Raw genomic sequence first — 57,268 nt, 5'->3', positions numbered from 1 at the left:
AACTTTAATGATAATAACAGAAAAGGGAGAAGAAATGAGAAATCATTTGGTGGCCAACTTATACCGTGGACTCACCATTATGGATGGGGTTGGAGGATATACAAATGGCAGCCGAAAGATTTTAATCTCGGTCATTTCAAGATATGAGTTAAACGAGGTAAAATCTCTTATTTCTGAAGTCGATCCGACAGCTTTTGTGAATATTACAGAAACGATAGAAGTAATGGGGTTGTTCCATCGGCCTAGCCCGCATTAATGTTTTTAAAAAAATAGGCCGTCTCAATACCATGGGAGTTTAGTTCCCTTTAGGTGACGGCCACTACTTTGTATTTTTAATTGTTTATATATTTTTCAAAAACAAAGCCAAAATCTTTGACACAATATTGTTTTTTACTTTCCTCGAGCCACTGGAATGCAGCCTGATTCAACATTTTAAATTGAACAACCAAATTGTTGTCAGAAGTGGAGACGCGCCCTAATGTTGTGGAAGCGACATCGAGACTTTGCTTGGCAAACTGAAGGGAAATATCATTTTCATGAGTAATCTCGGAAATTTTTATAAGTGCCTTGTATAAATCTTTGACTTCTTCGATATACTTTTTATGAATGTCAACGGAGAAAGGCTGAGAGCCGATTTTGAATTTGATTTCCACGTCTAGGTCGACTGTACCAGCCGTTTCCAACATAACATCTGATATTTTACTTGTGGCATAGCTGTACCGATGAAGCATCCGCTTTTTGCTTGTAGCACTAGTACCATCAAGATGGATGAGAGCATTGTTTGTAAAGCAATACTCATCAGATTTTGATTTAATTAAGAAATAAATCTTTTCATTATCCTCATGCATCACGTAATCATCGGCATCCACTTTATCATAATCGGAAGGCTTAATCACCGACCCTACATCACTTAATCCCAACAAATCTGCAGCCACTTTTCCAAACATAGTGTCAACCTCTTTCTACTTATAATATTTGCCATTCTTATGTACGAATTTGAGGAACAGAGGTTTCGTTATTTGAATGACAATTTTAAATTTATTTCCAACATTTTTAGAATATGTATTTTATTTTAAGGGAATTTCAGTATTAACAAATTATTCAGACATCTGTTATACTTTAAAGTATTGAACTATTCAAAGCTGACAAGAGTTAAAGGGGAAAACCATGCGTCCTATCATTTTAGGCATCTTTGCCGCTTTCTTTTTTGCATTTACATTTATTTTAAACAGGGCAATGGACCTTGCTGGTGGAAGCTGGGTTTGGAGTGCATCACTAAGATATTTCTTTATGATTCCATTTCTATTGCTTATTGTAATGGGTAGGAAAAATTTTAATCCGCTCTTGAAAGAGCTGAAAACGGCACCAGCAAAATGGATTTTGTGGAGTAGTATTGGTTTCGGTTTGTTTTATGCACCGATTTGTTTTTCTGCTTCCTATGCCCCCGGTTGGCTAATTGCTGCAACCTGGCAAATAACCATTATTTCAGGTTCTCTTTTAGCTCCTCTTTTTTATGAAAAGGTTATGACCATTGACGGCCCTATTATAGTGAGAGGGAAAATTCCCTTTAAAGGGCTGGCAATGTCATTAATCATTCTGCTGGGAATCGTTTTAATGCAGCTTGAGCAGGCCGATACCCTTTCAGTGACGGCAATCGTATTAGGAGTAATGCCTGTTGTAATTGCTTCGTTTGCTTACCCGCTTGGAAATCGTAAAATGATGGATATTTGCGGTGGAAGACTTGATGTTTTCCAGCGTGTTCTTGGAATGACTTTGGCAAGCATGCCTTTTTGGCTGATTTTGTCCATATATGGCCTAGTTACTGTGGGACCACCAAGTATAGAGCAAACATTTCAATCCGGGTTAGTGGCTATTTCCTCCGGGGTAATAGCCACCATTCTGTTTTTTCAGGCGACTGATTTGGTAAGAGGAAATATGCAAAAGCTAGCCGCTGTAGAAGCAACACAGGCAGTGGAAGTTTTGTTTGCCCTTATTGGAGAAGTTTGGCTTCTGAATACTGATTTGCCAAATGCTGTTTCATGGCTGGGAATACTCTTGGTAATGGGCGGTATGGTCCTTCATAGCTATGTTACACATAAAAAGGCATCTCTCCGTTCAAGCAAGGAAAGTGCTTAGCATTCAAAAAGAGGCTTTAAGACAGCCTCTTTTTTTATCCATTAAGATATGGCTCGAGTTTGTCTATTACTTCCTGCATTAAAGCTGAATTTTTCTTATACATTTCCTTAGATTTTTGGCAATCTGTTGATAATGAAAAAATTTCTAAGTCAGCTTGGGCCTTTTTTAGGCTGGCCATTAACAGAGGCCGCTGGGTTGGGGAAGGCACTTGGATTTTATCATCATAAAGGTCAACAGTTATCTCTCCAAATGAATCAACTTGGCCAAGAAAAACATTATCAAGGGTGACCCCTAGCTTTTCTAATTCTGTGTACAGCCATCCTCTGCCTTTTCCTGCTGCCCGTAAACCTTCTTCGATGATCTTTCCATCCATAATGATCGTATTTGGTTCCTTTTCAGATGCCATCTTCATTTGCAAATCCTTAGGAGTTAATGGCCGATTCTCTTTTTTTAATAATGTAGTTAATCTTCCGCGTGGTTCTAAAATGGCAAATTCCACGTCGGCTGCCTTAAAAATATTTTTATCGCGCAGCAGAGCAGATATTTCATCAACGGTGAATCGTTCCTTTTTTAAATTCTCTTCAAGTATTTTTCCGTCTTTAATAATCACGGTACCCTTACCCTCGGCGAAATCGCGGAAATATTTACTTTTTAAGGACAAATAGTCAACTAAAATTGCCACAATCCCAAATAATAAAATGGCCACGGCGCCATGAAGATAATTCTGCTCCAATCCTGTAATGGCTTCCCCGGCAATGCTCCCGATTGTAATTCCGGAAACATATTCAAAAAAGGTTAGTTGGGATATTTGCTTCTTACCCACTAATTTTGTCGTGATAAATAATACACCAATAAAAAGAAACGAGCGGAGGATGATTTCTACATAACCATTCACTTTGATTCACCCCAAATCATGAGCCCATATATTGTGGTTCTTGTCTTTCGAGCTCTAAAACACGGTATTGTAGATCTTTTTTTATATTTCCTATCGTTAACATTGATTCGTGGAATTCTCTTTTCGCTGTCTCATCCAAAGAATTTAAAGCCAAGGATGATAGCTGCGATTCAATCCCTTTTAGAGAGGCAAGACATTGTTTAACATTTGATGCAACTGTCATAAAACGCTCCTCCTAGTTAAAACACAAAATGGGGTTGGCGAAATCGCCAACCGCTCTTTTACTGATTGTATTGCGGTTCTTCGGTCACAATTTCCTGAAGGCGCGGTTCTACACTGTCAATAATGGTCTGCGTTTGCTGGGCTGCCTGCTGATAAATTTGCTTAGCACTTTGGTTTTGAGTCTGCAAAGCAAAGGTTTCAAAACTAGCCTGAGCTGACTTTAAACCTGCCAAAGTCTGCTTTACTTGTGTACCTACAGTCATTCCATTTCCCTTCTTTCTTGAAGAAATAATTCTTACTCTGATAGTTTGCGTATGATAATTTTACTTATGTATAGCCAATATGTTGAAAATCTGGGAATGGTCATTTATAAATTTAAATTTTGGTGCATATAGATGGATTGAAAAAAGGACTATTTTTGGGGGTGGAGGGATTGTCGAAAATAGGAAAGGATGATTTTGCAGCAGGGTTTGTCCCGCATCATAACCACGGGTCTGTTGACTATACCGGGATGAGTGTCGGGCATGTACACCAGTGCCTGGATGTAACCTCACCGCCGATTCCAACTCAGGACGGAGGGCATATTCATTATACGGAGGGATATGTGTTATTTGAAGATGGGCATACCCATCATTACCGTGCCTACTCCGGTCCAGCGATACCGTTTGGAAACGGAATGCATGTTCATTATTACGATTTCCATACGAGTGAAGATAATGGTCATACACATCATGTCAAAGGTGTCGACCACCCAGCACCGGGAACAAAATAAATCTAAAAGGGCCTGTCCTTATAAAAGGGCGGCTCTTTTTTGGGGTTTTGAATATTCAAAAGTTGTTAATTTTTGTAAATATAAGGTAAAATTGAATAGAGGGGGATTAAATGTGTTATTGAAAAGAAATAGTTCAACAGATGAAAACTCAGTTACATTAGCAGCTTATACAATTATTTTATACATAAGCAGTTTGTTTGTACCATTTGTTGTTGTGGCGTCCTATCAGAGCCTTGTATATTATTCCCGTTCCCAATGGCTTTTTGCAACACCTTTTTCTGCTTATATCACCTTTATGGCAGGAATGCTTTACGCAGCATTGGTATTAACCGTTTACCTCATTTTTAGACAACGGTGGGAAGGACCGAAATTTAAATGGACGACAGTTTTCCTTCTTATAATTTCCATTCCTGCATTTATCTTAAGTTTAACTACTTATTACTACATAGATGAAAAAGGGATCCATAATAATTCTTTAACGAGTTTAACGGAAAAAGAGTATAGGTGGGAGGATATTGCAAAAGTAAAGATTGTCTATAGAAACCACCAAGGGACGACTCAATATTACCAATATCAATTCGAAAAAAAAGATGGCAGCGTGATTACAATTCCTTATGATGTTAAATTTAGGGAAAACATAAGAAGAATAGAAGATAAAATTAATAAATACCACATCCTCGTTACGGATAATTTTAAGAATCCGATTGTCGATTAGAAAAATTAAGGGTCTGACTCACTCTCGTTAGGGGCAGACCTTTTTAATGATTTTTTCCAAATGTTCACAGAACTGCCACAAGTAATGCGTTTATGATCATTTTTGGGTGCTATAATAAAAGTGTAAAGAAAATACACAAACCTAACAACTTAGGAGGCTCAACCATACGTGTTCGTTCCGTTTGTGAACGAAGTAGTAAGGTAAAACTATTCCAGCAAAATGGAATAAAGAGTCATCGGTCCAATACCGAAAATGATGTTTGTTTTAAAAGGAATTTGAATTCCATTTAACATGTGAATTAATTCCTTCAACGGAACAAACACAAAATCGGCTGATTTTTCATAGTTTCCAATTAGATTTACATAAGCTAATTGGAAATGAAATTGAAAAAGTAATTGGCTGATTTCATGGTTGGGTCTCCTAAGTTGTTAATAAAAAGGAGCTGCTTTAAAAATAAAGCAGTTTCTTTTTTTATTTGTGAATAAAGATGCAAAGTATTATACATAGGTGCCATTATTCGGTATTCTATTTATAGGAATTAAAATGAAAGGGGCAGGATAATGACAGGAATTCAAGATCTTAACCTAAAGGAGCAGCAGGAAACACTTGCAGCAGAACTAGAAAAAATCCACCATCGAAAATTGACAAAAAAGAAAATTCTCCAACGCATTTTATTAATCACCCTTGGTGCCACCCTAATGGGGGTCGGATTAGAAATCTTTCTCGTTCCCAATAATGTTATTGATGGCGGAATTACCGGAATTTCCATTATGCTGTCATATCTAACAGGATGGAATTTGGGAATATTCCTTTTTATTCTAAATATCCCTTTTTTCTTTATCGGCTATAAACAAATCGGAAAAACGTTTGCTCTCTCTACACTATATGGTATTATCATTCTTTCCATCGCTACTACATTACTCCATCCAGTTCCAGCCTTTACACAAGATATTCTCCTTGCGACCATATTTGGGGGAGTTGTCCTCGGAATAGGGGTTGGTATAGTTATTCGGTATGGAGGATCTTTAGATGGTACAGAAATATTAGCCATTCTTTTTAATAATAAACTCCCGTTTTCGGTCGGGGAGATTATTATGTTCTTTAACCTCTTTATTCTTGGAAGTGCAGGCTTTGTTTTTACATGGGATCGCGCTATGTATTCTTTAATAGCCTATTTTGTTGCCTACAAAACGATTGATATTACGATTACCGGCCTTGATGAATCCAAGTCAGTTTGGATTATCAGTGACAATGCCAGACAAATAGGCGATGCCATTCTGCATCGACTTGGACGTGGTGTCACATATCTAAATGGAGAAGGGGCTTTTTCCGGAGATGACAAAAAAGTGATTTTTTGCGTCATCAATCGTCTTGAGGAAGCGAAATTGAAGGAAATTGTCACCGATTATGATGATCATGCCTTTTTAGCTGTTGCAGATATTGCCGAAGTAAGGGGCGGAAGATTCAAAAAAAGAGATATCCATTAATAAGAAAAATGATGGAAATTCTAGTTTATTGCCGAAAAAGGTAATTTGTCGTTTCTGGTCTTAATATCAAGAAAGCGACGTTAATAAATTGTAAATTCCGAAAATTAATTGTCGATTTATGATGAAAATGAATCTAAAGTAACTGCATGTTTTGTCGCACTATGCGCTTACCTAGGAAATAAAGAGTGCAAAAAAAACAGTATTTCCAAAAAAGATGGCAGAAAAGCCTGCCATCCAGATTGTCGAGAAGGGGTAAAAATTCTCGGCAATTTTTAATTTTAATCAAACCTAAATTACAAATTTTTATTGATTATCCCTGCTAAAGGGCCTGTTGATTTCCGCTCCGGGCACTCGCTTTCATTTTCTTTTGTAAACTTATATATATTGGTGTTTGCCTTTTAATAGTTGAATCTGTAAGTAAAACACGTCCCCCAACCATTTGGTGATTCATTGCTAAGAGAACAATTTAATCAAAAACATCCTGAAAAATATTAGTACCTTTAAAGCGGTGTTGACGATTCCAACTAATCGTAGAATGATGTGGATTTGTCAATCAAGTGAAGAAGGTGGTCATCTGGAACCAATTCATCAATAGAAACAAATTCATATTTACTTTGGCTATACTCTTTTGGATTAAATATTAGTCTCACCACTTATTTTATTGAAGTTAAAGGACTTTAGTGAATACACCTGTTGATTGGCGCGGAAGGCACGAAGACTCCTGCGGGAGTACGGGGCAGGGGAGACCCCACAGGCGCTTAAGCGCCGAGGAGGCTCCCCGTACCGCCCGCGGAAAGCGAAGTGCCTGGAGCGCCAATCAACAGACTTGTTGAAAAGTCTTATATTTATATTATTTTTATAAAAAATTAACACTCTGAATCATCAAAGAAAGTGAATAAAATAAATGGCTATCGATAGTTTCTCGACAGCCTGGATGGCAAAAAGCTCTGCCATCTTACTTGCTTATAGTAATAGTTCATAAACCTCATTCAGTTGGTAAGCTCTCTTCTCGTCTTGTTCCTCACGGGCATATTTAATTTCATCAGGCAGGATTTTATTTAAAAAGTCCATTTCTTTACTGCTCAAATCCCGGACAAAATCCCCTTCAGAATGATAACGCCCTTTTACGAGTTTTTGATATACTTGTTTGCCATCTGTATGGTTATCAGTATAATTAGATAAAATTTCGCGAAGATATCCCAAGGTTTTATCCATGATTTCACCCATCCTTTCACGTCCTTATTTTTCATCGAAAGGCTAATAATATTCACTGGAACGGGGTCAGGAAATTATTTTTGGTGAAATCAAGAAAAAAAGCAAGTACATGTCGTACTTGCATTAAAAGAATAATGGAAAACCGATGCCGAACCCAACAAATGGGAAGAAGATAGGCGGTCTGAAAAACGGACCTCCAAAGAAAGGGAAGCCATAGCCTTCACCTGAGCTTGAAGAGTTAGATAATTCCTCAATCTCAAGTCCATCTTTTCTTACCTTGCTAACTTTTCCAATTGACCATTCGCCCTTTTGATTTTTAAAGCGAATCATCTGACCTTCCAACCGACGCGCTTGTTCATAACTCAATTGCACTCGATAATTCCTCCAATCAGCTGTACTTGCTATAAAATATGAGGGAAGTCCTATTTCTGTAAGGGCAAACAACCAAATCTCGTCCCATTTTTAATAAAAAGAAAACAGCCCTTCATTCAATTTTAAATTTCAGGCTGTTTTCTTTATTATTTCGTACAAGTAATAATTCGATGGCTCAAGATATCATGGTACTTAACAAGAATGTTTCCATGTTGATTTAGAATACCAAAAAGCTCGGGCTCAAAATTTGTGGAGAAATTAAATTCCTGTCCTGTATTACCATTAACGAAATCAAGGGGATGCACACTTAGCTTCGTATCATGAAAGCCGGTTTCTTTTAAAAGTTTTCTCCAATCCTCCTCTAGGAGCAGGGAATCGACTGCGTAAAACTCTTTAATTTCTATTTCTTCCTGGGCAGTAAGCTTTTTATTTATGGTCATCTCATTAGCTAGAAAACGGCCCCCTTTTTTTAATACCCTAAAGAGTTCCTTTAAGGCCTTTGGTTTATTAACAAAGGCTAAAACAGACTCTGAAAGGACAAAATCAAAGGTTTCATCTTTAAATGGAATTTGTTCTATAGAACCTTGAACTAATTGAATGGGAAGCTGTCTGTTTTGGAAACGGTTCTGAGCTTTTTCAATCATAATAGGGTTAAGTTCCAATCCAAACACGTTTGCCTTGTATTGCTCATACAAATAGGCAGATGTCTGTCCAGTTCCGCATCCTGCATCTAATATATAAGAATTCTGTGTAATTTTTTCTTGCAAAAGCATATTTTTTGTTAATCCAAATCCTCCGGGATGGGCACCACCAATGCCAAACTTGGCAAGGAAATCAATGTACGTCAGGCCTCCCATAGACACACCACCCTATTTCTTTTTTGCATCTTATGAAAAAGGGCTATAATAGGTTCTCTTTTCACAGGTTATTTATAAAATATAAACATGAGCCAGGGTAAGGAATGGAGTGAAGGCTATGGGGATACGAAGCACATTATTATGGATTTGGAAATTATTTGACCCACTTTTTTATCTTTTCTCCCGATTACATTATATAGGGGATGTGAATAATAAACCTTCTGTATTCAGGGTTAGGTTAACTAAATATAAGGGAAAAAAATATATTCTCTCTGACGGGACAAAAATTGATAAAAATGATCTGCTGTTAAAAATTCATTTACATAATGTCCGTATAATTACGGAAATAAGCAAGATTAAAAACGATTTAAAAAGAGCAAAACTTACGTATAGGCTCGTTTTACATTCCATGCCGGCACTAGCAAGTTATCTCAAGGAACATCCCGATGAGAAAAAAATAATAGGAATAATTGGCATTACATCTCTCAACCGCGGTGTTAAAGCTCTAGGATTTGAATGTTTTAGACCGAAAAGCCGTATTTACCGCTTTTTTAAGAAGCTTGGACAGTTGCCCATTTATTTTCTCTCCAATTCCTCTTTAAGAAATTTTCAAAAGTATCATCTAACGTATTTATTTTTGTCCAAGGAAACGCTTTATTCGAGATATGGGCAGGATTCTTCCGAGAAATAACAAATTATCTATGGATTCCTTCTCATACTCCTTTAAAAACTGTACAAATTAAGCAAATGGAAGGGTGTAAGACATTCTTCACATTTAGTGTTAAGGGGTGCAAAGCATGAAAAATCTAAGCAGAATGCCGTTTTTAAGAATGTTCAGGCCTAAAAGAAGGAATAATGGAGCCATGTGGGCATCTCTTATAGGAATCGGTGCAGTCGTTTATGGGATAACGAGAGGAAAACGAAACGATTTCGGCCTTCCTCTTAAAGATGCTGTTAAAAGCATGGCTCCCAATATGAATTTAGCAGGAATGAATAATGCAGTAAAAAACATGGCGCCAAACATGAACCTCGAAGGTATGAATAATGCCTTGAAAAATTTGGCGCCAAATATGAACCTCGATAGGATGGATAATGCAGCTTTAACTGAGTTCTCTGAAGAATTATTAAAGAGTGCCTTAAATAATGATCGTCACTAATATACAAACGAAGAGGCTGTCTTAAATGTCAGCCTCTTTTTAATAGCGGGGATTTGGAATTTTTCTTGGTATGTAATTGCTTGTTTCGGAAGTGAAAACCTTTATAATCAGCAAACCACCGAGTGTTCTTGCTCGAATTAAAACAGGCTGGCTGTATTTATTTTTAAAAACAAAATCAGGTCCATACCAACTAACCGTAGCATCTCTGCCGGGTGGAATATATGGAACTTTACGGCTGTGGGAAAAACGCTCCACAATTTCAAGTCCAGCGTTATCGACAGCATTAAAAAGCGTCGAAGAAACCTGGCAAATTCCGCCTCCGATATCTTCTGTATATTCTCCTCTGACAATTACCTTTGCTGTTAAGTAGCCCTTGGCTTTTGTCCGTTTTCCGACCACCTTGTTAAATGAAAAGGTCTCACCTGGAAAGACAACATAATTATTAATAGCTTGGGCAGCTAATTTAATATTTGTGGTTCGGTTTTTATTAGACGAATTAAATGAAGTTACATAACGGCCAATTCTTACTGTACTGATCTCATTTAGAAGTTCACTGTCTACCTTTGGGTAAACGGTGACCATCGGAATTTCCAATCTGTTCGGGGTATTGTTATAAAAATAAGTATAAAACCGCTCCGTAAAGGCTTGGCGATGGATTTGAAAGCCTACCTTTTCGGGTATGATATTTCCATTATGGTCAAGACTTGCATTTTCAGGCTGATCGGAAACCTTTTTATCCAGTTGGTCTAAAAATTGGTCATATTTTTTAGTATTAATGATTGGTAAATCTGTATAGGGGGAGAAAAAGTCCACCCGGCTAATCTTTGCTATGGTGCTGTCGTCCTTTGTAATTGTCAAATAATCAAGCTGAGAGACAGATTGAACAGCCAGCCAAAAGCTAAGAACCCACGATAATCCCATATTACAAAACCTCCTCATTATAATATGAGTTGAAATTTTATCTTTCATGTAGCTAAAAAAGGAATTCTTTACAGGCATTTAAAAAAAAATGGGGAATAAGGGTTTACAAAATTAATAAAATATAATATTATCATTATTGATAATGATAATAAGATTTAGGAGTAATTATTTATGAAGGATTCCAAAGTTGATGTTATATTACACCCGGTCAGAATGAGAATCATTCAACAATTAATTAACCAAGAGCTGACGGCGCAGCAATTAAAAGAATTGCTTCCTGACATTCCGCAAGCATCTCTTTATCGAAATATAAAAAAATTGGCGGATGCAGAAGTGATTCAAGTTGTTGCAGAAGTGCCGATCCGCGGGACGGTTGAGAAGGTTTATTCCATTCATCAAACAGGAATGGCGGTTAGCCCAGAAGAAATGAATAACATGTCTAAGGACGAACATATGGGCTTCTTTATCAAATTTTTGGCTAATTTGATGGGGGAATATGAGCGCTATTTAAACCAGGAAAACATTGATTTAATTGCTGATGGAGTAAGCTTTCGGCAGGGGACTTTTTATTTAAATGATGAAGAATTTAGGGAATTTATCAAGCAACTTACAGCTGTATATGCGAACATATCACAAAATAAGCCTGAGAAAGGAAGAAGAAGTAGGAATATAGCGAATATTTTCATACCTGGAGAGAAAATGGAGTAATGGGGACTAGGTCACTAGTCTCTTTTTTATAGAAAAAATGAAAAAATTGTAGAAATATGCTATATTAGCATTAGATAACAAAAGAATAGGAGAATGCTAGCAAACTGCTAACATAAGAAACGGGAGTGTCTGTTTTGGAGCAAAATGACAGAATTCAATTGAATGTAAGAATTTCGAAGGACACCGCGGCGAAACTTGATGAGATTGTCGAGTATTACCAGCAAGGATTAAAGCTTGGTAGAATCTATAAGGGTGATGTTCTGACAGATATTATTGAAAAATCGTATGAAGTGATGAACAAACAGAAAAAAATGCAAAAAAGATTTTAATATGGAGGGGCTGTCAAATGGGACAGCCTCTTTCCTTTTCGATGCGAAAATTGTAAAAATTTATTAGAATATTTAGAAAAGAATTTGAATTATTACTTTGCGAATAGTATAATTATAGTTATTACATACCAACCGGTTAGTATAAGAATCGCGAACAATTTTTATGCGGGCATCTAAGATGATAATGTAAGCGTGTTCAAACTAACTAAATCTAAATTTGAGAAAAGTGAGGTTTGATAGTTTATGAGATTTTTAGGTAAAACAGCCATTGTAACCGGCGGAGGAAGCGGGATTGGGCGCGCAGCGGCCATCCGATTTGCACAGGAAGGGGCAGCGGTAGCAGTAGCGGACGTTGATTCCCTTGGTGGTGAGGAAACGGTCAGCATCATAGAAAACGCAGGAGGAAAAGCAATCTTCGTAAAAACAGATGTTGCAGACTCCAACCAAATAAAAGAATTGATCAGTACAACAACGAATACCTTCGGCTCTTTAAATATCATGTTCAACAACGCTGGAATTGGCAATTCAGAGGTGAAAAGTACGGATTTATCAGAAGATGAATGGGACAAAGTCGTTGATATTAATTTAAAAGGAGTTTTCCTTGGCATTAAGTACGCGGTTCCTGAGCTAATAAAAGCAGGCGGAGGGGCAATTGTTAACACGGCAAGTCTATTGGGATTAAAAGGGCAAAAGTACATGTCAGCCTATAATGCATCTAAAGGCGGAGTGGTGATTTTGACGAAAAACGCCGCACTTGAATATGGAAAAAAGAATATCCGTGTAAATGCGATTGCACCTGGTGTCATTGATACTAAAATCATTGAAAACTGGAGACAAAGCGAGTGGAAATGGCCGATCATCTCAAAGGCAAATGCCCTTGGCCGAATTGGCAATCCTGAAGAGGTAGCAAATGCCGTATTATTTTTGGCATCAGATGAAGCCTCTTTTATAACAGGTACAACACTTTCAGTTGATGGCGGAGGTCTGACGTTCTAATTGAAAACGAGGAACTGCTGCAGCTAGACAAGAACGAAAGAGAACTGTGATCTATAAATATCAATCGGAGGTATATCGATGAGTTATCAAAAAGCATGGCTAGCAAATTATCCTGAGTCTATTGCAAAGAGGATTGAAATTCCTAATATACCGTTAGGTCAGATTTTAAAAGAAACTACAGAAAAGTTTCCGGAAAATAATGCTCTATCATTCTATGGAAGAAAAATAAGTTATAAAGAGCTATCCTCCCTAGCGTTTGCATTTACGTCTGCCATCCAGCAAAACCAAGTCCAAAAAGGCGACCGGGTTGCTATCATGCTGCCAAACTGTCCGCAATATGTGGTTGCCTATTATGGCATCCTAAATGCCGGCGGCATTATCACACAGGTCAACCCGATGTCTGTTGAAAGAGAACTCATTCATATTCTAAACGATTCCGGTGCGGAAACGATGGTTGTTCTTGACGCCCTCTACCCAAGGGTGAAAAGCGTGCAGGCGCAAACTCCATTAAAAAATATTATTGTTGTCAGCCTGCAGCCTTCTGGACAGGATTTTGCTCCGGACCGAAGCTTTGAAAGCTTCCTTAAGGAGGGCAATGGAACCGTGGTTCCGGTAGAATTTGAACCTGAACACGATGTTGCTGTTCTTCAGTATACAGGCGGGACAACAGGCCGTTCCAAAGGCGCTATGCTGACACACCGCAATATTTTGGCTAACGTACTTCAATGCCAGGAATTTTTCAAACATGAAATGGAATTTGGCAAAGAGAAGTGCTTAACGGTCATCCCTCTTTTTCATGTGTTTGGGATGACTTCATGTATGAATCTTTCAATCTATACAGGCGCTGAGTCCATAATGCTTCCTCGTTTTGACCTAGAGGAGGTGTTGAATACAATCAAAACAGAACAGCCAACGACCTTCCCTGGTGTTCCAACCATGTACGTTGCTCTAACTAACCATCCGAAGGCAGAAGAGTATGGCTTAAATTGTATTCGGACATGTAATAGCGGAAGCGCGCCAATGCCTGTTGAATTACTTCGTGAGTTTGAAGGTAAAACAGGAGCGCAAATTTTGGAAGGCTATGGATTATCGGAAGCATCACCGACAACACACTGCAACCCGCCATTTGCTGCGAGAAAAACGGGCAGCGTCGGTATTGGAGTACCTTCAACAGAATATAAAATTGTCGACTTGTCAACAGGTACCGAAGAAGTGCCGACAGGCGAGCTAGGAGAAGTAATTATTAAAGGGCCGCAGGTTATGAAAGGATACTGGAACATGCCGGAGGAAACGGCCAATACCTTAAAGGATGGCTGGTTGTATACAGGCGATATTGCCAAAGTGGATGAAGATGGCTATTTATATATTGTTGACCGGAAAAAAGACATGATCATCGCAGGAGGATTCAATATTTATCCTCGTGATATCGAAGAGGTTTTGTATGAGCATCCTTCTGTCCAAGAGGCTGTTGTCATCGGGGTGCCGGACCCTTACAGAGGAGAAACAGTAAAGGCGTATGTCGTCTTAAAAGCTGGAAAAACAGCAACAGAGGATGAGATTATTCAATATTGCAGAGAGAATCTTGCAGCCTATAAGGCGCCGCGCAATGTGGAATTCCGTGAACAGCTGCCAAAAACCGGAGTTGGAAAAATCCTTCGCCGCAGCTTGAGAGAAGAAGCTTTAAAACAGTAGGGCACACTTATGAAAATTTTTAAAAAGTTCACGCAATCAATATTATAGAAGAGATAAAGTTTATGGTATAATCTCGAATAGATATTTACATGATTGTGAGGATATTAAGGTGAAGGAAAAAATAACGGAACAAAGCATCCGCTTATTTGAAGAAAAAGGATTTAGTGAAACGTCCATTCAAGACATCGTCGATACACTAGGGGTGACAAAAGGAACCTTTTACTATTATTTTTCAAGTAAAGAAGAACTGCTTATGGATATCCATCTTGGATATATTAGCGAAATATTGAGCCGCCAAGAGCAAATCTTAGGGGATGAGTCAAAAAGCTTTAAGCAAAAATTATTTGACATTATTTTAATGTTAATTTCCGATATTAAGATTCGCGGCCGTGCGGCAAAAATCTTTTTTAGAGAAATGAAAAATTTAAGTCCGGAACATGCTGCATTAATTGTGCCGAAACGGGATCAATTCCGTTTAAATACTGAGGAGCTGATTCAAGCTGGAATGAAAAAAGGCGAATTTCGGTCAGATTTAAATGCATCCATTGTATCTTTTGCGATTCTGGGGATCGTCAACTGGAGTTATCAATGGTTTAACCCAAAAGGAGCTTATACGGACCAAGAGGTCAGCGAGATATTTGTCGATATGATTTTAAAGGGAATTCAATTACGCGGATAGAAATAAAAAGAGGGATATTAATGCCGATTATATCCCTCTTTTTAAGCCAATAACATACCAACCGGTTAGTATTGGTGAAAAACTCCAGAATTAATAGGTATAAATCAAAAGAATGGTGGCACTTCATTTATTTGGAAAGCTTGTTTTTCAAAACGAATGTAGAGACGGAGGTATAAAAGAAGAATATGCACGAAATACAGATAACTGTTCGTTTCGGCGAAACAGACGCATTAGGCCATATCAATAATACAAGTTATTTCATTTACCTTGAAGAAGCAAGGATTCGCTTTTTTGAAGCAATTGGCTACCAAGTTGATGCACGGGATTGGAATTTTATCCTAGCTTCTACGAAATGTGATTTTATAAGCCAAGGGTATTTCAATCAACAATTAATAATTAAAACAAGCGTCTCCAAAATTGGGTCGAAAAGCTTTCACCTAGACCATGAAATCATTTGTTCGCAAACTTGTAAACTGATTGCCCAAGGGAATGCGGTGATGGTCTGCTTTGATTTTGATAAACAACAAAGTGAGCCGCTGCCAGAAGTTTTATTAGATAAACTGAAAAGTCATCTGGTGTATTCATAGGGTTATCCACAATAATAAAAATCTGAATTTTTTGAATTGAAAGGAGGATGAAAACATGCCTTATCAAATGAATAAGGATACGATTCCTGTTCGTATAGGAGAGGAGTTAAATCTAGCTATTTTAGAAACGTTTTTGCGTGAGAATATTAAGTCATTGCCGAGTGCCCCGCTGGAAATTTTACAGTTTTCTGCAGGTGCCTCTAATTTAACCTATCAAATAAGGATGGGAGATTGGGAGGCAGTGTTAAGACGTCCTCCTCTTGGTCCGGTGGCACCAAAAGCACATGATATGGAACGGGAATTTAAGATTCTGACAGAATTAAATCCCATCTTCCCCGCCGCGCCTAAGCCATTTCTGTTCTCCGATAATCATGAGATTGTCGGCAGCCCATTTTTTGTCATGGAGCGAAAGCATGGTATTGTCTTGGACACTTCATTTCCTGCAGCAGTAAACGTGACACCTGAGCTTTGTAAACAGATTTCTGAACTAATGGTTGAAAACCTGGCGAAACTGCATGCTCTTCCCTACAAGGAAACAGGACTAATGCAAATAAGCAAGCCTGATGGCTTTATGGAGCGGCAAGTTCACGGCTGGATTGGCCGTTATGAACGGGCCAAAACGGATGAAATTTCCGAGGTGGAATCCCTTAAGAAGTGGCTTGTGAGCAATATTCCTAACCATTCAGAGGCAGCTGTGATTCATTATGATTACAAGCTGAATAATGCGATGTTAAATGATGATTTCACCGAGATGGTCGGTTTGTTTGATTGGGAAATGACTACCGTAGGTGACCCCCTTGCTGATTTGGGGGCTGCGATGAGTTACTGGAGTCTCCCTGAGGACCCGCCAAACATGAAAAAAGGGATGGGCAGAGATCCGGTTACCGCTGTCCACGAAGGTTTTTTCACAAGGAAGGAATTTATTGAGTGTTATGCCAGAAAAAGCGGCAGGGATGTCTCTAACTTGCATTTCTATTTGACGTTTGCTTATTTTAAACTCGCTGTCATCTGCCAGCAAATCTATTATCGGTATAAGAAAGGTCAAACAAGCGATACAAGATTTGCAACCCTAAACAATTATGTTAAGGGACTAATCCAGCATGCGACATTTACAGCCAATGAAAAGCTTTAGCAGGGGGATGGAACGAAATGGCCAAAATTCACCTTCTTGTGAAGAAGGAAGATATCAGTGAGGAAAAAATTTTAGAAGGAAATAAAGTGGCAGTTGTTTTAGACATTCTTTTAGCCACGACAACCATTGTATCAGCTTTAAAGGACGGAGCAAAGGAAGTTATACCTGTTCTTAACAGTTCCGAAGCTAGTGATTTAGCTGAAAATTTCATGCCCGGTACCTGCCTTCTAGCTGGTGAACTGGATGCGAAACCAATTGACGGCTTTTTATATCCCAGTCCAACCTTAATCAGGGAGAACGTCAAAGGTAAGACGCTCATTTTATCTACCACAAATGGAACAGTTGCTTTAAGAAAGGCTGCTTCCGCCAAGAAGGTTTATGTAGCCTCGATTTTAAATAATCCTGCGGTTGCCGAAACGCTGGCGAATGTTGAGGAAGAGCAAACCGTTCTTATCATTTGTTCCGGAAATTCCGGAGAGCTCAGCTTAGAAGACTTTTATGGTTCAGGGCATCTAATTGATTGTTTGGTAAAAGCAGGCCAACACGAGCTAACAGACGCAGCAAAGGCTGCCATGTATTTTTACCGCGGTCAGGAACATGCTGGGTATGAAATATTCGTAAACTCCTATGTTGGCAGGCTATTAGAAAAATATGATCAACATCCAGATTTGAAACTCGCGGTTTCTAAAGGGATTACATCTATCGTACCGATTATGAAAAATGGAAAGGTAGTAATCGAGACAGCTTGCACTGTCTAGAAAATTTAAGGAGATCAGGGGGGATAACGGATGAGGTTTTTAGATACCGTTGCGTTAGTGACCGGGGCCGGAAGCGGAATAGGAAAAGCCGCTGCCATTAGGCTTGCAAGTGAAGGGGCAAAGGTCATTTTGGTGGGCAGGACAAAAAGAAAATTGGAAGAAACGGCTGAAGAAATAAATCGCCAAAGTAAAATTCCAAGGGCTGAAATTTTTCCAGCGGATTGTACGGATGCCGAAGATGTCGAGGAGCTGGCAGAATATGTCCAGCAGCATTATGGTGATCTCCACATTCTTGTTAATAATGCAGGAGGGTCACGACACAACAAAATATTAGACATGTCGGAAGCAGATTGGGACTATGTTCAAAATGTGAATTTAAAGAGCGTATTCCTTGTCTCAAAAGCAATGGGGAAAATCATGATTGAGGGCGCACAGCGTTCCGAGCACAATCGTGCGATTGTCAATATTGCCTCATTATCGGGACACCAGGCTGGGGCGGAAATTCCTCACTATAGTGCAGCTAAAGCGGCAGTGATTAATTTTACAAGATCATTGGCGTTGGACTTTTCTAAATACGGAATCCGTGTGAACTCCGTTTCGCCAGGGTTTGTCGAGACCCCGTTAACCGAACGAGGCCTGCAAAATGAACGTTTTGTCCGTGCCATTGAAAAAAATACGGCAATGTCGAGAGTGGGAACTCCTGAGGAAATTGCAAGCGTCATAGCGTTTGCAGCATCCAGCGATGCCTCCTATATGACCGGTTCTGATTTACTAGTGGATGGCGGCTGGCTGATTAAATAATTTTAAAAACCATAAAATTTTTAAATGGAAAGGGAGATCATAATGGCGCAAGAACATTTATTAGTAGAAAAATTAGGACCTGTTTTATCACTGACCTTGAACCGCCCGGAAAGTCTCAATGCCTTTAGCCCGGAAATGATTTTAGGATTGAAGGATGCTCTCAGAAACGCGCAAAATGATGACGATATCCAAGCCATCGTGCTATCTGGATCCGGCCGTTCCTTCTGTGCCGGCGGTGACGTGAAAGGGATGGGACAGGGAAGGTCAGGCGTTCAAGTTTATGAACATATTGGCAAACTGAATGAGCTTATTTTATTAATGAAGGATGTTGAAAAGCCGATAATTGCCGCGGTTCACGGCTTTGCTGCGGGTGCAGGCTTTAATTTGGTTTTAGCTTGTGACCTAATAGTCGCAGCCGAGGACAGTAAATATGCGCTAAGCTTTTCCCAGGTTGGGCTGATTTCTGATGGAGGAGGTTCTTATTTCCTTCCTAGATTGGTTGGTCCGCATTTAGCCAAGCAATTCTTCTTTACAGCAGAGCCTATTCCGGCCGAACGTCTTTATCAATTAGGTGTCATCAATTATCTTGTTCCGGCTGAGAAGCTTCAAGAAGAAACAACTAAATTAGCTTTAAAATTAGCGAATGGTCCAGGATTGTCATATGGAAAACAGAAGAAACTGGTTGATAAATCGTTTACTTCATCGCTGGAAGAGATTCTTGAGCTAGAGCGTTTAACCCAAATGATTATGGTTGAATCAGAGGACCATAAAGAAGGAACTACAGCCTTTAAAGAAAAGAGAAAACCGGTATTTAGAGGCAAATAGGAGTTTATGAAGGAGGCCCCCTGAGTCCACTCAAGGCCTCTTTTTCTATGAGAATATTAACAGAATATGAACAATGTATTAATTAATAGGGAAGAATAATACTGAAGGTTTGCTATGTTTGCAAATTTGTTTACACTAATAGTATCAAGTTTCTAACTCTGGGAGTTGAGCATTAGTGAAAATATTAGTGATCGAGGATAATAAAAGTGTTTGTTCAATGATTGAAATGTTTTTTGCAAAAGAGGGGATTGAAGGAGTATTTGTCAATGACGGATTCGAGGGCTACAACCAATTCAAGAATGGCACATGGGATGCTTTGATTGTTGATTGGATGCTGCCCGGCATGGATGGGGTCACCATATGCCGAAAAATCAGAGAAGAAAAAAATACTGTCCCCATCATTATGCTAACAGCAAAGGACAGCGAGTCAGACCAGGTTCTTGGCCTTGAAATGGGAGCGGATGACTATGTAACGAAGCCGTTCAGCCCGCTGACCCTGATGGCCCGGATTAAGGCAGTAACCCGACGTGTTCAGGTCCAGGCACCAAAAGATAACGAAGGGGCATTGGAAACAGACCATTTTAAAATCAACAAAACAACTAGAGAAGTAATGGTTGACGGGACTCCGATAACCAATTTGACCCCCAAGGAGTTTGATTTGCTTTTCTATATGGCGGAGCATCCTCGCCAGGTTTTCTCACGGGAGCAGCTGCTTGAAAGGGTCTGGGGCTATCAGTTTTATGGAGATGAACGAACCGTTGATGTGCATATCAAAAGGTTGCGGAAAAAGGTGGAGACTTCGGAGCAGCCATTCTTCCATACTGTTTGGGGAGTAGGGTATAAGTTCGATGACGCGCTTAAAACAGACTAAGTTCCGTTACTTTTATCAACAGTTTAGCAGCCATATCAGCATTATTATTGTAGCGTTTTTACTATTAAGTTTATTATTTGCCCATTATCTTGAAAACCTTGTTTATAGGAACAAGGCGGATGAACTAATTTCCTATGGCAAAGCTATTTTGTCGGATATTAAAGAAAATCCGTATGCAACCGAAATCGTGCTTAATAAATATAGTTCTGTTTTACCAGCTCGTAAAATAAGCTTTAGTTTATTTGATCGGGATGGCAAATTGTATTTAGTTTCTAATCGAGGGCCAGAAATTAAATACCTGCCCCGGGAGGATTGGGAAAGCTTAAAAAAGGGTAAGACGATTATTGTTCAAAGCGATTATAAAAGATTTGACCAGGATGGCGTAACATTTGTCGTTTTACCCTATTTGGAAAATGGAAAATTCTATGGGGGAATTCTGCTCACCTCACCGATTAGCGGTTCCCTCGAAATGATTCAAGAAATTAATCAGATTTTATTGTATACTATTTTGATTGCTTTTGGTGTTTCTTTCCTTCAGAGCTGGTACTTATCAAGAATTCATGTGAAAAGGATTAGAAGGCTTCGGGAGGCAACCTCCCAAGTATCTAAAGGGGATTATAATGTTCATGTTCAATCCTCAAATTATGATGAAATCGGAGAATTAGCAAATGATTTTAATCACATGGTTGATAAAATCAATACCTCTATGGCCGAGATTGAAAGCTTGGAAAACCGCCGTCGTCAATTTATGGCCGATGTTTCTCATGAAATGAGGACACCGCTTACGACCATAAGCGGAGTGATTGAAGGGCTAAAAAACAATATGATTTCTGAAGAAGATAAAGAAAGAGGCATAAACCTAGTCAGCCAAGAGGCAAAAAGACTGATTCGTCTCGTCAATGAAAATCTTGATTTTGAAAAAATCCGTTCCAACCAGATACAGTTAATGAAGGAAGAAATTGAGCTTTTGGATGTTCTTGAGATAATACAGGAGCAATTAAGTCTTCAGGCGGAAGAAAAAAACAATCAAATCATTGTTGAGGCAGCACCGGAAGTTTACGTAAAAGCCGATTACGATCGGCTTATTCAAATCTTAATTAATATAACGAAAAATAGCATTCAATTTACAAGAGAGGGAACCATCTGGCTTCGCGGAAGGGAAGAGCCGGACAGCGTCATCATTGAAGTGGAGGATACCGGAATTGGGATTGATCCTGCTGAAGTAGAAAAAATCTGGCGCCGCTTTTATAAAGCTGATATTTCCAGAACCAGTAACCCTTATGGTGAGTTTGGTCTAGGACTTTCTATTGTGAAACAGCTAGTGCTTCTCCATAGTGGGGATATAAATGTTGTGAGTGAAAAAGGGAAAGGGACAAAATTTATTATTCGTTTTCCCAAATAACGTCGCGGGAAAATTGCTCCCGCGGCTTTTTTCATAATAATTTCTAAAAGCCGTTAAAGTTTGTTAATAATTTCTTAAAATTTGTCAGGTATAGTAAAGACAAGATAAGAAGTTAACATACTTAAAGGAGAAGATTACGATGGAATTCAGAGATCCGAATGAAATCAATCAAACTCAAAACGATTCGTATGAAGTGACAAGAATCCAGCCCGGAACAGAGCAGATGAGGACCGCTCCTCCTGTTAAAAGTAAACCCAAAAAAGGGTTTGTAAAAGGATTTGTTTCGACGGTAGCGGCAGGAGTGGTCGGATCTGCATTGACATTAGCAGTCCTGCCGCATACTGATTACTTCCAGAACTATTATCCTGCAGCGGCAAATCAAGACACAAGCAGTTCACAGGCAGCCAAGAGTACGGCTTCAACGGTTAGACCGGTGTCAACAAAGTCCACTTCAGATTCTGCTTCTATTGCTGATACAGTGGAGCAGGTTTCAAAGGCGATTGTCGGTATTGTCAATTACCAGCAGCAAAATGATCCGTTTTTCCGTAGTTCAAATTCATCCCAAAGTGTAGAATCTGGATCGGGCTCTGGGGTTCTTTTTCAAAAAAAGGGTGATTTTGCCTACATCGTTACCAATAACCATGTAGTAGAGGGTGCTTCGAAGCTGGAGGTTTCCTTATACAATGGTGAAAAAACGACAGCAGAAGTTGTCGGCACAGATGCCTTGACTGACCTTGCAGTTTTAAAAATTGATGCTAAAAATGTTACGACAACAGTTCAATTTGGCGATTCATCAACCCTTCGTCCCGGCGATCAGGTTTACGCAATCGGAAATCCATTGGGGCTAGAGCTTTCCAGGACAGTAACCCAGGGAATTGTCAGTGCCACAAATAGAAGCATTCCCGTTTCGACATCAGCAGGGAACTGGGAAACCAATGTCATCCAGACAGATGCAGCGATTAATCCAGGAAACAGCGGAGGGGCGCTAATCAATTCTCAGGGGCTTGTCGTTGGCATTAATAGCATGAAAATTTCCGAAAATGGTGTGGAAGGTCTGGGATTTGCCATCCCAAGCAATGATGTTATTCCAATCGTTAATCAACTAATCCAAAACGGAAAAATTGTGCGTCCCTATTTAGGGGTTGGACTGGCAGACTTAAATCAAGTTTCGCAAATGTATTGGCAAAGTCTTCCTGAAAATATCACCAAAGGGGTTTTGGTCATGAATATTGACCCGAATTCCGCCGCCGCCAAAGCAGGCTTCGAGCCAAAGGACGTGATTGTTTCTATGAACGGAACAGCAATTGCTAATTCATCGGATTTAAGAAAATATCTATACTCTAAGGTTAAAGTTGGCGATGAGATTAAATTTGAAATCTATCGTGATGGAAAACAAAAAACATTAACTGCCAAGTTGACGAATAATAATAGCGAATAGATTTAGAAAAGATAAAACCATTAACTTCAAATTTGGGGTGATATGGTGAACCGAATTGGAAAATATGCAACAAGCGATTTTGTGGATGATATTGAGCTGCTGGCTATGCTTTTTGAACTCCCTGAGAAGGATAAAATGCTAATGTGGTCTGAAGGCTATATTGACCTTGTGATTGAAAAATTACCTGTATATGCCCGTGACATTTTGGAGAAAAGGATCGAAAAGTGGGAGGATACAAAAGCTTATTTTGAAATTCAGCTGAATGAAATTAAACAAGACCAAGAGTTTTTAGCAAAATTAAAGGGCGAACGGAAGGAGTTCGCTCTTTTTGTCATGAAACGGTATCCAGAGTTTCAATCACTGTTGTTTTTGTTATATGATGGAAACCTTAAAGAAAGGGATTTAAGGAAGTTTGTTTATCGGCGAAGAACTAATTCAGGTAAAAAGTATCTCCATTAAAAGCTTTCTATTGTAGTCACTGTCAACACCCATGCAAATGTTAGAGCCATTAGGAATAGCGGCTCTTTTTCTTATTTTTCCATCTTTTCGAAAGGCGAAACATCTCATATAATGGGTATGTTCCTATTAAAAAGGTGGTCTCCTAATGAATTTTACTTTTTCCTTAAGACAAATACTAATTGTTCTTTTAATAACCTTAATTGGTGTGATAACGTCTGTCTTTTTACATCTTCCGCTTGTAATTGGCTTTCTTCCGGGATTTCTTATTCTATTTCAACTTTCTGCTAAAAAAGGGATTCCTTATAAGGGTATTTTAAAAATTTGCTGGAGTGGTATAAATAAAACAAAAATCGTCATTCTGATTCTATTCTTAGTAGGATTTTTATTACCCTCATGGTATCTGTCCGGGACGATTGACCAAATGGTTCAAGTTGCACTTGGGTTGATTAGCCCGGAGCATTTTTTTCTTCTGACGTTTATTGCTGCGTTAACAATGTCGATGCTGCTCGGTACAACCGTTGGAACATTAAGTGCCATTGGAGTTCCTATTCTTGGAACAGCAATGGTTCTGCATCTTCCGGTGGCGGCGGCTGCCGGGGCTTTGGTTTCTGGAGCGTTTGTCGGGGACAGGACATCCCCATTTTCGAGTTCTCATCAGCTGGTTTCACATACAGTCGAAATACCGGTTAAAAAGCAGGGGAAAGCAATGTTTCTAACTACCATCCTCGCGATTTTTCTTTGCTTAATCTTTTATAGTGTTCTAGACCATTATTTTTCAGCCAAGACAGTTGTCTATTCTTTGCATTTGGAATGGAGCAAGCTATCGTTGACTAAATTTATCCCGCCATTGGTCTTAATACTTTTTGTGATTTTTCGAATGAGTATCATTTATGCCTTTCTTTCTAGCATTCTATCGGCATCCATTCTAGCTGTTCTTGGTGGCAATGCTTTTGGCAAAATTATCAATGCCTTATGGTACGGAATCGATGGTTTGGGCGGCGGGTTCATTCATATGTATGAATTGCTGCTATTTTTGGCACTCGCAGGGGCTTATAATGGATTAATAGAGGAATTGAATGTCATTCAGCCTTATTTGGATAAATGGCTGCAGTCATCAAGCTCCTTAACGAGTGACACCTTTAAAGTCCTGACAGCCACTTTGATTATCAGTTTAATTGCCGCTAATCAAACGCTGCCGATTATTTTGACTGGACGGGCGTTCCTGCCGCATTGGTCAAATCGTTATGGGAAGGAAGAATTGGCTAGAGTATTGGGCGATTCGACAATGCTGTTTCCAGGAATGGTTCCATGGAGTGTATTGGCCATTATGTGCAGTACCATTGTCGGGATTTCGTTAGTGGATTATTTGCCGTATGCCTTATTTTTATGGATTTTGCCATTTATAACATTAGGAATTTCTCGTCTAAAACAACTGCTCAAAAATAATAAAAAGCGAACCGCTGCTGCGTAAACAGGATCCATTTCTCGGTTCCTGTTTTTTTGCAATCTGAATCCCTATGAATGAAGTCCATTTTTATAACATATAAGTGGTAATAAAGAACTTGGACAAGGGATGACGAGATGCTGAAAAAATGGGTCATAATTGGCTTTGGAACGTCGATGATTGGAATTGGCATTAACGGGTTTATCCTCCCCTTCCACCTAATAAATGGCGGGTTTTTTGGGATTAGTCTGTTGGCCAATTATCTTTGGGACTTAAACCCGGGAATTATATTTATTCTATTGAATATCCCAGTTTACTTGTTTGCGATTAAATATGAACCAAACCTTTTTATCGATGGCTTAATAGGTGCTATTGTTTCAGGGGTAATGATTCAATTTTGGCTGCCGCTCGGCGGTGTCTTTCATATGCCTATCTTAAGTAGTATCATAATTGGTGCCATTATAATCGGGATCGGTGTTGGCGTGATGTTAAGAAATCATATCAGTCCCGGCGGAATCGACTTGCTTGCGCTGATTATTTCCAAATGGTCCAAGGTGAATGTAGGGTTGGTTGCCTTAACCATCGATGGAATGATTATTATTTCAGGTCTGCTGCTACTAAAGGATCCAAAATTCTTGTATTCATTAGTCATTGTTACGATTATCGGATTGTTGATCAGCATTATTACCTCGATTGGCAGGATAGAAATTTCAAAAATTAAATAAGCAATGATGACGATGTTCACTATTTATTCACTCATTTTTCAGAATTGATTGCTATGATAATAGTAAAAGGAAATTTTTTGAAACGGAGTGTTTAAGGTGAATATTTTACTGGCGGAAGATGATGTCCGGCTGGGAAAAATAATGACACACTTGTTAAAAAAAGAATTTCATCTTGTCGATTGGGTGACCAGTGGCAAAGAGGCATATGACAATGCCCGCATCTATAACTATGATGTTATTATTCTGGACTGGATGCTGCCCGGGGAAAGTGGGCTTTCAGTCTGCAAACGGCTGCGCGAGAAGGAGATCCAAAGTGGCATTTTATTTGTTACGGCTAAAGATGCCAATGAAGACATCATCACAGGTTTAGATTCAGGAGCGGACGATTACATTATAAAACCATTTGAGTTTAATGAGCTTTCGGCACGGATTCGGGCAATTTGCCGCCGGAAGGAGAAACCTGTTGAAGAATTGATCGCGATCAATGATTTCTCCTTGAATCTGAATACCCATGAATGTAAAAGAAATGGGTTTATAATTGATTTAACGAAAAAGGAATATCAACTATTGGAATTGTTGATGCGAAACGCAAATCAAGTTTTGACAAGAGAAATTCTGTTCGACAAGCTTTGGGGCTATGATGCTGAAGTTTCGGATAATGCGCTTGATGCCCTAGTGAAATTGGTGCGCAAAAAGGTTGATATTCCTGGAAAGCCTTCCTTAATTCAAAATGTCCGCGGAATCGGCTATAAGGTGAGAAATACCAATGTTTAATCAAGTGAAAAGGCGTTTAACGGTTGTTTATACCTTATCGCTGGTCAGTTTGCTTGTTTTGTTTATTGGAATCCTCTACCTCCTTATTTCGCATGAAATCAATGCAAAGGAAGAAGAGCAGCTAATGGGGTATTTTGACAAAGAAAAGTCTGATTTCCTCGAGGACCTTTACGAGAGCGAACACCATGGAATAGAGTATAATCCGAACCGAACGATATTTTATTATGTACTTAACCACCAGAAAGAGTTTGTGTATGGGGAGGAAAACATTCGGGGATTCTATCAATGGGTGGGAAATATCCCAATTACAAATGCTGACAAAGCGGAAAGGATTCAATGGGAAGACAAGCATTTACTTGTCGAGATACATCCTCTTGGTTCTAATGGCTTTGTCGTTCTAGGAATGGATATTACATCAGAAAAACACTTGATTCAAAAAATCACATGGACGTTGATTGCGTTAACGGTATTTTTTAGTTTGATTTTTGCCTATTTAGGTTATTATTTTGCTGGACAAGCGATGAAGCCTATTAAAACAGCTTATCACAAACAGGAAAAGTTTGTTTCCGATGCCTCACATGAACTAAGAACTCCATTAAGTATTTTTTACAGTTCGATTGACCTGTTAAACCGCGAAGAGAGTCAGAATATGAGTCCACTTGGAATAGAAGTCCTTCATGATTTACAAACTGAAGCCCAATTAATGAATAGACTGGTCAATGATTTACTCCTACTGGCCAGAAGTGATAAGAAACAATTAACCATGGAGATGAAAGAGGTTAATTTATCGGAATTGTTAACTTCCATATACAAGCGGTTCTTACGGAAGAAACCAGCCAATATCATATTTGCGCAAAAAATTGAACCTGAGATTTTTCTAGTTTGCGATGAAACAAGGATACAGGAATTGGTTTATATATTGTTGGATAATGCATTCAAGTATACAAATGAAGGGACAGTAAAGCTTACATTAACATTAAAATCTGCTGAAAAAATTATTACTGTTGAAGATTCAGGGTGCGGCATTGCGCTAGAAACTCTTCCTTTTATATTTGACCGTTTTTACCGGACAGATGCCACAAGAGCAAAAGGAGGCTCCGGTTTAGGTCTATCAATTGCCAAGTCGATTGTGGAGGCCCACGGTGGAAAAATATCCGTGCAAAGCATGCTGGGTAAAGGCAGTGTTTTTACGGTCACAATAAAAAACAAAAATTAAAACGGCAGGATTGGCTGCCGTTTTAATTTTTCAGTTTGCCTTGCTTAGCCTCAGACCCATGCATGATGGTTTCGATATATTTTAGGATTGATAGAACAAAAATGAGAGAAATACTGCCGGCGTATAAAACCAATGCCCACCGCTCTGTTGAATCTGTTCCAATCAATAGCCCGTGCAGAACCATTAGCACCCATGCCGGAAAAACTGCAAGATGGAGTTTTTTCCAATTTTTTATCCCTAATTTTTTTATGAAAAAATCTGAAGAAATCATCACAATGAAAAATAGATAAAATGATAATGTGCCAAGAGCAGAATATATAGGTTGATTGTTTGCAAGTAAAGGGACAAAAAGTTCTGGAATGGAATAAGGAACATATTGATCGCGCCAAATTAACATGAGATGAAAAATAATCGTCAACAAACCATACCAGCCGCTGATTTGATGTAGGGAAAGAAGATAGGCTTTCTTTTTCTTGATTACCGTAAAGGAACTGACCAACCCTATTGCAACGGAAATGGTCATGAAAAAATAGGCCAAAAAACCAGAGCTGCGAATCAATGTCCAAATCGAAATATAGTCGTTTATCAAGTTATCACCTTCCTTTAAAGGTAGTAATCGTTTCATCTTCATGAACGAGAAGCACTGAATAGTGGGGGTTAATACCCGCTAATGCCTCCATTAATGTGCTATCTTTTTCCATAAAGCAAAGCTTAGCCATTACCTCTGCGTCCTGGCAGTTTTCTGTAATGACAGTTGCTTGAAGGATTTCTGATTTAACTGGCAGACCTGTTTTCCCGTTTAATAGGTGGTGTTTTATCTCCTTCTCCTGTACCCAACTGCGATAGACGATATTAGAGGTAGCAATGCTTCCGTTTTTTAATGGAATGTTAGCCATTTCTTGCTTTTCTTCAAAAGGGTGGGCTACACCGATTTTCCATTCCTTCTTTCCATCGGACCAGCATGTAATATCGCCGCCGCCGTCAACAATCCCTGACTTGGCCCCACCGATATTTTTTAGCCATCGTGCTGCAGCTTCAACGGCATAGCCTTTACCAATACCTCCTAAATCTATTTGATTTTCACTGTGTTTTTTTATCGTAAAGGTCTCAAAGTTGAAAACATATGACGTGTGTTCTTCAGTACAATTGACGGGCACTTCGTTCCCAACTTTCAAACTAGACTGGAATGGAAAGGAGTTTGTATAGCCGTGGTATTGCATCTGGGCAAGTAAATAGGGTGAGAAGTATCCTTTCGTCTTCTTGCGATATTGTTCTGCCTGATAGAGTACGTCAAAGAGCGGAGGGGAGACCTTAGCGGTTTCTCCCGGCACCAACCTATTTAATAATCCGAGTTCATTGTTGGGATTAAAACGAGACCATTCCTTTTCAACATACCGAATCCATCCGGTCATAATCTCCTTCCAATTTGAAATGTGAGTATTGGAGATGGCAATATAAAATGACGTGTTCATTGCCTCTAGGACCAAAAAATCAAAATCATCATGATCTTCGGGTTTGGCGGTCACTTTGTCTTACACCTCCCGAGACAGATTCTCCGTTTATGACAAAGTTAGACCAATCAAGTTTGGCATATTCTCTTTCTTCCTTGCTCATTGATTTTGTTAGAGACAGGTCATTCACAATAGACCCCTCATTTCCCGGATTTGTCCCAATTTGTGTGATGACAAAAGCTGTAAAAGCGGTTCCAGTTACGCCTAGCAGCCATTTTGATTTCGTTGTTTTTGCCATTTTCCTCACCTTTCCTTTATAGTGGTTTTAAACTAAATGCTGATTTTGTTTCATCCCACGAGACGCGAAAGCCCAGCCCGTTTGCTGCTACTGAGATTGGAAGGAATACGGAATTTTCCATATAGACAGCTTTTGTCGGCATTGGAGTTTTCAGTTTATTTTCATAGATTGCATTCGAGCCTGCTCGAACAATTAATTCCTTATCACCCTTTGTGAGGATACAAATTCTACTCTTAGGGTAAAAAACTGCTTCTGCTCCCACAGTATCAGCAAATGCCTTTGCTGAAATAAGCAGTTGCCCATTCTGTGGAATGACATAAAGGCGAGATTCCTGATTACCATTGTTGACTGCCATTTCGGATGGAGTATCTACTGGTAAAACGTTATTGGCAGTAGTTCGCGGTTCCCGTGTCCAAATATTCCAAAATTCTTGTGATTGGGCTTGCGTGATGGGACTTTGGACTTGATTTTCCCACCCCTCGAAGTCGTCATCATGATCTTCCATTTCAGAGTCCTCTTCATCATCTTCATCGTAAGACTGAAAATACTCACGCTTCCCATCATCGTCATCATCCGCTATAACAGCAGTTGTTCCAATTGAGAAAATCACAAATAAGCTGGCAAGTATGGTAAATAATTTTTTCTGTTTCATCGTCCATCGGACACCTCCATTTATCTTATTAACTGAAGTTTAGCCCCTTTGTCTGAAAGGAATCTGAAAAGACTATGCTAAAATAAAAAAGTTCAGTTTATAAGAAAGGGCTATGATCATGAAACCAGTTAGAGATCGAATAAAGGAAAATTTAGCTGTTTTATTCGTGGGCTATAATCCCGGGGTCCGCTCAAGTGAAACAGGCCATCATTTTGCAGGTCCAAGCAACCGTTTTTGGAAAATCCTTCATGAAGCAGGGTTGACACCAAGAAAATTGGACCCATCGGAAGGTGATTTATTGCTGGAATTAGGAATGGGGATTACAAATATAGTGGCAAGGCCGACAAAAGCGGCCGCTGAAATCACGAAGGAAGAATTCAAAGAAGGCAGAGAAATTTTAAAACAAAAGATTGAAAGACTGAAGCCTCAAATTGTTTGTTATGTTGGAAAAGGCGTATATCTGGAATACAGCGGCCGGAAAACAGCCCCATGGGGGATACAGGAGGAGGCCATTGTGCCGGGGGCGGTTGACTTTGTTGCCCCGAACACAAGCGGGTTGGTCAGAATGAAGCTCGATGAGATGGTGGGGATTTATCGGGAGCTTGCCAGGTTAGTCGCAAAATAAAACGACGGCTCAAGGAGTCCGTCGATTTTATTATTGGTATTTTTTTTGATAGTGGGTTAGGGCGATTAGCGGGAAGATGTACCGGTAGCTGTGGTAATGGATATAGAAGGCTCCGCCCATTCCCTGTCCTTTTGGATATTCTGTTGTCCAGTCGTCTTTATCTAACGATTCTAATAGATAGGCAATCCCTTTTTGAATCACGGGAGTCGGTTTATCGGCAAGTGTAATCAAGGCATCAAGTGCCCATGCGGTATGGGTAAGGGTACTGGATCTGAGCGGAACGTAAGTCTTTTGGTAATCGCTGTGACAGGACTCTCCCCAGCCGCCATCCGGATTTTGAATATTTTTTAACCAGTCCGCTGCTTTTTGAATACGTTGGTCCCTTTCTGGTATGTCAACTGCCAGTAATCCGGTGATAGCTGCCCAGGTTCCGTACGTATAGCAAATTCCCCAGCGGCCATACCAGGAGCCGTCTCGCCTTTGGTCTTTCCAAAGCCAGTTGATGCCTTTTTTTATGACAGTATGGTTTTTGGGCAAATTTGTATAATTACCAAAGAACTCTAATGTTCTTCCAGTGAGATCGGCACATGTCGGGTCCTTTAGCAAAAACTCACCTTTTTCTAGCGGCAATAATTTCAACAAATTTGAATCGGCTTTTCTCTCAAAGGCTGGCCAGCCGCCGTCATCATTTTGCATCGACAAGGTCCAGCTGATTCCTCTTTCCCAAGCCGCTATTTCAGAGGAGGCAATTCTTGAAAGTGACCTAAGGGAGGCGGTCGTGTCATCCACATCGGGCAGGATTGTATTTATATTCGAAAAGCCCCAGCCTCCAGGTAAGCTGTTGGGATTATGAATCACCCAATCGCCAAATTTATGCTGCTGGCGAGTTAAAAGGTAACGATTTGCTTTTGCAACCATGGTGTCTTCCGGAGATAATCCAGCTGATTGCAAGGCAAAGCTTATTAAGGATGTATTCCAAACAGTTGCTGTTGTGTATTGCATATGCGGGAACCCGTTTATTTCACATTTCATGGACTTTAGTCCCTCAATCGCTTTGGTAATAATCGTGTCCGTTTTTTTATAGCCAAGTGAGAGCAGGGCAAAAATCATTAAGAAGGTACAGCTGTAGTAACTTAATAATGTTCCGTCCGGTTCAATCCTGTCCAGCATATATTTTTTTGCTCGTTCAAGCGCTAAACTTCTGAGCTCTTCCGGTATGCCAATTAAATTCTCCACTCCATCTTCAATCAAGGATAACAACGAGCGCCATTCATCCGAGCGAATCCATTGCTCGTCTGCTTCCCGCTGGATGTGCAGGTCGGTTAAGTCGGGAGCATTTTTAGCTTTTATCGATAACTTCTTGGAGGCAAGAATCATTATTGGTGTCAAATTAGCCCGCCCAAACACAGAAAAGGAATAGAAATTGATCGGGAAGTTAGTCGGCAAAAGAATAACTTCAATCGGCAGTGGTGAAAACGAAGGCCACCTGTATTGGCCAGTTAGGGCTAGCATGATTTTCGTATACGTACTAACCTCTTTTAGACCGCCATGGGCTAAAATAAATTTCTTTGCCGCCTGTAAATTCTTGTCTTCTTTTGAGTAATATCCGGAGAAAAGGAGGGCATAGTACGCCTCCAGTGTAGATGATACATTTCCATTTCCCTCATCATAAAAAAGCTTCCAAGCCCCGTTTTTTTCCTGCTTACTTAAAATCCGCCTGCAAAGACCTTCGATTAATTCTTCATCATGTATCTCCAATGTGCGTAATAAAATGATGGTATAAGCATCTGTTGAAATTCCTGTATCAAAAGGATAATCCCAGGAGCCGTCGGGAGATTGGTCTTTTCTAAGCCTGTCAATAAACCAATCGATACCCATTTGTATATCCACCAGCAGGTCACTCCTTTCTTAGGCAAAACTCCTTAGGCTATACATATTCCTATTGTGCAAGGACCATTCGTATTGGGGGTATTTGCCTTGTTTTTTTGGAGGAATCGTGACAAACGGCCGCTAGAAATCATCCGGGCAGAATTAAGAAAAAAAAATAAAGGGGCAGCTGTGGTCCAGATCCCGTTAACAGGGAGAGATCAAGTTCTTTTAGAAAATATAAAAAAGGTAACAGCAAAACATAACCTTAATAATGTCACAAGGACAAAAGCCTACCTTGATTTCTATCTCCAGTACCCAGATATCCAATGGGCGTTTTTGGGTCATATGGTTTCACGAAACGGTGGGTACAACATGACCGATTTAAAAGGGGAATTTTTAACGAAACTGCTATCAAAAAAAGAAAGAGATTCGTTTTTTTCTTTTTTGGAGAGAGGTAATTGGCTGATTTTCCAGGATGTTTATCCGCAATTTCTGCTTTATGAGGAAAGTCTGCGCAGGGGTAAACCAATGTTTTATATGCTTTCGCATTTAAATGTTTCGACCTTTATGGAAACGATTTGGAATCACTTTTGGGAGAATCATGACCGCTATATTCATTGTATTGCAATGGTAATTAACGAACAGAGTTACTTGGAAAAAAGGGTGGTTCAAAATCTGGTTTACCAGAAAGAGGTATTAAATAAGTTTGAATTTTTTCTACAGGACGTGCTTTCCTTCAACCATATTCTATTTCCTTATGGGGATGGCGGGCTGAAGGGCAAGACGCTTCATCAATTTGAATCCCTGCATGAACGGATTTTACTTGGGAAAAGGTTATATTCCGTTCTTTTTAAAAATAAAGATTTTCATATACAAGCTTTGGAATGGGCAAAATTGCATCCGCATACTGGATCGCGAAAGGATTATTGGCCGCATCTTTTTAATAATGTGAATGAGGGGACACCCGGCATAGCTTATCCGCTGCGCCTGAAATCCTGCAGGCTTAGAAAGGGAGCAAGAAGATTTTACAGCCCGAATCTTGAAAATGCTTGGAAAAATGTCAGCCAGACGGAAGCGGAGCCTGGGGATTGGTTTGAAGACTGGCGTGTTGCGGATTATTTAGTGGACGATATGGAAATGATGGACGGGGAGATAAGGGATGAATACTGTAAAACACTTGAACGGCTCGAAATCGCAGCTCTTGCCAAAAAGACGATTAACTTTTAAGCATGTGTTGGTTGGCGGGGTGCTCGGCTCATTAATAGGAACTTATTTGGATCTTTATTTTGTAGGGAAGGGAATGTATGAGTTTACGTTTCGCCCGCTAGCGGACGTTTTTTCCATAAATATCGGATTTACGCTTGTGGTGCTTCCGATATTTATGGCCGTTTTTTTATATGTGATTGCTGGTTTGAATAAATGGGGGAGGATGGGTGTAATCCTGTTTGCCAGCTTATTGATACCCATTCTAGAAAAATTAGCTGAGTTTCTTGGCTTGTTTAAGCATGCGGTGGAGTGGGAGCACATTTACACTTTTTTTGGGTATCTTTTATTTTTATCAGCGGTAACGATGTTTTTTCAATGGCTGGAAAAAGAAGAAAAATAAAAAAGCCGAGACAAAGTCTCGGCTGCCCCTTCCGTCCGTACAGTGGTTAAGTGTCCCGCAACAAGCGAATGTTCGGAAGGGGTGAGATTATTTTAACACACTTCTGTAAGAAATATAAATGGGCAAATGTGCCAATACTTTCTTTTCTTTAATGAAAAGTGTATGATTAAGATGATTTTTTACATAAGGAGTGTTTGATATGGCTAAAAAGGGATACATATTGATGGAAAATGGCGCGAAAATCGAGTTTGATTTATTTCAAAACGAAGCGCCGGGGACAGTTGAAAACTTTGAGAAACTGGCGAACTCTGGTTTTTACAATGGAGTTATTTTTCACCGAGTAATTCCGGGCTTCGTATCTCAGGGGGGTGACCCTACAGGAACAGGAATGGGTGGTCCCGGCTACACTATCAAGTGTGAAACGGAAGGCAATCCACATAAGCATGTACCTGGTTCACTTTCCATGGCTCATGCGGGAAGAGACACTGGCGGCAGCCAATTCTTTATCGTTCATGAATCACAGCCGCACCTAAATGGTGTCCATACTGTTTTTGGGCAAGTAACTTCTGATCTTGAGGTCGTAAGATCAATGAGAAACGGTGACACCATGAAAGAAGTACGCGTTTTTGATGAAGAATAATTTTTTACGGGAGAGCTGATTTTTAGCTCTCTTTTTCTTTGGACTAATAAAGTGTAACAAGGGGAAAATATCTTTAATAACTCAGATACGGGGGTCTTTATATTGAAGAAATTCGTGGTTTTTCTCCTTTTACTATTGGTTCTTCCTATTAATACAAAAGTGATTGCAAAGGAATCAGAGGCAAAAAACCTTAAAGCGGCCATTATTATTGATGACTTTGGGGGCTGCGTCAAAGGGGCGAGTGACTTTCTAGAAGGAGATGTACCTATTACAGCTGCGGTCATGCCTTTTACCGACAACTCGAAAAAACACGCGCAATTGGCTCATAAAAATGGCTTTGAAGTCATGATTCATTTGCCGATGGAGCCTAAAAGAGGGAAACGATCATGGCTTGGACCTAAACCCATTACCGCGGACCTATCCCCAAAGCAAGTAAGAGAACGTGTTTTAGAGGCTGTTAAGAGCGTTCCGTATGCTGTCGGACTTAATAATCACATGGGCTCGCTGGCCGTGGAGAATGAAAATATTGTCCGCGCAATTGTCGAGGTAGCGAAGGAAAAAAATCTATATATCGTTGACAGCGGCACTAGCAGCAAATCGAAATTCCCTAAGATTGCAGCCGAAATGGGTGTTCCTTTATTAAAGAATGATGTCTTTCTGGATGATATTACATCCCCCGCACATGTCCGAAAACAGATGAACCTGCTGGCAAAAAAGACAGAGATAAAAAGAAAGGCTATTGCAATTGGCCATGTTGGAGTGACTGGGAAAGTCTGCTCGAATGGAATTTTGCAGTCGATGGACGAATTTAAAAAGAAGAATATCAAAATTGTTCCTGTATCACAGCTTTTTGACTATCAATTAATTGAAAAGAAATTTATCCCCTAATAAAGGCAGCGATTCGTTGCCTTTTTCCATTTATTTTCTGAACAAAATCCTTTCCGTGTGTCACCTAAAGCTGATACAATGACCTTTATTAAATAGAATAAGAGTCATAAGGGAGTAGGATCATTAAATGAAACTAGTTTCATGGAATGTGAACGGTCTTAGAGCTTGTGTGAAAAAAGGCTTTTTGGAATATTTTCATGAGGTTGATGCGGATATCTTTTGTATTCAGGAAACGAAATTGCAAGAAGGGCAAATTAGTCTGGAGTTAGATGGCTATCATCAATACTGGAACTATGCCGTTAAGAAAGGTTATTCAGGTACGGCTGTTTTTACAAAAGCTGAACCGTTATCAGTTAAATATGGAGTGGGACAGGAAGATGATGAAAATGAAGGTCGAATTCTTACATTAGAATTCCCTGATTTTTTCTTGGTCAATGTATATACACCAAACTCCCAGAGAGACTTAGCAAGGCTAGGGTACCGTTTGGAATGGGAGGTGCGGATTCTTCAGCATCTGCAAGAGCTGGATAAGATAAAGCCTGTTGTCTTTTGCGGCGATTTAAATGTTGCCCACATGGAAATTGATTTAAGGAATCCGAAATCAAATGTAGGGAATTCAGGTTTTACAGACGAAGAACGTGCTAAAATGTCAACACTTCTGGAGGCAGGATTTGTCGACAGCTTCCGACATTTCTATCCGGATAAAGAGGGAGCTTATACGTGGTGGTCATACATGAATAAAGTTCGAGAAAGAAATATCGGATGGCGGATTGACTACTTCATCGTCTCGCAAACTTTAGGTGAGCGTTTAAAAAATGTTGATATTCACGCTCATGTTATGGGTAGTGATCATTGTCCTGTAGTGCTGGAAATACATTAAGGATTAAGGTTAAAAAAACCCTTTGTCATGGTTTGGCAAAGGGTTTTTTTAACCTTAAATTTCATTAAGAGGTGTTCCCAGTTCGTCAAATTCAGGATTCTTATCTGAATCGGTTGAATTGCCTAGTTGTTCTTGAGCGCTTGAGTCGACGAAATCTGTATCATTTTCTTTTTTCATTGGATTGAAATTCAAATTAACAGCCCCTTCCTAGAGAAAAATTACTTAAGTATTTTTTCCCAAGCAGAAGAAAACTAAACGTTTTTAAAAATAAAAATTACTATTTGAAATGAACTTTTATCATAGTTAAAAATAGCAGTTGACGAACATTCATTTGAGTAGTAATATAAACATTGTCGCTGATGCGAGATAGTTGGAAGAAAAGTTCTGTTTCATCAATTATCTTGATGAAGGTTGACAAAGAGAAGGCATTATGTTAATATAACAAATGTCGCTAATTGATAGATTAGTAGATAGTTCTTTGAAAACTAAACAAACAAAAACGTCAACAAACAATAATTATCATGTTTCTTCTACTAAATAGAAAACATGAGCCAACGTAACATTTTTGAGCTAATCAACTCAACTTTATTGGAGAGTTTGATCCTGGCTCAGGACGAACGCTGGCGGCGTGCCTAATACATGCAAGTCGAGCGAATCACTGGGGCGCAAGTCCCGCTGGTTAGCGGCGGACGGGTGAGTAACACGTGGGCAACCTGCCTGTAAGACTGGGATAACTTCGGGAAACCGGAGCTAATACCGGATAATTTCTTCCCTCACATGAGGGAAGGTTGAAAGTCGGTTTCGGCTGACACTTACAGATGGGCCCGCGGCGCATTAGCTAGTTGGTGAGGTAACGGCTCACCAAGGCGACGATGCGTAGCCGACCTGAGAGGGTGATCGGCCACACTGGGACTGAGACACGGCCCAGACTCCTACGGGAGGCAGCAGTAGGGAATCTTCCACAATGGACGAAAGTCTGATGGAGCAACGCCGCGTGAGCGATGAAGGCCTCCGGGTCGTAAAGCTCTGTTGTCAGGGAAGAACAAGTATCGGAGTAACTGCCGGTACCTTGACGGTACCTGACCAGAAAGCCACGGCTAACTACGTGCCAGCAGCCGCGGTAATACGTAGGTGGCAAGCGTTGTCCGGAATTATTGGGCGTAAAGCGCGCGCAGGCGGTCCTTTAAGTCTGATGTGAAAGCCCACGGCTCAACCGTGGAGGGTCATTGGAAACTGGGGGACTTGAGTGCAGAAGAGGAAAGCGGAATTCCACGTGTAGCGGTGAAATGCGTAGAGATGTGGAGGAACACCAGTGGCGAAGGCGGCTTTCTGGTCTGTAACTGACGCTGAGGCGCGAAAGCGTGGGGAGCAAACAGGATTAGATACCCTGGTAGTCCACGCCGTAAACGATGAGTGCTAAGTGTTAGAGGGTTTCCGCCCTTTAGTGCTGCAGCTAACGCATTAAGCACTCCGCCTGGGGAGTACGGCCGCAAGGCTGAAACTCAAAGGAATTGACGGGGGCCCGCACAAGCGGTGGAGCATGTGGTTTAATTCGAAGCAACGCGAAGAACCTTACCAGGTCTTGACATCCTCTGACACTCCTAGAGATAGGAATTTCCCCTTCGGGGGACAGAGTGACAGGTGGTGCATGGTTGTCGTCAGCTCGTGTCGTGAGATGTTGGGTTAAGTCCCGCAACGAGCGCAACCCTTGATCTTAGTTGCCAGCATTCAGTTGGGCACTCTAAGGTGACTGCCGGTGACAAACCGGAGGAAGGTGGGGATGACGTCAAATCATCATGCCCCTTATGACCTGGGCTACACACGTGCTACAATGGATGGTACAAAGGGCAGCGAAGCCGCGAGGTGGAGCCAATCCCATAAAACCATTCTCAGTTCGGATTGCAGGCTGCAACTCGCCTGCATGAAGCCGGAATCGCTAGTAATCGCGGATCAGCATGCCGCGGTGAATACGTTCCCGGGCCTTGTACACACCGCCCGTCACACCACGAGAGTTTGTAACACCCGAAGTCGGTGGGGTAACCGTAAGGAGCCAGCCGCCTAAGGTGGGACAGATGATTGGGGTGAAGTCGTAACAAGGTAGCCGTATCGGAAGGTGCGGCTGGATCACCTCCTTTCTAAGGATAATGCAGTCCTTATGGACTGATAAGATGTTGACTGTTTTCTGTTTGTTTAGTTTTGAGGGAATTATTTCTCTCAAAGCTTTTTTTGTTCGTTCTTTGAAAACTAGATAATCGTAAAAGAAGAAGTAACCAAGTAAGAACCGAGTAATCGCCATTTTAGTTTTTCTCTCTTATTTTCAAGAGTAAGTAAAACCTTTTAGGTTAAGTTAGAAAGGGCGCACGGTGAATGCCTTGGCACTAGGAGCCGATGAAGGACGGGACTAACACCGATATGCTTCGGGGAGCTGTAAGTAAGCGCCGATCCGGAGATTTCCGAATGGGGAAACCCACTGTTCGTAATGGAGCAGTATCTTTACCTGAATACATAGGGTATTGAAGGCAGACCCGGGGAACTGAAACATCTAAGTACCCGGAGGAAGAGAAAGCAAACGCGATTCCCTGAGTAGCGGCGAGCGAAACGGGAACAGCCCAAACCGAAAGGCTTGCCTTTCGGGGTTGTAGGACACTCAACATGGAGTTACAAAGGAACGGAGTAGATGAAGCGGTCTGGAAAGGCCGGCCATAGAAGGTAAAAGCCCTGTAGTTGAAACTTCGTTCCCTCCTGAGTGGATCCTGAGTACGGCCGGACACGTGAAATCCGGTCGGAAGCAGGGAGGACCATCTCCCAAGGCTAAATACTCCCTAGTGACCGATAGTGAACCAGTACCGTGAGGGAAAGGTGAAAAGCACCCCGGAAGGGGAGTGAAAGAGATCCTGAAACCGTGTGCCTACAAGTAGTCAGAGCCCGTTCATGGGTGATGGCGTGCCTTTTGTAGAATGAACCGGCGAGTTACGATTGCATGCGAGGTTAAGTTGAAGAGACGGAGCCGCAGCGAAAGCGAGTCTGAATAGGGCGAATTAGTATGTAGTCGTAGACCCGAAACCAGGTGATCTACCCATGTCCAGGGTGAAGTCCAGGTAACACTGGATGGAGGCCCGAACCCACGCACGTTGAAAAGTGCGGGGATGAGGTGTGGGTAGCGGAGAAATTCCAATCGAACTTGGAGATAGCTGGTTCTCTCCGAAATAGCTTTAGGGCTAGCCTCACGTAGTTAGAGTCTTGGAGGTAGAGCACTGTTTGGACTAGGGGCCCTCATCGGGTTACCGAATTCAGACAAACTCCGAATGCCAATGACTTATCCGTGGGAGTCAGACTGCGAGTGATAAGATCCGTAGTCAAAAGGGAAACAGCCCAGACCACCAGCTAAGGTCCCAAAGTATACGTTAAGTGGAAAAGGATGTGGAGTTGCTTAGACAACCAGGATGTTGGCTTAGAAGCAGCCACCATTTAAAGAGTGCGTAATAGCTCACTGGTCGAGTGACTCTGCGCCGAAAATGTACCGGGGCTAAACGTATCACCGAAGCTGTGGGTGGACACCTCATGGTGTCCGCGGTAGGAGAGCGTTCTAAGGGCGTTGAAGCTAGACCGTAAGGACTGGTGGAGCGCTTAGAAGTGAGAATGCCGGTATGAGTAGCGAAAGATGAGTGAGAATCTCATCCACCGTATGCCTAAGGTTTCCTGAGGAAGGCTCGTCCGCTCAGGGTTAGTCGGGACCTAAGCCGAGGCCGAAAGGCGTAGGCGATGGACAACAGGTTGATATTCCTGTACCACCTCTTTATCGTTTGAGTGATGGGGGGACGCAGGAGGATAGGGTAAGCGCACTGCTGGATATGTGCGTGCAAGCAGTTAGGCTGGTGAATAGGAAAATCCGTTCACCGAACAGGCTCGAGCTGTGATGCCGAGGGAATTATAGTACCGAAGTTCCTGATTCCACACTGCCAAGAAAAGCCTCTAGCGAGATAAAAGGTGCCCGTACCGCAAACCGACACAGGTAGGCGAGGAGAGAATCCTAAGGTGAGCGAGAGAACTCTCGTTAAGGAACTCGGCAAAATGACCCCGTAACTTCGGGAGAAGGGGTGCTTTTTGGGGTGAATAGCCCCGAAGAGCCGCAGTGAATAGGCCCAGGCGACTGTTTAGCAAAAACACAGGTCTCTGCAAAGCCGCAAGGCGAAGTATAGGGGCTGACGCCTGCCCGGTGCTGGAAGGTTAAGAGGAGGGGTTAGCGTAAGCGAAGCTCTGAATCGAAGCCCCAGTAAACGGCGGCCGTAACTATAACGGTCCTAAGGTAGCGAAATTCCTTGTCGGGTAAGTTCCGACCCGCACGAAAGGCGTAACGATCTGGGCACTGTCTCAACGAGAGACTCGGTGAAATTATAGTACCTGTGAAGATGCAGGTTACCCGCGACAGGACGGAAAGACCCCATGGAGCTTTACTGTAGCCTGATATTGAATTTTGGTACAGCTTGTACAGGATAGGTAGGAGCCTGAGATGCCGGAGCGCCAGCTTCGGTGGAGGCGTCGGTGGGATACTACCCTGGCTGTATTGAAATTCTAACCCGCACCCCTGATCGGGGTGGGAGACAGTGTCAGGTGGGCAGTTTGACTGGGGCGGTCGCCTCCTAAAGTGTAACGGAGGCGCCCAAAGGTTCCCTCAGAATGGTTGGAAATCATTCGCAGAGTGTAAAGGCACAAGGGAGCTTGACTGCGAGACCTACAAGTCGAGCAGGGACGAAAGTCGGGCTTAGTGATCCGGTGGTTCCGCATGGAAGGGCCATCGCTCAACGGATAAAAGCTACCCTGGGGATAACAGGCTTATCTCCCCCAAGAGTCCACATCGACGGGGAGGTTTGGCACCTCGATGTCGGCTCATCGCATCCTGGGGCTGTAGTCGGTCCCAAGGGTTGGGCTGTTCGCCCATTAAAGCGGTACGCGAGCTGGGTTCAGAACGTCGTGAGACAGTTCGGTCCCTATCCGTCGTGGGCGCAGGAAATTTGAGAGGAGCTGTCCTTAGTACGAGAGGACCGGGATGGACGCACCGCTGGTGTACCAGTTGTCTTGCCAAAGGCATCGCTGGGTAGCTATGTGCGGACGGGATAAGTGCTGAAAGCATCTAAGCATGAAGCCCCCCTCTAGATGAGATTTCCCATAGCGTCAAGCTAGTAAGATCCCTGAAAGATGATCAGGTTGATAGGTCAGAGGTGGAAGCGCGGTGACGTGTGGAGCTGACTGATACTAATCGATCGAGGACTTAACCAAAATCGAAAAGCGGAAGCGGCCGGTTAGCAACGTATGGCCTGGAGGACTTTGACTGAGATAAAGGAAACACGATGAGCGAAGCGAATCGATGTTGACTTATCGTAGGGAAAAGACCGAAGGACACTAGTTGCTGGACGCTGGAGCTAGACAATTATCAATGTAAAATGGTAACTCGTTCTTATCATACTTCTTCTTTATTATCTAGTTTTGAGGGAATGAAATCCCAATAATCAATATTATTACTTTGCGGGTGTGGCGGAATCGGCAGACGCGCTAGATTCAGGTTCTAGTGGTAGTAATACCGTATGGGTTCAAGTCCCTTTACCCGCACCAAAAAGATCAAAATGCGGAAGTAGTTCAGTGGTAGAACACCACCTTGCCAAGGTGGGGGTCGCGGGTTCGAATCCCGTCTTCCGCTCCAAACATGCCGGGGTGGCGGAACTGGCAGACGCACAGGACTTAAAATCCTGCGGTAGGTGACTACCGTACCGGTTCGATTCCGGTCCTCGGCACCATTTTCATTACGGGAAATAGCTTAGCTTGGTAAAGCACTACGTTCGGGATGTACGGGTTGTTAACTTCGAATCCTGTTTACCCGATTATCTAAAAGTATGGGGCCTTAGCTCAGCTGGGAGAGCGCCTGCTTTGCACGCAGGAGGTCAGCGGTTCGATCCCGCTAGGCTCCACCATTTTCATATTTTATTTTTGGCGGTGTAGCTCAGCTGGCTAGAGCGTACGGTTCATACCCGTAAGGTCGGGGGTTCGATCCCCTCCGCCGCTATTATTTTTTTTGCAAAATTTATAATGGAGGGGTAGCGAAGTGGCTAAACGCGGCGGACTGTAAATCCGCTCCCTCAGGGTTCGGCGGTTCGAATCCGTCCCCCTCCACCATTTATAGGGGCATAGTTTAAAGGTAGAACTAAGGTCTCCAAAACCTTCAGTGTGGGTTCGATTCCTACTGCCCCTGTCTATAGATTTTAAAAAGAACGCCTTCTGAATATTTTCAGGAAGGCGTTTTTTGTGCTAAATTGTATTGAACTAACAAATGGAACCTATTTCATTAAAACGCGTAAACTGGTGTAATTCAATGAAAAGGGGAAAAAAATGTTTTATGTAAGAGAAGTTTATCTGCTTGTTCCTGATAAGGTAAGTGATTTCAATGAAATTTTTGATGAACTTATTTATCCGGCTAAAATAAAAAGTGGGGCAAAAATTATCGGCCGCTGGATGACAAAAGGGAAAGAGGAAGTAACGATTATCTGGGAGTATCCGAGTCATAAAGAATATATAAAAATTGAAGAGCGTGTTATTAAAGATGAGTTGTATAAACAATTACAAAACCGCATTTCAAGTATAGACGAAATTTTTATAGATACTCGAAAAGACTATTTATCTTCATTGGGGGAATATACAAAAACAAAACAGACGATAACGGTTAGTGGGTATATTACAAATGAGAACCAAGAAACTTTATTAGTAAAAACGTATTGGAGAGCAGATACGTGGGAACTTCCTGGTGGTGGCGTTGATGAAGGAGAAACTTTAGACATGGCACTTGTTCGGGAGATTTTTGAGGAAACAGGCATTCAAGTTGAGTTGATTGGAGTATCGGGTGTGTATTCAAATGGAAGTACTGTTTCAATTGTTTTTCTTGGAAAGTATGCAGGCGGTGAGCCTAAAACATCCAAGGAGACCAAGGAAGTTCGATTCGTCAAACTCGATTCTTCCAATGTTTCACACTATATTAAGAGAGGTAAATTTATTCCCAGGGTGAAAGATGCAATGGAGGGAAATTGGGCTCCCTATGAAGCTTTCAAGGTCCGTCCATATGAATTATTAAAAAGAATGGAAGGTAATTTTGAAAAGGATTAAGTAATGTGCTGCCCGATTGACGCTGTGAACCTATTATAAATTTCTATTCAGCGCGCCAATTATCAAAATAATGAAAAAGACTGTGATATTTATCGACAATTAAAAGAATTCCTGTTATAATTATATACGTCTTTGATAATTATTTTTTATTATGGGCCTATAGCTCAGCTGGTTAGAGCGCACGCCTGATAAGCGTGAGGTCGATGGTTCAAGTCCATTTAGGCCCACTTCAATAGAGTAACTGTTTAAAACCGAGTCGATATGATTCGGTTTTTTTATTTGATTTTACCCGTTTTGGATAGCATAAAGGAAAAGAGTTTTGGAGGAAGACATTATGCCTGAACTGCCGGAAATGGAAAACTATAAGATTCTTTTAAGCCAAATGATTGCAGGTAAAACCATTACCGATGTCCAAGTTAACCGTGAAAAATCAATAAATGTGAATCCCGAACTTTTTAAAAGAACCGTACTTAATCAAAAAATAACCACCATCAATCGAAGGGGGAAACACCTTCTTTTTCAACTCCAAAATGGGCAGGTTCTGTTATTGCATCTAATGCTCGGCGGATGGATGTTTTATGGACAGGAAGCAGATAAACCTAAACGAACGATACAGGTTCAGCTTTCTTTCGGAAATGAACATTTATACTTTATTGGTCTGCGTCTGGGATATCTTCATTTATATTCCCATCAGGAAGCAGAAGAAAAACTTTCCCATCTAGGGCCGGAACCACTGAACAGCAGTTTTACACTAGATGAATTTATTAAACGAATTGGCAGCAAGCATGGCCGTTTGAAGACCACACTTTTGGATCAGGAGTTTATTGCAGGAATTGGCAATTGCTATTCTGCTGAAATCTGCTTTGATGCAAAAATTTTACCTACCAAAGACATTGATGACATTAATCCACCTAGCCGTTCACAATTGTTTCAATCGATGAAAAAAATTCTCCAAGTGGCCATTCAGAATGGTGGTTACATGGAAAATCCGATTTTCAAGGGTGATAAAAAAACGGGCGGTTTTAATCCACTATGCCAAGTATACGATCGCGAGGGAGAGAAATGCCGACGTTGCGAGGCAACAATCAAAATGGAAACAATCTCTTCCCGAAAAACTTTTTATTGTCCAGATTGTCAAAAGTAGTACTGTATCCTGCCGATTTCCGACGGGTTTTTTTATTAAAAGAAAAAATTAGCCAATTTGTCAAAATTATTGTTTCCGAATTTGTTTAAATGTACTATACTATATACAAATAAGTATAGCACATTTAAATATATATAACATATTTATTGTGAATAAGGTGGTGCTAATGATTAAACTCACCAAGCGTCAGGATGAAATTCTGCAGATTGTAAAGGAAAATGGCCCGATAACCGGTAAAGAAATTGCAGAGAAGCTTTCTGTTACCAGAGCGGCATTAAGACCGGACCTTGCAATCTTGACCATGTCTGGCAGTCTGGATGCCAGACCGCGTGTAGGCTATTTTTTTAATGACAAATTAGAAGTAAAACGGCAGGCGAAGAAGTTTATTCATCAAAAGGTATCTGATTTTAAGGCACATCCAATCGTGGTTGAAAAATCAACTTCTGTTTATAATGCGATTGTCCAGTTATTCCTCGAGGATGTTGGAACACTTTATGCGGTGGATACAGAAGGAAATTTGGCAGGAGTGATTTCCCGAAAGGATTTGCTCAGGGCTGCACTTGGGAACAAAAATCTGCAGGAATTGCCCGTAAGTGTCATTATGACAAGAATGCCTAATATTATCACGATTAATTCAGAGGAAACCTTGCTCGAAGCGGCCAAAAAAATGATTAATTTTCATATTGACTCCTTACCGGTAGTAAAGGAAGTCAATCATAAAAATAATACATATTTGTTGTTAGGGAGAATTACCAAAACGACAATAACAAAGGCCTATTTAGAATTTATGGAAGAAAAATAGATTAAGGGGAGTTGCTGCGATTTTGGTACAAAAGGAAGTTGTCTACGTAGTATCTGACTCGGTTGGTGAAACAGCTGAGCTCGTTGTAAAAGCGGTGGCAACACAGTTTAATGGTGGACAGGTAGAAATTCGCCGAAACTCATATGTAGACGACATTGAAGACATTGAAGATGTGATTATTTTGGCAAGAAAGGACCATTCCATCATTGCCTATACCATCGTTATTCCGGAATTAAAAGATTATTTAGATAAGCGTGCCATGGAAGAGGGGATAATGGCAGTGGACCTCCTCAACCCATTAATGAATGCATTTGCAACAAGGTTTAATAAACAGCCCCACCGCCAGCCTGGCCTAATGAGAAAATTAGACGAAGAATATTTCCGCAAAATCGAGGCGATTGAATTTGCCGTGAAATATGATGATGGGCGGGACCCAAGAGGCATTATGAAGGCCGATATTGTTTTAATCGGTGTGTCCCGGACTTCAAAAACGCCGCTGTCCATGTACCTTGCCCATAAGCGTTTTAAAGTGGCCAATGTGCCGTTAGTTCCAGAAGTGCCTCCACCAGATGAACTTTTTAAAATACCGAGAAAAAATTGTATCGGTTTAATTATTTCACCAGATAAATTAAATGAAATTCGCACTGAGCGCCTAAAAGCACTTGGGCTGGGCTCAAAGGCGAATTATGCAAGCTTCCAGAGAATTCTCGACGAACTAGATTATGCCGAAAAAATTATGAAACGCGTAGGCTGTCCAATCATAAATGTTTCGAATAAAGCGATTGAAGAAACTGCAGGATTAATTTTAGACGTTTTGAAAAAAGAGAGGAGCTTTTAAAACATGGGAAAATTCGTTTATTTATTTCATGAAGGCCATGGCAACATGCGTGATTTACTTGGGGGAAAGGGAGCGAATCTAGCAGAAATGACAAGAATCGGCCTGCCGGTTCCTTATGGTTTTACCATTACAACGCAAGCTTGTAATGCTTACTATGAATCTGATAAAACCATTCCAGCTTTAGTAGAATCCCAGACATTAGAGGCGTTAAGACTTTTGGAAGAAAAAATGGACAAAAAACTCGGTGACCCGCAGAATCCTTTACTTGTTTCTGTTCGATCCGGTTCAGTTTTTTCTATGCCTGGGATGATGGATACCATTTTAAATCTGGGGATGAATGACGAAACTGTTGTGGGTTTGGCAGCATTAACGAATAATCCACGATTTGCTTACGACTCTTATCGCCGTTTCATTCAAATGTTCAGCAACGTGGTCCTTGAAATTGATACGTATTATTTTGAACAATATTTAGAAGAGACACGCGAACACAAGGGGTATACCTCTGACCCTGATATGACTGCTGAAGACTGGAAGGAAGTCATTGTTGGCTATAAGGAAATTGTCAAAAAGCATACGCGTAAGGACTTCCCGCAAAATCCGAAAGAGCAGCTTTTCCTTGCCATCAATGCGGTATTCAATTCTTGGAATAATCAACGGGCGATTGTTTACCGCCGCTTAAATAAAATCCCGGATCACCTTGGAACGGCCGTTAATATCCAAAGCATGGTGTTTGGTAATATGGGGAACGACTCAGGTACAGGTGTTGCATTTACAAGAAATCCTTCCACCGGTGAGCATGTGCTTTATGGGGAATACTTAATAAACGCTCAAGGTGAAGATGTTGTTGCCGGTATCCGTACCCCACAGCCAATTGCCACCCTTAAGGACGAAATGCCAGGCGTTTACCAGCAGTTTTCTGACACATGCCATCGCCTTGAGCAGCATTACAAGGAAATGCAGGATATTGAATTCACAGTGGAACGCGGGAAGCTGTTCATCCTTCAAACTCGGAACGGAAAACGTACCGCCCAAGCAGCTATCCGCATAGCGGTTGAGATGGTGGAGGAAGGAATTATCGATAAAAAGACAGCGCTGCTTCGTGTTGATCCTGACCAATTAAACCAACTGCTGCACCGCCGAATCGATGACAAAGCTGAAAGAAGAATATTAGCTAAAGGTTTGCCGGCATCACCAGGCGCTGCAACCGGCCGGGTTGTTTTTGATGCCGATGAAGCGGAACAATTAGGAAATGAAGGTAAAAAGGTTATCCTTGTTTCTCCTGAAACGACGCCAGATGACATCCATGGTATGGTTGCAGCACAAGCTATTTTAACTAGCCGCGGTGGAATGACAAGCCACGCTGCCGTGGTTGCCCGGGGTATGGGGAAAGCTTGTATTTGCGGCTGTGAAGCCTTAAAGATTGACATGAAAGCAAAACAATTCAGTGTGGGTGACACGGTTGTTAAACATGGTGATATTATCACGGTTGATGGTTCAACAGGTGAAATTATGCTTGGTGAAATCCCAATGATCGACCCTGAATTATCTGACGAGTTCCAGCAGCTTCTTGCTTGGGCAGACCAAGAACGCAAAATAGGTGTCCGTGCCAATGCCGATAATCCTGAGGATGCTAAGAAATCATTTGAATTCGGTGCCGGCGGAATTGGATTGTGCCGGACAGAGCATATGTTTATGGATTTAAAGAGGATTCCAATCGTTCAAAAAATGATTTTAGCAGAAACCTATAGTGAGAGAATGGAAGCACTTGAAGAACTTTTACCGATGCAGCAAGGTGACTTTGAGGGAATTTTCGAAGCAATGCAAGGTCTTCCTGTAACGATTCGTTTATTGGATCCACCGCTTCATGAATTCTTACCAAATAAAGAAGAACTTTTAGTAGAAGTAACAAAGCTGCAAATTCTCAATCCGGATTCTGAAGAGTTAAAGCAAAAAGAACTGCTGCTGAAAAAGGTTCGCCAGTTGGATGAGTTCAATCCAATGTTGGGCCACCGCGGTTGCCGTCTTGGCATGATACATCCGGAAATTTATGATATGCAGGCAAAGGCGATTTTCTACGCTGCTGCTAGAGTAGCGGAAAAGGGCTTGGTAGTCCAGCCTGAAATCATGATTCCACTTGTTGGCCACGTCAATGAATTGAAGCAAATGCGCCAGTTGGTTGTCGATGCGGCTGTACGTGTCCAGGAAGAAACGGGCAAGGTCATTGACTACACGATTGGTACGATGATTGAGATTCCGCGTGCTGCACTTACTGCAGACCAAATCGCCGAGGAGGCTGATTTCTTTTCCTTCGGAACCAATGATTTAACGCAAACAACATTCGGCTACAGCCGTGATGATGCAGAAGGGAAATTCTTGCAGGCATACATTGAAAACAAGGTACTGCCAGAGAATCCGTTTGCTGTTCTTGACCAGGATGGTGTTGGTAAGCTTGTGGAAACCGGCGTTAAGCTTGGCCGTGCAACAAAACCTTCTTTAAAAACAGGCATTTGTGGGGAACATGGCGGAGAGAAAAGCTCAATTGATTTCTGTTACCGGACTGGTTTGGATTATGTCAGCTGCTCGCCATACCGGGTGCCGCTAGCACGTTTGGCTGCTGCACAGGCTACCATTCGCCATGAAGCAAATCGGGAGGAAGTTTATACAACTGCATAAGTTAATTGTGAGGGCGGCACTGTTTATGGTGCCGTTCTTTTTTGTCCCTTGCCTGTTTTGTTTTGATTCGCTGATAGAACGCTTAAATTCGCTGATAGAAGTCCAGAATTCGCCGATAGAACCTTGAAATTCGCTGATAGACCTGTAATATTCGCCGATAGCAGGTTTGCACCTAGACAAAAATCCTTTAAACCTAAAAATTCATCCTAAGAATATAATCTTTTTAAACGAAACTTGGTTTTTATAAGGGTTTAGCGATATATTTTTTGCAAATACTATGAAAAAACTTTAAAGGGGCCATAAAAATGGGGGCAATTGAACGCAGCGGCTTTCGGTTTGTACCGGAATATAGTGTAATCCAGCAAAATGGGGCGATTCACGTCTACAATAGGGATGAGTTTATTGAGGAAATCCAATTTCAGTTTGCCGGGAAGTTTCCGGAATTGGACCAAATTGAGGAATTAGTGGACAAGTATTGCGAGTTACATAATATTTAGGGAACGCTTGTTCGTTTTGGTTTTTAATGGTATAATCTAAATTGCAATAGAATAGGACTTCTCAAGGGTGGGCGGCACATCTCCGAATGAAAGGGGGTGATGCTGTTTGACAGTATTTCAGGCCTTGATGTTAGCTGTCTCGTTTGCCAGCCTGATTATCGCCATTCTGTCTTTTCACCAAAAAAAATAATCCACCCTTGAGCCGGCAAGCATAAGCGGTGGATTTTTGCCCTTCTTTTGCCGAATCCCCTTGATGGGAACCAGCTATTGCATGGCCGAGCGAGTACCTGTCGTCATGCTCGGTCTTTTTTACTATATGCACTTCTTACTGAACATTATACATAACATTTTTGCAAAAAGAAAGAAAATATCTATATTAAAGAAGGGATTTATATGAGCAAGCTCGAAGCTATTTACCCTCAAGCAATTGAACATACGAAACAAAAAGTATTGCAGGATATGGAACGTTATTTTGAATACAGTGAAACGCTGCCTTCTTTTGAGCAATACCTGGCAGACAGAGGCCAGTACATTGGACAAATTTGGATCAATGTGTGGCTAAACAAAGTAACGAACGATGTCTCGAAAAATGAAAAGAAGCAATTTTTGAGTGAAAAAGAATACGAGGTCCAGGGTGTTGACCGAAAGCTGATAAACAAGCTGTTTCGTGATGAAATGAGGTTGTATCAGCCTTTCGATACGCTTACCTGGGTTATTGAAAACTTTAAAGGACATGAGGAAGATTGGCAAACACGCTTTGAGCAGGCAAAAGAAAACTTCCTAATTAGGGAGCAAGAAAGGCTGCTTGAAGAAGAAAAAGCAGAATTTCGTGAAGCAATAGAAGACGAAGCGGCTGCCATCATCGAAGAACAATATACTCGTTTTTACTTATATGTACGCCAATTCACAGCAAAGCAATTGGCAGCCGATTTTGAATCGAGTACAAAATTTCAGTCTATAGATCGTGTAGCTCTGGAGGAGAAATTAGTCTCTGAAGGTTCGTTTAATTCGTTTTCATATCAAACGGTTGCTGATTTTTTCGAGGAATTGACCGGTGATATCCATAAACCTCCTCACGAGTGGGGGCGAAGCTATTTTGAATATGAGACCTACTACTATGTATATGAAAGCTTGATTTCGGATTATCTTTCAGAATTACTGCCTAATAAAGTATTACAGGCATTGCCTGCGGATTTGAAAGATAGGTATCATGAGGCTTTTATAAAGCCGCTCACGGCAGCATTTGTTAAAGAATGTATGATTAATGTGATTTATGATGTAATTGGTTATTATTTAGAGGACATCCAAGAAGAATACGTTGCCGACTTATTGAAGCTTGTCGATATCCCATTTGATGAGGAAGTTCACCGGAAGCTGCTTGATCAAGATTTTGAGGAAAGAGAAAGAAAACGGGCAGAAGAGCTGGCAGAGCTGGACAGGAAAAGGGCCGAGGAAGAACGGATCATGAGGGATATTTTCGGTACGGAATATGACCCTTCCCTTAACTTACGTCACATCCGCTATGTCCTGCATATTGGCGAAACAAACACAGGCAAAACACATCATGCCTTAGAGCGGATGAAACAGGCCGAGAGTGGCCTCTATTTAGCTCCACTAAGACTTCTGGCACTTGAGGTATTTGATAAATTGAATGCTGAAGGCACACCGTGTAACCTGAAAACAGGAGAAGAAGAGAAGGTTGTCCTTGGTGCTGGCCATATTTCCTGTACGGTTGAAATGTTTCATGAAAAGGAATATTACGAAGTCGTCGTGATTGATGAGGCTCAGATGATAACCGATAAGGACCGCGGCTTTTCTTGGTATAAGGCCATCACCAAAGCAAATGCGGAGGAAGTCCATATCATTGGCAGCCGCAATTCGAAGGAAATGCTGCTTGAGCTTTTAGGTGATTCCGATATCACGATTAATGAATATAGCCGAGATACCCCTCTTGAGGTGGAATCGAAGGAATTTCATATTAAACATATTAAAAAAGGGGACGCTCTTATTTGTTTTTCAAGAAGACGGGTATTGGAAATGGCATCTCGGCTGCAAAATGACGGCCATTCGGTCAGCATGATATATGGCAGCATGCCCCCGGAAACAAGGAAAAAACAAATTCACCTTTTTAATGAAGGAAAAACAAAGGTGATTGTCGCGACGGATGCCATCGGGATGGGCTTGAACCTGCCGATTCGCAGGATTGTTTTTCTCGAAAATGAAAAATTTGATGGAACGAGAAGGCGGCTTTTAAATTCTCAGGAAGTGAAGCAAATAGCTGGCCGTGCCGGACGGAAGGGGATTTATGATGTCGGTAAGGTGGCCTTTACTAATGATATTAAAAAAATGAAGATTTTACTCTTGCAGGAGGATCGTCCGGTCCAGACGTTTGCTATCGCTCCCACGTCGTCCGTTTTTGAACGTTTCCAACGCTATTATCATGATTTGGAAACATTCTTTGTACTGTGGGAAAAATTTGAAAGCCCAAAAGGGACGAAGAAGGCTTCCTTGTCAGAGGAAAGGTCACTATACAGAAAAATCGCCGGGAGTGAAATCGAAGCGCGATTGACACTGACAGACTTGTACGGCTTTTTGCATCTGCCGTTTTCCAAAAATGAACAAGCGCTTGTGAAGCAGTGGGAAGATACAATGTATGCAATTGTTCAGGGGAGGGAGCTTCCGGAACCAATTGTAAAGGAAGGCAGTCTAGAGGAACTGGAATTAAGCTATAAAGCAATCGGTCTCCATTTATTATTTTTATACAGGTTGGGTGAGCGGACCGAAGCTAGCTATTGGGAACGTCTGCGTGAGGAAATCAGTGACAAGGTCCAGGAAAGGTTGAAAACCGACATCAAGAAATTTGTGAAAAAGTGCAAGAACTGCGGCAAAAAGCTTGCCTGGGACCATCCATTTCCAACCTGTGATGCCTGTTACCGTGCTCGGTTTAAAAAATATTGGCATGATGAGGATGAGTTTTAATTTTAAAAGGCCTGGTTTGGGGCCTTTTTTATTTTGGCCGAAAATAAGAGGCAAGGATGTTAGCAGTAAAAATAGAGCGTTTATTTTGCCGATATTAGTATTTTAAGCTAAATTGCCCATATGATGTTAGAAAGGAGGGGGATTTATGACTGTTCATGTGGTTCAAACCGGAGAAGATTTATGGGCTATTTCAAACAAGTATAGTGTTCCAATTGAATCCATTCTAAATCTTAATGGGCTAGTAGCCGCATCTGTCGTTGTTCCAGGCCTTGCCCTCTACCTTCCAGATAACCTTCCTCATATTAGATTCTATCGAATTAAAGCGGGTGACCAAATTGGGAATTTGGCTTTTCAATTTCATACGGTTCCGTCCTCTATTTTAGCTGCAAACCCAGGTATTCAACCAGATCAACTTCATATTGGTCAAATCGTTAATATTCCATCTCCACTTAAATTACAAATGGCTGCCCTCGGATTTATTTTGCCATCTTCTGAAAGCGCTAATATAATTACCTTGAATTCGATTGCCGGTCAGCTTAGCTATCTTGCTGTTGTAGCATATTCTTTTACTGACGAAGGATTTGCCTATAGGGAAATAGAGGATGCAGCACTTGTCGAAAGATGTAAACAATTAAAAATAAAACCGCTATTAATGATCCGAAATTTTACACTTGCCGGCTTTAGTCCAGATTTAGCAGGCAGGGTGCTTGAAAACATAACATTTCGGCGGAATTTAGTAGCTAGCATTCTCAACCTTGTTAAGCAGCGGGGATTCGAAGGAGTGAGTATTGATTTTGAATTTATTCCTCCTGCAAGAAGGAGGGATTTTATTTCTTTTTTAACAGAAATAAAAAGGGGTTTAGGGGACCATTTTCTCCACGTGAATGTTCATGCAAAAACAGAGGATATCCCAACTAATCGAATTATTGGGGCCTATGACTATGCGGCAATCGGACAGGTGGCCGATATGGTTGCGGTTATGACAATTGATTATGGATATCCCGGCGGCCCGCCTGCTCCCATTGCCCCAATAACATGGATGGAGCAGGTCATTCAGTATTCCATTTCCCAAATCCCCCCACGAAAACTGCAAATGGCTATTGCCTTGTATGGTTATGATAAAGCAGTCAGCACGAATGCCACAAAAGCTATGTCCGTTCTTGCCGCCCAAAATCGGGCAATCTCAACTGGTTCCCCTATTCAAATTGACCTTTCTGCAAAATCGCCCTGGTACCGCTATTGGAGTGGTGTGGAAGAACGGATTGTCTGGTTTGAAGATATCAGGAGCTTGATTGAAAAGTATCGATTGCTTGATATTTATCAATTAGCTGGAACAACATTTTGGCAAGTCACCCTTCCATTTCCACAAAATTGGGCTTATATAAGGGACCATATAGCTGTTATTAAAACTTAATCGTCTTATACAGTTTGCCTATGTACATTTATTTTTAAGAGGTTTTGGACAAACTCTAAGGAAAAAAGAAAGGATGGAAATTTATTGTTCATAAGAAATCTTTTTTCCTTCGTGATTTTATTTTCCACTATTACTTACATAGATCAAGATAGGGTTATTGCGGAAAGTAAGTCTGTAGTAATAGAAAGTCAGATTAAGAAGCTAATGAGCAATTCCCTTACGATGCAAGGGGCAATTGCCGGGATAAGTATCCGGTCAGCAGCAGATGGAAAGATGATTTATGAATATAATGGAGATGTGCGGCTCCGCCCTGCCTCCAATATGAAGCTGCTAACAGCCGCTGCTGCACTGAAAGTTTTAGGGAAGGACTATACCTTTCCGACCGAAATACATATCGATGGTCCCGTAAAAAAGAAAATACTTGCAGGGAACCTTTATATAAAGGGAAAAGGTGACCCCACTTTGATGAAAGAGGATTTTGACAACCTAGCTAAAGAAATACGGAAGCAGGGCATTACAAAGATAAAAGGAAACCTGATAGCTGATGATTCCCACTTCGATGATATCCGGTACCCCCTTGACCTGCCATGGAGTGATGAAACGACTTATTACGGGGCACAGATTTCAGCACTGACAGCTTCGCCAACTACAGATTACGATTCAGGGTCAGTAGAAATTATGGTGACCCCAGGTTCTAAAGAAGGGGAAAAGCCGAATATAAAAGTTATCCCAGAAACAAGCTATGTAAAAATAGTAAACAAAGCTTTTACTGTAGGGGAAAAAGGAAAAAAGGAGATTTCGATCAAACGGAAACATGCAAAAAATTCGATTACCATTGAAGGCGCAATTCCGATAAAATCAAAAGTAGTCAAAGAGTGGGTGGGGGTATGGGAACCTACAAAATACTCATTGATGCTTCTAAAACAATCATTAGCAGAGCAAGGTATTAAGGTTTCCGGGAGTATCAAGACAGGTAAAGTACCTGACAACGCTACACTAATTATTACCCACAAATCAATTCCATTGTCAGAACTGCTTGTTCCCTTTATGAAACTCAGCAATAATGTTCATGCTGAGGTGTTGGTAAAGGAAATGGGAAAGGTTGTTCTCGGTGAAGGCTCTTGGGAAAAGGGGCTTGAGGTTTTGGAGTCGGAAATGGTGAAGTTCGGGTTAAATCCGAAAACGATGGTCATCCGTGACGGTTCAGGCGTCTCTCATGTTGATTTAATTCCAGCAAACGAAATTTCCAAACTGCTATTTGCCGTCCAAAAGGAATCGTGGTTCTCTTCTTATCTAAATTCATTACCGGTAAGTGGTGTTCCTGAAAAAATGGCTGGCGGGTCGCTTCGCTATCGGATGAAAACCGCAGATGTTCAAGGAAGGGTAAAAGCAAAGACTGGGACTCTTTCCACTGTCAGTTCTTTATCTGGCTATGTAACAACAAAAAACGGTCAAATATTGATTTTTTCAATCATTTTAAACAACCTGATGGATGAAGATAAAGGGAAGAAGCTGGAAGATGAGTTTGTTAAAATATTGGCGAATCAGTAATGAACAGGCAGTGAAACTTGGGATTCACTGCCTTTTTATATCACTTCTTAATCATAGTTTTGCTTAAATGCTCTTCCCGAAATTTATCTAAACACTTTTTGCAGATGCAATCTTTTCTTATACTTTCGGCAGGAACTAATTCAAGAATTTCGTTAGGAAATACCTCGGCATCACACCAGCAATTGCCATGTTCTCCTGCACCCGACATACATCCGTTAGCTTCACCGCAAATTGGGCAATATTTATTAGCCAATTTTAAACTCTCCTCCCTATATGTCTTTTATTTAATTTATATCATTTTGGTTTATGAAAATGTTATTTTAATTCTTTTTTTAATGCTTCAATCGCCGTTAATACCTTTCGCCTGTTTTCTACGTCATTCATATTGTTCCGGGCATGAAGCAGCACCGGTCTCACAGACTCAACGGAACGGCCAAACTCATACATCCATTCATAGCGGGGTACAAGCCAGGTATGAAAATGGTGGGTAGTGTCCTCGTTGTAAAAGTAATAAACATACTCAATACCAAGCTTATCTCTTTGGGCTTTTCTGATTTTTGTTAGTAGATTAATATAATCGAGTTTTTCTGCATCTGTCAGTTCATCAAAGCATTTAATATGTCTCTTCGATGCCAAGATAACTAGGCCTTCAATAGGATAGGCGACATCCTGATGGGCATGAAAATGTTCGGTTTCAATAATGACCCCGCCATCCGGATGAATCAGCCCGCTCGTTAAGGCACAGCTTAAGCATTCTACTTCTACTGTTTGACCATTTGAAAGAGTAATAGTTCGCATATCGGCTCCTTAGAAAAGTAGTATCCAACCAATATTACACTAAACATGGAAGAAAGAATAGATTTTTCCAGCTGTGTGCAATCTAACATAAATAAAGTGTACGGTGGGATTGAAATGATTTTAGGAAGTCATGTCAGTATTCGGGTCGGATATTTAGGAGCGGCAAAACGGGCGGTTGCGAACGGGGCATCTACTTTTCAATATTTTCCAAAGAACCCACGAAACCTTTCCATAAAGGAATTTGACCGTGACGATGCAAATAGCTGCAAGGAGTTTTGCCGGCAGTATGGTCTGCAATCAGTGGCCCATACCCCTTATTCAACAAGCCTTACCCCTTTAGAAGGAAAAAAAGATTTAACGATATCTTCACTGCTTAACGACTTGGAAATTGCTAATGCCTGCGGTTCCATTGGTGTTGTTGTTCATTTTGGCAGCCAAATCAGCAAAACGGACCCGCTGGCCAACTATCACTTAATGCTAGAGATGTTAAACGAGGTCTTGAGTAAATGGGATGGGGAGTGTCTGATTCTATTAGAAAACAATGCAGGAACAAAGGGGGCACTTGGTACAACCTTTGAGGAATTGGTGCAAATCCGTAACCTGTGTGAGTATCCTGAAAAAATCGGCTTTTGCCTTGACACCTGCCATGCCTTTGCCAGCGGGCTGTGGGCTGGGGAAAACACAGAAGAGTTTTTTAAAAAAGGGCAGGAATTAAATTATTTTAACTATTTGAAAGCCATCCATTTGAATAACTCAAAATATCCGGCGGGTTCTAGGAAAGACAGGCATGCTAACATTTTTCAAACCAATGGATTGATTGACGAGGATGAATTAAAGGAGCTTGTAACATCAAGAATTTTCAAAGAAATTCCATTGATTTTAGAAACCCCCGATGATGAAGGCATCTCGCATAAAGAGGAAATTGAAAT

General features: G+C 41.0%; 58 protein-coding genes, 8 tRNA genes, 2 rRNA genes and 1 pseudogene (2 of these 69 only partly in view). 52 read left to right on the top strand and 17 right to left on the bottom strand.

Annotation, left to right across the window (positions count from 1 at the left end):
- A protein-coding gene (locus ACZ5B7_RS20435; protein ID WP_464490808.1) for a YitT family protein crosses the window boundary here: on the top strand, positions 1-256 show its final stretch. 560 nt of this gene lie to the left of the window's left edge; the window shows 256 of its 816 coding nt (coding positions 561-816); its start codon lies off the left edge, out of view; its stop codon occupies positions 254-256.
- A gap of 76 nt (positions 257-332) precedes the next feature.
- Here ACZ5B7_RS20435 and ACZ5B7_RS20430 read toward each other — a convergent pair whose 3' ends face one another.
- Positions 333-947 carry a PH domain-containing protein gene (locus ACZ5B7_RS20430; RefSeq protein ID WP_464490807.1) on the bottom strand — a complete coding sequence of 205 codons (615 nt, stop codon included), beginning with the start codon at positions 945-947 and terminating at the stop codon, positions 333-335.
- Positions 948-1,167: 220 nt separating this feature from the next.
- Here ACZ5B7_RS20430 and ACZ5B7_RS20425 point away from each other — a divergent pair, with 220 nt between their 5' ends.
- A complete protein-coding gene (locus tag ACZ5B7_RS20425) occupies positions 1,168-2,136 on the top strand; it encodes a DMT family transporter (RefSeq protein ID WP_464490806.1) in 969 nt (322 codons plus the stop codon).
- A gap of 34 nt (positions 2,137-2,170) precedes the next feature.
- Here ACZ5B7_RS20425 and ACZ5B7_RS20420 read toward each other — a convergent pair whose 3' ends face one another.
- From ACZ5B7_RS20420 to ACZ5B7_RS20410, 3 genes are read right to left on the bottom strand one after another with little or no spacing between them, the layout of a single operon-like run.
- Positions 2,171-3,031: a DUF421 domain-containing protein gene (locus tag ACZ5B7_RS20420; RefSeq protein WP_464490805.1), complete on the bottom strand. Its 861-nt coding sequence runs from the start codon at positions 3,029-3,031 to the stop codon at positions 2,171-2,173.
- A 16-nt stretch (positions 3,032-3,047) separates the two neighbouring features.
- Complete coding sequence (locus ACZ5B7_RS20415) at positions 3,048-3,254, bottom strand: DUF1657 domain-containing protein (RefSeq protein WP_464490804.1); 207 nt, start codon at positions 3,252-3,254, stop codon at positions 3,048-3,050.
- Positions 3,255-3,312: 58 nt separating this feature from the next.
- Complete coding sequence (locus tag ACZ5B7_RS20410) at positions 3,313-3,516, bottom strand: DUF1657 domain-containing protein (protein ID WP_213145237.1); 204 nt, start codon at positions 3,514-3,516, stop codon at positions 3,313-3,315.
- A 170-nt stretch (positions 3,517-3,686) separates the two neighbouring features.
- On the opposite strand from ACZ5B7_RS20410, the gene ACZ5B7_RS20405 reads away from it, so the two are divergent.
- From ACZ5B7_RS20405 to ACZ5B7_RS20395, 3 genes are all read left to right on the top strand, one after another.
- Positions 3,687-4,025, top strand: coding sequence for a YmaF family protein (locus ACZ5B7_RS20405; RefSeq protein ID WP_464490803.1), 339 nt, complete (start codon positions 3,687-3,689; stop codon positions 4,023-4,025).
- 112 nt (positions 4,026-4,137) lie between these two features.
- Positions 4,138-4,740, top strand: a complete 603-nt coding sequence (locus ACZ5B7_RS20400) for a hypothetical protein (RefSeq protein WP_464490802.1) — start codon at positions 4,138-4,140, stop codon at positions 4,738-4,740.
- A 560-nt stretch (positions 4,741-5,300) separates the two neighbouring features.
- Positions 5,301-6,227 (top strand): YitT family protein, encoded by a 927-nt coding sequence (locus tag ACZ5B7_RS20395; protein ID WP_423798761.1) that lies wholly within the window; start codon positions 5,301-5,303, stop codon positions 6,225-6,227.
- A gap of 362 nt (positions 6,228-6,589) precedes the next feature.
- Here ACZ5B7_RS20395 and ACZ5B7_RS20390 read toward each other — a convergent pair.
- From ACZ5B7_RS20390 to ACZ5B7_RS20375, 4 genes and pseudogenes are all read right to left on the bottom strand, one after another.
- Positions 6,590-6,771, bottom strand: a pseudogene (locus ACZ5B7_RS20390) (IS5/IS1182 family transposase); the annotation flags it as partial.
- Between the two features lie 419 nt (positions 6,772-7,190).
- The gene (locus ACZ5B7_RS20385; protein WP_464490801.1) at positions 7,191-7,442 is read right to left on the bottom strand and encodes a sigma-G-dependent sporulation-specific acid-soluble spore protein CsgA; all 252 of its coding nucleotides are present in this window, start codon (positions 7,440-7,442) and stop codon (positions 7,191-7,193) included.
- 123 nt (positions 7,443-7,565) lie between these two features.
- Positions 7,566-7,814: a hypothetical protein gene (locus ACZ5B7_RS20380; protein WP_464490800.1), complete on the bottom strand. Its 249-nt coding sequence runs from the start codon at positions 7,812-7,814 to the stop codon at positions 7,566-7,568.
- Between the two features lie 146 nt (positions 7,815-7,960).
- Positions 7,961-8,671, bottom strand: a complete 711-nt coding sequence (locus ACZ5B7_RS20375; protein WP_464490799.1) for a class I SAM-dependent methyltransferase — start codon at positions 8,669-8,671, stop codon at positions 7,961-7,963.
- Between the two features lie 118 nt (positions 8,672-8,789).
- Here ACZ5B7_RS20375 and ACZ5B7_RS20370 point away from each other — a divergent pair, with 118 nt between their 5' ends.
- Both ACZ5B7_RS20370 and ACZ5B7_RS20365 read left to right on the top strand, forming a co-directional pair.
- A complete protein-coding gene (locus ACZ5B7_RS20370; RefSeq protein WP_464490798.1) occupies positions 8,790-9,362 on the top strand; it encodes a YkoP family protein in 573 nt (190 codons plus the stop codon).
- A 106-nt stretch (positions 9,363-9,468) separates the two neighbouring features.
- Positions 9,469-9,828, top strand: coding sequence for a hypothetical protein (locus tag ACZ5B7_RS20365; RefSeq protein WP_464490797.1), 360 nt, complete (start codon positions 9,469-9,471; stop codon positions 9,826-9,828).
- Positions 9,829-9,867: 39 nt separating this feature from the next.
- Here the strand turns inward: ACZ5B7_RS20365 and ACZ5B7_RS20360 are convergent, their stop codons facing one another.
- Positions 9,868-10,749, bottom strand: a complete 882-nt coding sequence (locus ACZ5B7_RS20360) for a VanW family protein (protein ID WP_464490796.1) — start codon at positions 10,747-10,749, stop codon at positions 9,868-9,870.
- A gap of 171 nt (positions 10,750-10,920) precedes the next feature.
- Between ACZ5B7_RS20360 and ACZ5B7_RS20355 the strand changes: the two genes are divergently transcribed.
- The 18 genes from ACZ5B7_RS20355 (at position 10,921) to ACZ5B7_RS20270 (ending at position 27,585) form a co-directional block, all read left to right on the top strand.
- Entirely contained in the window at positions 10,921-11,457 is a 537-nt protein-coding gene (locus tag ACZ5B7_RS20355; protein WP_423798756.1) for a helix-turn-helix domain-containing protein, read from the top strand.
- A gap of 134 nt (positions 11,458-11,591) precedes the next feature.
- Positions 11,592-11,786: a hypothetical protein gene (locus ACZ5B7_RS20350; protein WP_213120614.1), complete on the top strand. Its 195-nt coding sequence runs from the start codon at positions 11,592-11,594 to the stop codon at positions 11,784-11,786.
- 243 nt (positions 11,787-12,029) lie between these two features.
- Positions 12,030-12,782 carry an SDR family NAD(P)-dependent oxidoreductase gene (locus ACZ5B7_RS20345; RefSeq protein WP_464490795.1) on the top strand — a complete coding sequence of 251 codons (753 nt, stop codon included), beginning with the start codon at positions 12,030-12,032 and terminating at the stop codon, positions 12,780-12,782.
- 78 nt (positions 12,783-12,860) lie between these two features.
- A complete protein-coding gene (locus ACZ5B7_RS20340) occupies positions 12,861-14,474 on the top strand; it encodes a long-chain-fatty-acid--CoA ligase (RefSeq protein WP_464490794.1) in 1,614 nt (537 codons plus the stop codon).
- A 109-nt stretch (positions 14,475-14,583) separates the two neighbouring features.
- Complete coding sequence (locus ACZ5B7_RS20335; protein WP_464490793.1) at positions 14,584-15,153, top strand: TetR/AcrR family transcriptional regulator; 570 nt, start codon at positions 14,584-14,586, stop codon at positions 15,151-15,153.
- Positions 15,154-15,338: 185 nt separating this feature from the next.
- Positions 15,339-15,740 (top strand): acyl-CoA thioesterase, encoded by a 402-nt coding sequence (locus ACZ5B7_RS20330; RefSeq protein WP_464490792.1) that lies wholly within the window; start codon positions 15,339-15,341, stop codon positions 15,738-15,740.
- A gap of 55 nt (positions 15,741-15,795) precedes the next feature.
- A complete protein-coding gene (locus ACZ5B7_RS20325) occupies positions 15,796-16,872 on the top strand; it encodes a phosphotransferase family protein (RefSeq protein ID WP_464490791.1) in 1,077 nt (358 codons plus the stop codon).
- A gap of 17 nt (positions 16,873-16,889) precedes the next feature.
- Positions 16,890-17,630, top strand: coding sequence for a 2-phosphosulfolactate phosphatase (locus tag ACZ5B7_RS20320; protein ID WP_464490790.1), 741 nt, complete (start codon positions 16,890-16,892; stop codon positions 17,628-17,630).
- A gap of 30 nt (positions 17,631-17,660) precedes the next feature.
- The gene (locus ACZ5B7_RS20315) at positions 17,661-18,431 is read left to right on the top strand and encodes an SDR family NAD(P)-dependent oxidoreductase (RefSeq protein ID WP_213145253.1); all 771 of its coding nucleotides are present in this window, start codon (positions 17,661-17,663) and stop codon (positions 18,429-18,431) included.
- Between the two features lie 42 nt (positions 18,432-18,473).
- Entirely contained in the window at positions 18,474-19,256 is a 783-nt protein-coding gene (locus ACZ5B7_RS20310; RefSeq protein WP_213145254.1) for an enoyl-CoA hydratase/isomerase family protein, read from the top strand.
- 175 nt (positions 19,257-19,431) lie between these two features.
- Complete coding sequence (locus ACZ5B7_RS20305) at positions 19,432-20,127, top strand: winged helix-turn-helix domain-containing protein (RefSeq protein ID WP_213145255.1); 696 nt, start codon at positions 19,432-19,434, stop codon at positions 20,125-20,127.
- The gene (locus ACZ5B7_RS20300; protein ID WP_213145256.1) at positions 20,105-21,529 is read left to right on the top strand and encodes a sensor histidine kinase; all 1,425 of its coding nucleotides are present in this window, start codon (positions 20,105-20,107) and stop codon (positions 21,527-21,529) included. Before ACZ5B7_RS20305 ends, ACZ5B7_RS20300 begins: the two co-directional genes overlap by 23 nt.
- Positions 21,530-21,752: 223 nt before the next feature.
- Entirely contained in the window at positions 21,753-22,967 is a 1,215-nt protein-coding gene (locus tag ACZ5B7_RS20295) for a S1C family serine protease (protein ID WP_378583624.1), read from the top strand.
- A 42-nt stretch (positions 22,968-23,009) separates the two neighbouring features.
- Positions 23,010-23,426, top strand: a complete 417-nt coding sequence (locus tag ACZ5B7_RS20290; RefSeq protein ID WP_464490789.1) for a hypothetical protein — start codon at positions 23,010-23,012, stop codon at positions 23,424-23,426.
- 145 nt (positions 23,427-23,571) lie between these two features.
- On the top strand, positions 23,572-24,897 hold the full coding sequence (locus ACZ5B7_RS20285) for a Na+/H+ antiporter NhaC family protein (protein ID WP_464490788.1): 1,326 nt from the start codon (positions 23,572-23,574) through the stop codon (positions 24,895-24,897).
- 110 nt (positions 24,898-25,007) lie between these two features.
- Complete coding sequence (locus tag ACZ5B7_RS20280) at positions 25,008-25,595, top strand: YitT family protein (RefSeq protein ID WP_423798743.1); 588 nt, start codon at positions 25,008-25,010, stop codon at positions 25,593-25,595.
- 96 nt (positions 25,596-25,691) lie between these two features.
- Positions 25,692-26,369: a response regulator transcription factor gene (locus tag ACZ5B7_RS20275; protein WP_464490787.1), complete on the top strand. Its 678-nt coding sequence runs from the start codon at positions 25,692-25,694 to the stop codon at positions 26,367-26,369.
- Complete coding sequence (locus tag ACZ5B7_RS20270) at positions 26,362-27,585, top strand: sensor histidine kinase (protein WP_464490786.1); 1,224 nt, start codon at positions 26,362-26,364, stop codon at positions 27,583-27,585. Before ACZ5B7_RS20275 ends, ACZ5B7_RS20270 begins: the two co-directional genes overlap by 8 nt.
- A 22-nt stretch (positions 27,586-27,607) precedes the next feature.
- Here the strand turns inward: ACZ5B7_RS20270 and ACZ5B7_RS20265 are convergent, their stop codons facing one another.
- From ACZ5B7_RS20265 to ACZ5B7_RS20250, 4 genes are read right to left on the bottom strand one after another with little or no spacing between them, the layout of a single operon-like run.
- Positions 27,608-28,174: a ferric reductase-like transmembrane domain-containing protein gene (locus ACZ5B7_RS20265; RefSeq protein ID WP_464490785.1), complete on the bottom strand. Its 567-nt coding sequence runs from the start codon at positions 28,172-28,174 to the stop codon at positions 27,608-27,610.
- A gap of 4 nt (positions 28,175-28,178) precedes the next feature.
- A complete protein-coding gene (locus tag ACZ5B7_RS20260; RefSeq protein WP_464490784.1) occupies positions 28,179-29,111 on the bottom strand; it encodes an FAD:protein FMN transferase in 933 nt (310 codons plus the stop codon).
- Entirely contained in the window at positions 29,086-29,334 is a 249-nt protein-coding gene (locus ACZ5B7_RS20255; RefSeq protein WP_464490783.1) for a hypothetical protein, read from the bottom strand. The genes ACZ5B7_RS20260 and ACZ5B7_RS20255 overlap by 26 nt, the downstream gene beginning before the upstream one ends.
- Positions 29,335-29,350: 16 nt before the next feature.
- Positions 29,351-29,986: a copper amine oxidase N-terminal domain-containing protein gene (locus ACZ5B7_RS20250; protein WP_464490782.1), complete on the bottom strand. Its 636-nt coding sequence runs from the start codon at positions 29,984-29,986 to the stop codon at positions 29,351-29,353.
- Between the two features lie 118 nt (positions 29,987-30,104).
- Between ACZ5B7_RS20250 and mug the strand changes: the two genes are divergently transcribed.
- Positions 30,105-30,611, top strand: coding sequence for a G/U mismatch-specific DNA glycosylase (mug, locus tag ACZ5B7_RS20245; protein WP_464490781.1), 507 nt, complete (start codon positions 30,105-30,107; stop codon positions 30,609-30,611).
- A gap of 30 nt (positions 30,612-30,641) precedes the next feature.
- Here mug and shc read toward each other — a convergent pair whose 3' ends face one another.
- Positions 30,642-32,489 carry a squalene--hopene cyclase gene (gene shc / locus ACZ5B7_RS20240; RefSeq protein ID WP_464494535.1) on the bottom strand — a complete coding sequence of 616 codons (1,848 nt, stop codon included), beginning with the start codon at positions 32,487-32,489 and terminating at the stop codon, positions 30,642-30,644.
- Between the two features lie 99 nt (positions 32,490-32,588).
- Between shc and ACZ5B7_RS20235 the strand changes: the two genes are divergently transcribed.
- From ACZ5B7_RS20235 to ACZ5B7_RS20215, 5 genes are all read left to right on the top strand, one after another.
- Positions 32,589-33,707: a DUF2515 domain-containing protein gene (locus ACZ5B7_RS20235; RefSeq protein ID WP_464490780.1), complete on the top strand. Its 1,119-nt coding sequence runs from the start codon at positions 32,589-32,591 to the stop codon at positions 33,705-33,707.
- Positions 33,640-34,086, top strand: a complete 447-nt coding sequence (locus ACZ5B7_RS20230; RefSeq protein WP_464490779.1) for a CBO0543 family protein — start codon at positions 33,640-33,642, stop codon at positions 34,084-34,086. The genes ACZ5B7_RS20235 and ACZ5B7_RS20230 overlap by 68 nt, the downstream gene beginning before the upstream one ends.
- Positions 34,087-34,285: 199 nt before the next feature.
- Positions 34,286-34,726 (top strand): peptidylprolyl isomerase, encoded by a 441-nt coding sequence (locus ACZ5B7_RS20225; protein WP_464490778.1) that lies wholly within the window; start codon positions 34,286-34,288, stop codon positions 34,724-34,726.
- A gap of 102 nt (positions 34,727-34,828) precedes the next feature.
- Entirely contained in the window at positions 34,829-35,614 is a 786-nt protein-coding gene (locus ACZ5B7_RS20220) for a divergent polysaccharide deacetylase family protein (protein ID WP_464490777.1), read from the top strand.
- Between the two features lie 127 nt (positions 35,615-35,741).
- Positions 35,742-36,494 (top strand): exodeoxyribonuclease III, encoded by a 753-nt coding sequence (locus tag ACZ5B7_RS20215; RefSeq protein ID WP_464490776.1) that lies wholly within the window; start codon positions 35,742-35,744, stop codon positions 36,492-36,494.
- A 54-nt stretch (positions 36,495-36,548) separates the two neighbouring features.
- Here ACZ5B7_RS20215 and ACZ5B7_RS20210 read toward each other — a convergent pair whose 3' ends face one another.
- Positions 36,549-36,686, bottom strand: a complete 138-nt coding sequence (locus ACZ5B7_RS20210) for a hypothetical protein (protein WP_423798731.1) — start codon at positions 36,684-36,686, stop codon at positions 36,549-36,551.
- A 393-nt stretch (positions 36,687-37,079) separates the two neighbouring features.
- Between ACZ5B7_RS20210 and ACZ5B7_RS20205 the strand changes: the two genes are divergently transcribed.
- The 20 genes from ACZ5B7_RS20205 to dacB all read left to right on the top strand — a co-directional run bounded on the left by ACZ5B7_RS20205 (position 37,080) and on the right by dacB (position 55,541).
- A 16S ribosomal RNA gene (locus ACZ5B7_RS20205) occupies positions 37,080-38,629 on the top strand.
- A gap of 205 nt (positions 38,630-38,834) precedes the next feature.
- Positions 38,835-41,771 (top strand): 23S ribosomal RNA (locus ACZ5B7_RS20200).
- The 16S and 23S rRNA genes sit together here with 7 tRNA genes alongside, the layout of an rRNA operon.
- 246 nt (positions 41,772-42,017) lie before the next feature.
- Positions 42,018-42,104: transfer RNA gene (locus ACZ5B7_RS20195), tRNA-Leu, on the top strand.
- Between the two features lie 13 nt (positions 42,105-42,117).
- Positions 42,118-42,192 (top strand) — tRNA-Gly (locus tag ACZ5B7_RS20190).
- Positions 42,193-42,197: 5 nt separating this feature from the next.
- Positions 42,198-42,286, top strand: a tRNA-Leu gene (locus tag ACZ5B7_RS20185).
- 98 nt (positions 42,287-42,384) lie between these two features.
- Positions 42,385-42,460 (top strand) — tRNA-Ala (locus tag ACZ5B7_RS20180).
- An 18-nt stretch (positions 42,461-42,478) separates the two neighbouring features.
- Positions 42,479-42,552, top strand: a tRNA-Met gene (locus tag ACZ5B7_RS20175).
- A gap of 25 nt (positions 42,553-42,577) precedes the next feature.
- A tRNA-Tyr gene (locus ACZ5B7_RS20170) sits at positions 42,578-42,662 on the top strand.
- A gap of 5 nt (positions 42,663-42,667) precedes the next feature.
- A tRNA-Trp gene (locus ACZ5B7_RS20165) sits at positions 42,668-42,738 on the top strand.
- Between the two features lie 137 nt (positions 42,739-42,875).
- Positions 42,876-43,643: an NUDIX hydrolase gene (locus ACZ5B7_RS20160; RefSeq protein WP_464490775.1), complete on the top strand. Its 768-nt coding sequence runs from the start codon at positions 42,876-42,878 to the stop codon at positions 43,641-43,643.
- Between the two features lie 153 nt (positions 43,644-43,796).
- A tRNA-Ile gene (locus tag ACZ5B7_RS20155) sits at positions 43,797-43,870 on the top strand.
- Between the two features lie 107 nt (positions 43,871-43,977).
- Positions 43,978-44,787 carry a bifunctional DNA-formamidopyrimidine glycosylase/DNA-(apurinic or apyrimidinic site) lyase gene (mutM, locus tag ACZ5B7_RS20150; protein ID WP_464490774.1) on the top strand — a complete coding sequence of 270 codons (810 nt, stop codon included), beginning with the start codon at positions 43,978-43,980 and terminating at the stop codon, positions 44,785-44,787.
- Between the two features lie 166 nt (positions 44,788-44,953).
- Complete coding sequence (locus ACZ5B7_RS20145) at positions 44,954-45,589, top strand: helix-turn-helix transcriptional regulator (RefSeq protein ID WP_423798729.1); 636 nt, start codon at positions 44,954-44,956, stop codon at positions 45,587-45,589.
- 22 nt (positions 45,590-45,611) lie between these two features.
- Entirely contained in the window at positions 45,612-46,427 is an 816-nt protein-coding gene (locus ACZ5B7_RS20140) for a pyruvate, water dikinase regulatory protein (RefSeq protein ID WP_423798728.1), read from the top strand.
- A 3-nt stretch (positions 46,428-46,430) separates the two neighbouring features.
- On the top strand, positions 46,431-49,100 hold the full coding sequence (gene ppdK, locus ACZ5B7_RS20135; RefSeq protein ID WP_464490773.1) for a pyruvate, phosphate dikinase: 2,670 nt from the start codon (positions 46,431-46,433) through the stop codon (positions 49,098-49,100).
- A 305-nt stretch (positions 49,101-49,405) separates the two neighbouring features.
- On the top strand, positions 49,406-49,597 hold the full coding sequence (locus ACZ5B7_RS20130; protein WP_464490772.1) for a YbxH family protein: 192 nt from the start codon (positions 49,406-49,408) through the stop codon (positions 49,595-49,597).
- Positions 49,598-49,703: 106 nt separating this feature from the next.
- Positions 49,704-49,787 (top strand): putative holin-like toxin, encoded by an 84-nt coding sequence (locus ACZ5B7_RS20125; protein WP_423802648.1) that lies wholly within the window; start codon positions 49,704-49,706, stop codon positions 49,785-49,787.
- A gap of 203 nt (positions 49,788-49,990) precedes the next feature.
- Positions 49,991-52,576 (top strand): DEAD/DEAH box helicase, encoded by a 2,586-nt coding sequence (locus ACZ5B7_RS20120; RefSeq protein ID WP_464490771.1) that lies wholly within the window; start codon positions 49,991-49,993, stop codon positions 52,574-52,576.
- Between the two features lie 145 nt (positions 52,577-52,721).
- Positions 52,722-53,990, top strand: coding sequence for a glycosyl hydrolase family 18 protein (locus ACZ5B7_RS20115; RefSeq protein ID WP_464490770.1), 1,269 nt, complete (start codon positions 52,722-52,724; stop codon positions 53,988-53,990).
- A gap of 84 nt (positions 53,991-54,074) precedes the next feature.
- Positions 54,075-55,541: a D-alanyl-D-alanine carboxypeptidase/D-alanyl-D-alanine endopeptidase gene (gene dacB, locus ACZ5B7_RS20110; protein WP_464490769.1), complete on the top strand. Its 1,467-nt coding sequence runs from the start codon at positions 54,075-54,077 to the stop codon at positions 55,539-55,541.
- 40 nt (positions 55,542-55,581) lie between these two features.
- On the opposite strand, the gene ACZ5B7_RS20105 is transcribed toward dacB, so the two are convergent.
- Positions 55,582-55,794 carry a cysteine-rich CWC family protein gene (locus ACZ5B7_RS20105; protein ID WP_464490768.1) on the bottom strand — a complete coding sequence of 71 codons (213 nt, stop codon included), beginning with the start codon at positions 55,792-55,794 and terminating at the stop codon, positions 55,582-55,584.
- Positions 55,795-55,856: 62 nt separating this feature from the next.
- Entirely contained in the window at positions 55,857-56,339 is a 483-nt protein-coding gene (locus tag ACZ5B7_RS20100) for an HIT family protein (protein ID WP_423798721.1), read from the bottom strand.
- 114 nt (positions 56,340-56,453) lie between these two features.
- Between ACZ5B7_RS20100 and ACZ5B7_RS20095 the strand changes: the two genes are divergently transcribed.
- Positions 56,454-57,268 carry the 5' portion of a deoxyribonuclease IV gene (locus ACZ5B7_RS20095; protein WP_464490767.1) on the top strand. It continues 28 nt past the right edge of the window, so the window shows 815 of its 843 coding nt (coding positions 1-815); its start codon is at positions 56,454-56,456; the stop codon falls past the right edge of the window.

The sequence above is a fragment of the Neobacillus sp. S1115 genome, assembly GCF_055385565.1.
The sequence above is the reverse complement of the archived record's forward strand: the minus strand, read 5'-3'. Positions and strand labels throughout refer to the sequence as shown.

Excerpts from the sequence above, each read along its gene's own strand:
- ACZ5B7_RS20430 (WP_464490807.1), bottom strand. The coding sequence starts at position 947 with ATGTTTGGAAAAGTGGCTGCAGATTTGTTGGGATTAAGTGATGTAGGG.
- ACZ5B7_RS20425 (WP_464490806.1), top strand. The coding sequence starts at position 1,168 with ATGCGTCCTATCATTTTAGGCATCTTTGCCGCTTTCTTTTTTGCATTT.
- ACZ5B7_RS20415 (WP_464490804.1), bottom strand. The coding sequence starts at position 3,254 with ATGACAGTTGCATCAAATGTTAAACAATGTCTTGCCTCTCTAAAAGGG.
- ACZ5B7_RS20410 (WP_213145237.1), bottom strand. The coding sequence starts at position 3,516 with ATGACTGTAGGTACACAAGTAAAGCAGACTTTGGCAGGTTTAAAGTCA.
- ACZ5B7_RS20395 (WP_423798761.1), top strand. The coding sequence starts at position 5,301 with ATGACAGGAATTCAAGATCTTAACCTAAAGGAGCAGCAGGAAACACTT.
- ACZ5B7_RS20385 (WP_464490801.1), bottom strand. The coding sequence starts at position 7,442 with ATGGATAAAACCTTGGGATATCTTCGCGAAATTTTATCTAATTATACT.
- ACZ5B7_RS20375 (WP_464490799.1), bottom strand. The coding sequence starts at position 8,671 with ATGGGAGGCCTGACGTACATTGATTTCCTTGCCAAGTTTGGCATTGGT.
- ACZ5B7_RS20370 (WP_464490798.1), top strand. The coding sequence starts at position 8,790 with ATGGGGATACGAAGCACATTATTATGGATTTGGAAATTATTTGACCCA.
- ACZ5B7_RS20365 (WP_464490797.1), top strand. The coding sequence starts at position 9,469 with ATGAAAAATCTAAGCAGAATGCCGTTTTTAAGAATGTTCAGGCCTAAA.
- ACZ5B7_RS20360 (WP_464490796.1), bottom strand. The coding sequence starts at position 10,749 with ATGGGATTATCGTGGGTTCTTAGCTTTTGGCTGGCTGTTCAATCTGTC.
- ACZ5B7_RS20355 (WP_423798756.1), top strand. The coding sequence starts at position 10,921 with ATGAAGGATTCCAAAGTTGATGTTATATTACACCCGGTCAGAATGAGA.
- ACZ5B7_RS20345 (WP_464490795.1), top strand. The coding sequence starts at position 12,030 with ATGAGATTTTTAGGTAAAACAGCCATTGTAACCGGCGGAGGAAGCGGG.
- ACZ5B7_RS20340 (WP_464490794.1), top strand. The coding sequence starts at position 12,861 with ATGAGTTATCAAAAAGCATGGCTAGCAAATTATCCTGAGTCTATTGCA.
- ACZ5B7_RS20330 (WP_464490792.1), top strand. The coding sequence starts at position 15,339 with ATGCACGAAATACAGATAACTGTTCGTTTCGGCGAAACAGACGCATTA.
- ACZ5B7_RS20325 (WP_464490791.1), top strand. The coding sequence starts at position 15,796 with ATGCCTTATCAAATGAATAAGGATACGATTCCTGTTCGTATAGGAGAG.
- ACZ5B7_RS20320 (WP_464490790.1), top strand. The coding sequence starts at position 16,890 with ATGGCCAAAATTCACCTTCTTGTGAAGAAGGAAGATATCAGTGAGGAA.
- ACZ5B7_RS20315 (WP_213145253.1), top strand. The coding sequence starts at position 17,661 with ATGAGGTTTTTAGATACCGTTGCGTTAGTGACCGGGGCCGGAAGCGGA.
- ACZ5B7_RS20310 (WP_213145254.1), top strand. The coding sequence starts at position 18,474 with ATGGCGCAAGAACATTTATTAGTAGAAAAATTAGGACCTGTTTTATCA.
- ACZ5B7_RS20300 (WP_213145256.1), top strand. The coding sequence starts at position 20,105 with ATGACGCGCTTAAAACAGACTAAGTTCCGTTACTTTTATCAACAGTTT.
- ACZ5B7_RS20295 (WP_378583624.1), top strand. The coding sequence starts at position 21,753 with ATGAGGACCGCTCCTCCTGTTAAAAGTAAACCCAAAAAAGGGTTTGTA.
- ACZ5B7_RS20290 (WP_464490789.1), top strand. The coding sequence starts at position 23,010 with ATGGTGAACCGAATTGGAAAATATGCAACAAGCGATTTTGTGGATGAT.
- ACZ5B7_RS20285 (WP_464490788.1), top strand. The coding sequence starts at position 23,572 with ATGAATTTTACTTTTTCCTTAAGACAAATACTAATTGTTCTTTTAATA.
- ACZ5B7_RS20280 (WP_423798743.1), top strand. The coding sequence starts at position 25,008 with ATGCTGAAAAAATGGGTCATAATTGGCTTTGGAACGTCGATGATTGGA.
- ACZ5B7_RS20270 (WP_464490786.1), top strand. The coding sequence starts at position 26,362 with ATGTTTAATCAAGTGAAAAGGCGTTTAACGGTTGTTTATACCTTATCG.
- ACZ5B7_RS20255 (WP_464490783.1), bottom strand. The coding sequence starts at position 29,334 with ATGGCAAAAACAACGAAATCAAAATGGCTGCTAGGCGTAACTGGAACC.
- ACZ5B7_RS20250 (WP_464490782.1), bottom strand. The coding sequence starts at position 29,986 with ATGAAACAGAAAAAATTATTTACCATACTTGCCAGCTTATTTGTGATT.
- mug (WP_464490781.1), top strand. The coding sequence starts at position 30,105 with ATGAAACCAGTTAGAGATCGAATAAAGGAAAATTTAGCTGTTTTATTC.
- shc (WP_464494535.1), bottom strand. The coding sequence starts at position 32,489 with ATGGGTATCGATTGGTTTATTGACAGGCTTAGAAAAGACCAATCTCCC.
- ACZ5B7_RS20230 (WP_464490779.1), top strand. The coding sequence starts at position 33,640 with ATGAATACTGTAAAACACTTGAACGGCTCGAAATCGCAGCTCTTGCCA.
- ACZ5B7_RS20225 (WP_464490778.1), top strand. The coding sequence starts at position 34,286 with ATGGCTAAAAAGGGATACATATTGATGGAAAATGGCGCGAAAATCGAG.
- ACZ5B7_RS20215 (WP_464490776.1), top strand. The coding sequence starts at position 35,742 with ATGAAACTAGTTTCATGGAATGTGAACGGTCTTAGAGCTTGTGTGAAA.
- ACZ5B7_RS20160 (WP_464490775.1), top strand. The coding sequence starts at position 42,876 with ATGTTTTATGTAAGAGAAGTTTATCTGCTTGTTCCTGATAAGGTAAGT.
- mutM (WP_464490774.1), top strand. The coding sequence starts at position 43,978 with ATGCCTGAACTGCCGGAAATGGAAAACTATAAGATTCTTTTAAGCCAA.
- ACZ5B7_RS20145 (WP_423798729.1), top strand. The coding sequence starts at position 44,954 with ATGATTAAACTCACCAAGCGTCAGGATGAAATTCTGCAGATTGTAAAG.
- ppdK (WP_464490773.1), top strand. The coding sequence starts at position 46,431 with ATGGGAAAATTCGTTTATTTATTTCATGAAGGCCATGGCAACATGCGT.
- ACZ5B7_RS20130 (WP_464490772.1), top strand. The coding sequence starts at position 49,406 with ATGGGGGCAATTGAACGCAGCGGCTTTCGGTTTGTACCGGAATATAGT.
- ACZ5B7_RS20120 (WP_464490771.1), top strand. The coding sequence starts at position 49,991 with ATGAGCAAGCTCGAAGCTATTTACCCTCAAGCAATTGAACATACGAAA.
- ACZ5B7_RS20115 (WP_464490770.1), top strand. The coding sequence starts at position 52,722 with ATGACTGTTCATGTGGTTCAAACCGGAGAAGATTTATGGGCTATTTCA.
- ACZ5B7_RS20100 (WP_423798721.1), bottom strand. The coding sequence starts at position 56,339 with ATGCGAACTATTACTCTTTCAAATGGTCAAACAGTAGAAGTAGAATGC.